At 63.1% G+C, this 56,401-nt stretch carries 55 protein-coding genes (1 of these 55 cut by a window edge); 24 read left to right on the top strand and 31 right to left on the bottom strand.

What is annotated here, in order from left to right:
* Window positions 1-392: 392 nt before the first annotated feature.
* Genes E2A64_RS09710 through E2A64_RS09690 form a run of 5 tightly spaced genes read right to left on the bottom strand, consistent with a single transcriptional unit; the run spans window position 393 to window position 5,419 of the window.
* Window positions 393-1,451: a DUF2218 domain-containing protein gene (locus E2A64_RS09710; protein WP_133284144.1), complete on the bottom strand. Its 1,059-nt coding sequence runs from the start codon at window positions 1,449-1,451 to the stop codon at window positions 393-395.
* Complete coding sequence (locus E2A64_RS09705; protein WP_133284143.1) at window positions 1,448-2,308, bottom strand: ABC transporter ATP-binding protein; 861 nt, start codon at window positions 2,306-2,308, stop codon at window positions 1,448-1,450. Before E2A64_RS09705 ends, E2A64_RS09710 begins: the two co-directional genes overlap by 4 nt.
* Window positions 2,305-3,354: a FecCD family ABC transporter permease gene (locus E2A64_RS09700; protein ID WP_133284142.1), complete on the bottom strand. Its 1,050-nt coding sequence runs from the start codon at window positions 3,352-3,354 to the stop codon at window positions 2,305-2,307. Before E2A64_RS09700 ends, E2A64_RS09705 begins: the two co-directional genes overlap by 4 nt.
* A complete protein-coding gene (locus tag E2A64_RS09695; RefSeq protein WP_133284141.1) occupies window positions 3,354-4,397 on the bottom strand; it encodes a FecCD family ABC transporter permease in 1,044 nt (347 codons plus the stop codon). The genes E2A64_RS09700 and E2A64_RS09695 overlap by 1 nt, the downstream gene beginning before the upstream one ends.
* Window positions 4,394-5,419 (bottom strand): iron-siderophore ABC transporter substrate-binding protein, encoded by a 1,026-nt coding sequence (locus E2A64_RS09690; protein ID WP_133284140.1) that lies wholly within the window; start codon window positions 5,417-5,419, stop codon window positions 4,394-4,396. The genes E2A64_RS09695 and E2A64_RS09690 overlap by 4 nt, the downstream gene beginning before the upstream one ends.
* Window positions 5,420-5,889: 470 nt before the next feature.
* Here E2A64_RS09690 and E2A64_RS09685 point away from each other — a divergent pair, with 470 nt between their 5' ends.
* A complete protein-coding gene (locus E2A64_RS09685) occupies window positions 5,890-7,896 on the top strand; it encodes a TonB-dependent siderophore receptor (protein ID WP_133284346.1) in 2,007 nt (668 codons plus the stop codon).
* Between the two features lie 51 nt (window positions 7,897-7,947).
* Here the strand turns inward: E2A64_RS09685 and E2A64_RS09680 are convergent, their stop codons facing one another.
* The 3 genes from E2A64_RS09680 to E2A64_RS09670 form a co-directional block, all read right to left on the bottom strand.
* Window positions 7,948-8,844 (bottom strand): helix-turn-helix domain-containing protein, encoded by an 897-nt coding sequence (locus tag E2A64_RS09680; RefSeq protein WP_133284139.1) that lies wholly within the window; start codon window positions 8,842-8,844, stop codon window positions 7,948-7,950.
* 317 nt (window positions 8,845-9,161) lie between these two features.
* A complete protein-coding gene (locus E2A64_RS09675) occupies window positions 9,162-9,956 on the bottom strand; it encodes a creatininase family protein (RefSeq protein ID WP_133284138.1) in 795 nt (264 codons plus the stop codon).
* Between the two features lie 37 nt (window positions 9,957-9,993).
* Window positions 9,994-10,386: a RidA family protein gene (locus tag E2A64_RS09670; protein WP_133284345.1), complete on the bottom strand. Its 393-nt coding sequence runs from the start codon at window positions 10,384-10,386 to the stop codon at window positions 9,994-9,996.
* Window positions 10,387-10,664: 278 nt separating this feature from the next.
* Here E2A64_RS09670 and E2A64_RS09665 point away from each other — a divergent pair, with 278 nt between their 5' ends.
* The 7 genes from E2A64_RS09665 to E2A64_RS09635 are packed head-to-tail and all read left to right on the top strand — an operon-like array spanning window position 10,665 to window position 17,262.
* Window positions 10,665-11,666: an ABC transporter substrate-binding protein gene (locus E2A64_RS09665; protein WP_133284137.1), complete on the top strand. Its 1,002-nt coding sequence runs from the start codon at window positions 10,665-10,667 to the stop codon at window positions 11,664-11,666.
* A gap of 59 nt (window positions 11,667-11,725) precedes the next feature.
* The gene (locus E2A64_RS09660) at window positions 11,726-12,511 is read left to right on the top strand and encodes an ABC transporter ATP-binding protein (protein ID WP_133284136.1); all 786 of its coding nucleotides are present in this window, start codon (window positions 11,726-11,728) and stop codon (window positions 12,509-12,511) included.
* A 40-nt stretch (window positions 12,512-12,551) separates the two neighbouring features.
* On the top strand, window positions 12,552-13,373 hold the full coding sequence (locus tag E2A64_RS09655) for an ABC transporter permease (RefSeq protein WP_133284344.1): 822 nt from the start codon (window positions 12,552-12,554) through the stop codon (window positions 13,371-13,373).
* Window positions 13,374-14,687 (top strand): cytosine deaminase, encoded by a 1,314-nt coding sequence (locus E2A64_RS09650; RefSeq protein WP_133284135.1) that lies wholly within the window; start codon window positions 13,374-13,376, stop codon window positions 14,685-14,687.
* 3 nt (window positions 14,688-14,690) lie between these two features.
* Window positions 14,691-16,091, top strand: a complete 1,401-nt coding sequence (locus E2A64_RS09645) for an FAD-binding oxidoreductase (protein WP_133284134.1) — start codon at window positions 14,691-14,693, stop codon at window positions 16,089-16,091.
* A 2-nt stretch (window positions 16,092-16,093) separates the two neighbouring features.
* Window positions 16,094-16,675, top strand: coding sequence for an NAD(P)H-dependent oxidoreductase (locus tag E2A64_RS09640; RefSeq protein ID WP_133284133.1), 582 nt, complete (start codon window positions 16,094-16,096; stop codon window positions 16,673-16,675).
* On the top strand, window positions 16,675-17,262 hold the full coding sequence (locus E2A64_RS09635; protein WP_133284132.1) for an NAD(P)H-dependent oxidoreductase: 588 nt from the start codon (window positions 16,675-16,677) through the stop codon (window positions 17,260-17,262). Before E2A64_RS09640 ends, E2A64_RS09635 begins: the two co-directional genes overlap by 1 nt.
* 3 nt (window positions 17,263-17,265) lie before the next feature.
* Here E2A64_RS09635 and E2A64_RS09630 read toward each other — a convergent pair whose 3' ends face one another.
* From E2A64_RS09630 to E2A64_RS09610, 5 genes are all read right to left on the bottom strand, one after another.
* Window positions 17,266-18,120 (bottom strand): MBL fold metallo-hydrolase, encoded by an 855-nt coding sequence (locus tag E2A64_RS09630; protein ID WP_133284131.1) that lies wholly within the window; start codon window positions 18,118-18,120, stop codon window positions 17,266-17,268.
* Window positions 18,121-18,133: 13 nt separating this feature from the next.
* Complete coding sequence (gene mmsB, locus E2A64_RS09625) at window positions 18,134-19,009, bottom strand: 3-hydroxyisobutyrate dehydrogenase (RefSeq protein ID WP_206662437.1); 876 nt, start codon at window positions 19,007-19,009, stop codon at window positions 18,134-18,136.
* 23 nt (window positions 19,010-19,032) lie between these two features.
* A complete protein-coding gene (locus E2A64_RS09620; protein ID WP_133284129.1) occupies window positions 19,033-20,076 on the bottom strand; it encodes an enoyl-CoA hydratase/isomerase family protein in 1,044 nt (347 codons plus the stop codon).
* On the bottom strand, window positions 20,073-21,221 hold the full coding sequence (locus E2A64_RS09615) for an acyl-CoA dehydrogenase family protein (protein WP_133284128.1): 1,149 nt from the start codon (window positions 21,219-21,221) through the stop codon (window positions 20,073-20,075). Before E2A64_RS09615 ends, E2A64_RS09620 begins: the two co-directional genes overlap by 4 nt.
* A gap of 80 nt (window positions 21,222-21,301) precedes the next feature.
* A complete protein-coding gene (locus E2A64_RS09610) occupies window positions 21,302-22,801 on the bottom strand; it encodes a CoA-acylating methylmalonate-semialdehyde dehydrogenase (protein WP_133284127.1) in 1,500 nt (499 codons plus the stop codon).
* A 263-nt stretch (window positions 22,802-23,064) separates the two neighbouring features.
* Here E2A64_RS09610 and E2A64_RS09605 point away from each other — a divergent pair, with 263 nt between their 5' ends.
* Genes E2A64_RS09605 through E2A64_RS09590 form a run of 4 tightly spaced genes read left to right on the top strand, consistent with a single transcriptional unit; the run spans window position 23,065 to window position 25,381 of the window.
* Window positions 23,065-23,619 (top strand): biotin transporter BioY, encoded by a 555-nt coding sequence (locus E2A64_RS09605; RefSeq protein ID WP_133284126.1) that lies wholly within the window; start codon window positions 23,065-23,067, stop codon window positions 23,617-23,619.
* A 19-nt stretch (window positions 23,620-23,638) separates the two neighbouring features.
* Window positions 23,639-24,304, top strand: coding sequence for an energy-coupling factor ABC transporter ATP-binding protein (locus E2A64_RS09600; protein WP_133284125.1), 666 nt, complete (start codon window positions 23,639-23,641; stop codon window positions 24,302-24,304).
* Complete coding sequence (locus tag E2A64_RS09595) at window positions 24,301-24,894, top strand: energy-coupling factor transporter transmembrane component T family protein (RefSeq protein ID WP_133284124.1); 594 nt, start codon at window positions 24,301-24,303, stop codon at window positions 24,892-24,894. The genes E2A64_RS09600 and E2A64_RS09595 overlap by 4 nt, the downstream gene beginning before the upstream one ends.
* Before the next feature lie 52 nt (window positions 24,895-24,946).
* Complete coding sequence (locus E2A64_RS09590) at window positions 24,947-25,381, top strand: DUF4864 domain-containing protein (RefSeq protein WP_133284123.1); 435 nt, start codon at window positions 24,947-24,949, stop codon at window positions 25,379-25,381.
* A gap of 4 nt (window positions 25,382-25,385) precedes the next feature.
* On the opposite strand, the gene tgt is transcribed toward E2A64_RS09590, so the two are convergent.
* The 5 genes from tgt to coaD form a co-directional block, all read right to left on the bottom strand.
* Entirely contained in the window at window positions 25,386-26,519 is a 1,134-nt protein-coding gene (gene tgt, locus E2A64_RS09585) for a tRNA guanosine(34) transglycosylase Tgt (RefSeq protein WP_133284122.1), read from the bottom strand.
* Window positions 26,519-27,592: a tRNA preQ1(34) S-adenosylmethionine ribosyltransferase-isomerase QueA gene (gene queA / locus E2A64_RS09580; RefSeq protein WP_133284121.1), complete on the bottom strand. Its 1,074-nt coding sequence runs from the start codon at window positions 27,590-27,592 to the stop codon at window positions 26,519-26,521. Before queA ends, tgt begins: the two co-directional genes overlap by 1 nt.
* A gap of 73 nt (window positions 27,593-27,665) precedes the next feature.
* Window positions 27,666-28,175, bottom strand: coding sequence for a peptidylprolyl isomerase (locus E2A64_RS09575; protein ID WP_133284120.1), 510 nt, complete (start codon window positions 28,173-28,175; stop codon window positions 27,666-27,668).
* Between the two features lie 29 nt (window positions 28,176-28,204).
* Complete coding sequence (locus E2A64_RS09570; protein ID WP_244598202.1) at window positions 28,205-28,765, bottom strand: peptidylprolyl isomerase; 561 nt, start codon at window positions 28,763-28,765, stop codon at window positions 28,205-28,207.
* A gap of 120 nt (window positions 28,766-28,885) precedes the next feature.
* Window positions 28,886-29,377 (bottom strand): pantetheine-phosphate adenylyltransferase, encoded by a 492-nt coding sequence (coaD, locus tag E2A64_RS09565; protein ID WP_133284118.1) that lies wholly within the window; start codon window positions 29,375-29,377, stop codon window positions 28,886-28,888.
* Window positions 29,378-29,529: 152 nt separating this feature from the next.
* Between coaD and E2A64_RS18110 the strand changes: the two genes are divergently transcribed.
* On the top strand, window positions 29,530-29,661 hold the full coding sequence (locus E2A64_RS18110) for a hypothetical protein (protein ID WP_280177531.1): 132 nt from the start codon (window positions 29,530-29,532) through the stop codon (window positions 29,659-29,661).
* A gap of 37 nt (window positions 29,662-29,698) precedes the next feature.
* On the opposite strand, the gene gyrA is transcribed toward E2A64_RS18110, so the two are convergent.
* Window positions 29,699-32,527, bottom strand: a complete 2,829-nt coding sequence (gyrA, locus tag E2A64_RS09560) for a DNA gyrase subunit A (protein ID WP_133284117.1) — start codon at window positions 32,525-32,527, stop codon at window positions 29,699-29,701.
* A 176-nt stretch (window positions 32,528-32,703) separates the two neighbouring features.
* On the opposite strand from gyrA, the gene E2A64_RS09555 reads away from it, so the two are divergent.
* Window positions 32,704-33,330, top strand: coding sequence for a MarC family protein (locus tag E2A64_RS09555; protein ID WP_133284116.1), 627 nt, complete (start codon window positions 32,704-32,706; stop codon window positions 33,328-33,330).
* Window positions 33,331-33,334: 4 nt separating this feature from the next.
* Here E2A64_RS09555 and E2A64_RS09550 read toward each other — a convergent pair whose 3' ends face one another.
* The 5 genes from E2A64_RS09550 to E2A64_RS09530 form a co-directional block, all read right to left on the bottom strand.
* Window positions 33,335-33,757, bottom strand: a complete 423-nt coding sequence (locus tag E2A64_RS09550; protein ID WP_133284115.1) for a VOC family protein — start codon at window positions 33,755-33,757, stop codon at window positions 33,335-33,337.
* The gene (locus E2A64_RS09545) at window positions 33,757-34,077 is read right to left on the bottom strand and encodes a hypothetical protein (RefSeq protein WP_244598201.1); all 321 of its coding nucleotides are present in this window, start codon (window positions 34,075-34,077) and stop codon (window positions 33,757-33,759) included. The genes E2A64_RS09550 and E2A64_RS09545 overlap by 1 nt, the downstream gene beginning before the upstream one ends.
* 37 nt (window positions 34,078-34,114) lie before the next feature.
* The gene (locus E2A64_RS09540; protein ID WP_133284114.1) at window positions 34,115-34,651 is read right to left on the bottom strand and encodes a single-stranded DNA-binding protein; all 537 of its coding nucleotides are present in this window, start codon (window positions 34,649-34,651) and stop codon (window positions 34,115-34,117) included.
* A gap of 214 nt (window positions 34,652-34,865) precedes the next feature.
* Window positions 34,866-35,702, bottom strand: a complete 837-nt coding sequence (locus E2A64_RS09535; protein ID WP_158285726.1) for a DUF1206 domain-containing protein — start codon at window positions 35,700-35,702, stop codon at window positions 34,866-34,868.
* Complete coding sequence (locus tag E2A64_RS09530) at window positions 35,699-36,433, bottom strand: phosphatase PAP2 family protein (RefSeq protein WP_158285725.1); 735 nt, start codon at window positions 36,431-36,433, stop codon at window positions 35,699-35,701. Before E2A64_RS09530 ends, E2A64_RS09535 begins: the two co-directional genes overlap by 4 nt.
* Before the next feature lie 275 nt (window positions 36,434-36,708).
* On the opposite strand from E2A64_RS09530, the gene uvrA reads away from it, so the two are divergent.
* The 3 genes from uvrA to E2A64_RS09515 are packed head-to-tail and all read left to right on the top strand — an operon-like array spanning window position 36,709 to window position 41,121.
* The gene (gene uvrA / locus E2A64_RS09525) at window positions 36,709-39,633 is read left to right on the top strand and encodes an excinuclease ABC subunit UvrA (protein WP_133284111.1); all 2,925 of its coding nucleotides are present in this window, start codon (window positions 36,709-36,711) and stop codon (window positions 39,631-39,633) included.
* 47 nt (window positions 39,634-39,680) lie between these two features.
* Window positions 39,681-40,313, top strand: a complete 633-nt coding sequence (locus E2A64_RS09520; RefSeq protein WP_133284110.1) for a glutathione S-transferase family protein — start codon at window positions 39,681-39,683, stop codon at window positions 40,311-40,313.
* Between the two features lies 1 nt (window position 40,314).
* Window positions 40,315-41,121 (top strand): DUF72 domain-containing protein, encoded by an 807-nt coding sequence (locus E2A64_RS09515; protein ID WP_133284109.1) that lies wholly within the window; start codon window positions 40,315-40,317, stop codon window positions 41,119-41,121.
* Between the two features lie 13 nt (window positions 41,122-41,134).
* Here E2A64_RS09515 and E2A64_RS09510 read toward each other — a convergent pair whose 3' ends face one another.
* Window positions 41,135-42,385, bottom strand: a complete 1,251-nt coding sequence (locus E2A64_RS09510) for an MFS transporter (RefSeq protein WP_133284108.1) — start codon at window positions 42,383-42,385, stop codon at window positions 41,135-41,137.
* A gap of 152 nt (window positions 42,386-42,537) precedes the next feature.
* Between E2A64_RS09510 and E2A64_RS09505 the strand changes: the two genes are divergently transcribed.
* Complete coding sequence (locus E2A64_RS09505) at window positions 42,538-43,377, top strand: AraC family transcriptional regulator (protein ID WP_428977458.1); 840 nt, start codon at window positions 42,538-42,540, stop codon at window positions 43,375-43,377.
* A gap of 6 nt (window positions 43,378-43,383) precedes the next feature.
* Here E2A64_RS09505 and E2A64_RS09500 read toward each other — a convergent pair whose 3' ends face one another.
* Window positions 43,384-44,829, bottom strand: a complete 1,446-nt coding sequence (locus tag E2A64_RS09500; RefSeq protein ID WP_133284107.1) for an NAD(P)H-hydrate dehydratase — start codon at window positions 44,827-44,829, stop codon at window positions 43,384-43,386.
* Between the two features lie 379 nt (window positions 44,830-45,208).
* Between E2A64_RS09500 and E2A64_RS09495 the strand changes: the two genes are divergently transcribed.
* Together E2A64_RS09495 and glnA are read left to right on the top strand one after the other, a co-directional pair.
* A complete protein-coding gene (locus E2A64_RS09495; protein ID WP_133284106.1) occupies window positions 45,209-45,547 on the top strand; it encodes a P-II family nitrogen regulator in 339 nt (112 codons plus the stop codon).
* 77 nt (window positions 45,548-45,624) lie between these two features.
* A complete protein-coding gene (glnA, locus tag E2A64_RS09490) occupies window positions 45,625-47,034 on the top strand; it encodes a type I glutamate--ammonia ligase (RefSeq protein WP_133284105.1) in 1,410 nt (469 codons plus the stop codon).
* A gap of 50 nt (window positions 47,035-47,084) precedes the next feature.
* On the opposite strand, the gene E2A64_RS09485 is transcribed toward glnA, so the two are convergent.
* Window positions 47,085-47,753, bottom strand: a complete 669-nt coding sequence (locus tag E2A64_RS09485; protein WP_133284104.1) for a TetR/AcrR family transcriptional regulator — start codon at window positions 47,751-47,753, stop codon at window positions 47,085-47,087.
* A gap of 74 nt (window positions 47,754-47,827) precedes the next feature.
* On the opposite strand from E2A64_RS09485, the gene E2A64_RS09480 reads away from it, so the two are divergent.
* The 4 genes from E2A64_RS09480 (at window position 47,828) to E2A64_RS09465 (ending at window position 51,843) form a co-directional block, all read left to right on the top strand.
* Window positions 47,828-49,147, top strand: a complete 1,320-nt coding sequence (locus E2A64_RS09480) for a flavin-containing monooxygenase (protein WP_206662425.1) — start codon at window positions 47,828-47,830, stop codon at window positions 49,145-49,147.
* An 86-nt stretch (window positions 49,148-49,233) separates the two neighbouring features.
* Window positions 49,234-50,136: a bile acid:sodium symporter family protein gene (locus E2A64_RS09475; protein ID WP_133284103.1), complete on the top strand. Its 903-nt coding sequence runs from the start codon at window positions 49,234-49,236 to the stop codon at window positions 50,134-50,136.
* On the top strand, window positions 50,133-51,065 hold the full coding sequence (locus E2A64_RS09470; RefSeq protein ID WP_133284102.1) for an SDR family oxidoreductase: 933 nt from the start codon (window positions 50,133-50,135) through the stop codon (window positions 51,063-51,065). Before E2A64_RS09475 ends, E2A64_RS09470 begins: the two co-directional genes overlap by 4 nt.
* A gap of 1 nt (window position 51,066) precedes the next feature.
* Complete coding sequence (locus E2A64_RS09465; RefSeq protein ID WP_133284101.1) at window positions 51,067-51,843, top strand: SDR family NAD(P)-dependent oxidoreductase; 777 nt, start codon at window positions 51,067-51,069, stop codon at window positions 51,841-51,843.
* 3 nt (window positions 51,844-51,846) lie between these two features.
* On the opposite strand, the gene E2A64_RS09460 is transcribed toward E2A64_RS09465, so the two are convergent.
* From E2A64_RS09460 to E2A64_RS09445, 4 genes are all read right to left on the bottom strand, one after another.
* A complete protein-coding gene (locus E2A64_RS09460; RefSeq protein ID WP_133284100.1) occupies window positions 51,847-53,760 on the bottom strand; it encodes a potassium transporter Kup in 1,914 nt (637 codons plus the stop codon).
* A gap of 104 nt (window positions 53,761-53,864) precedes the next feature.
* Window positions 53,865-55,280: an aspartate aminotransferase family protein gene (locus E2A64_RS09455; RefSeq protein ID WP_244598239.1), complete on the bottom strand. Its 1,416-nt coding sequence runs from the start codon at window positions 55,278-55,280 to the stop codon at window positions 53,865-53,867.
* 80 nt (window positions 55,281-55,360) lie between these two features.
* Complete coding sequence (locus E2A64_RS09450) at window positions 55,361-56,374, bottom strand: NAD-dependent epimerase/dehydratase family protein (RefSeq protein WP_133284098.1); 1,014 nt, start codon at window positions 56,372-56,374, stop codon at window positions 55,361-55,363.
* On the bottom strand, window positions 56,371-56,401 hold the final stretch of the coding sequence (locus tag E2A64_RS09445) for a DMT family transporter (RefSeq protein ID WP_133284097.1). It continues 416 nt past the right edge of the window; 31 of the gene's 447 nt are visible here — the last part of the coding sequence; the start codon falls outside the window, past its right edge; its stop codon occupies window positions 56,371-56,373. Before E2A64_RS09445 ends, E2A64_RS09450 begins: the two co-directional genes overlap by 4 nt.

Here is a 56,401-nt window from a genome sequence, read left to right as displayed (position 1 = left end):
TCTCACAAGGCAGGAAAACTGTTTGACCAAGGAGCTTGCTCTATGATTTTTCAAATTCGACCACGTAAAGCACTCAAGCTCAAACTCTAATTTTATATTGTCTAATTTATATATCCGAAAGAAGGCTTCTATTGCTCCGTATGCGGGATCGCGTTCCAGTTAATTATTGCCAAGGACGCCATCAACACACATGAAACCGTCGCGATCACCCACACTTCTGCACACATTATGATTTTTGCACAGTATTTCTTCATTTTATCAATTATTTAATTATCGGCTACTCAAACTGTTAATCAGTAGGTCCAGGGTTCGAACCCCTGCGCGCTCACCACCCTTCCGGTCATTTCAATCCGTCATGGCTCGAACCGCCGGGATCCGCGGCGTCGAGCCGCTCACTGCCTTTCCCAGTAATAGGCCACATACATCCGCTTGCGGTCATGGCCGCGGCTTTTGAGGTGCTTGCGGATCACGCGGACGTCGTCCTTTTCGCAGGCGACCCAGACGAACGTGTCGTCCGGAGCGGCGTCGATGGCCTGGAGTGCCGCGCGCAAGAGGGTGTCGGGCTTCTCTTGCGGATATGTCGCGCGATGCAGCCAGCGCACGCCGAGCGTTGCGCCGCCGGGAAGCGGCTGTTCCTCGGCTGCATCCTCCACCTCGATGATGGCTTCGACGCGGGTATCGGCAGGCGCTTCGGCGACAATGCGGGCGATGGCTGGCAGCGCGGTCTCGTCGCCGACGAGGAGCACGGACGCAGCCTGCGGGATCCCTCCGGCCCCCGGCCCCATCAGACCGACGAGATCACCGGGACCGGCGTCCCGGGCGAAATCGGCACCCGGCGTGGCGACACCGTGTCCGGCGTGCTGGAAGACGTCGATGTCGAACTCGTTGCGCACCGCATCGACGCTGCGGATGGTATAGGCGCGCACCAGAAGTTCGTCTTCTCCTTCCGGCCAGGCGATGCGACCATCCTCGCGAAGCCCCGGCCAGACCGGCTCACGGCCCTTGGGCGGCACGAGGAGGCGAACGTGGATATCGCCGCCGACAAGGGGCGTGACGTCGCCACAGGCAAAGGTGAGGCGCAGCATGCGCGGAGTGACCTGCCGCCGCGCAACCACCCGAGCCTGATGGAAACCGGCCAGCGCGCCCGGCCGCGGGGCCGCCGACCAGCTGAGTTCAAGCGGTTCGGCGCCGGCGAAATAGAAGAGATGTTCGGCAAGCATGGTGCGCATCAGTTCCAGCGCGTCGCCGGAGGTTCCGTCGAGCGCGATCGTCAGCCGGCCGGTTTCGGCGCGTATGTCGGCGCCACCCGCCTCGCTCTCCAGATGGACCAGCGCGCCGTGGCGACGGACCTCCGCATGTTCGGCGAAATGCTCCTCTATGACATCGAGCATGCGCGCGGCGTCCGGCGTGACCGCCGTGCCCGACAGGCTGTGGGGTCCGGCGATGGTCATGGCTGCTCCCGGGGCAAGGTTTCATCGGCAAGGGCGAGGCGTGGTTCCGCACCGGCATCCCGCTGCGCATGGTGGCGGCCGAGCGGCAACATCATCGGCCGCCCGGAGGTCGGATCGGTCAGGACGCGGCAGTCGAGGCCGAAGACCTGCCGGACGCCCTCCTCCGTCAGCACGATTTCGGGTGCTCCAACGGACCGGATATGGCCGCCCGCCATGGCGACGAGGCAATCCGCATAACGGGCGGCAAGGTTGAGATCATGCAGCACCATGACGATGGTCGTGCCACGGCTGCGGTTGAGATCGGTCAGCAGATCGAGAACCTCGACCTGATGGCTGATGTCGAGAAAGGTGATCGGCTCGTCGAGCAGCAGCACGTCGGTCTTCTGGGCGAGCGCCATGGCGATCCAGACCCGCTGACGCTGGCCGCCCGACAACTCGTCGACCGCCCGTTCGGCGAGTTCCGCCGTACCGGTCGCATCGAGCGCATCGGCCACGGCACGCTCGTCGGTCCCCGTCCAGCGCGAGAACAGACCCTGATGCGGATGACGACCCCGGCTGACGAGATCGGCCACCGTGATGCCTTCGGGCGCCACCGGCGATTGCGGCAGCAAGCCCAGCGTCCGCGCAAGCTCGCGCGAAGGCAGGTGATGGATCGACCGGCCATCGAGCAGCACCCGCCCCCGCCGGGCCGGCAACAAGCGCGATAGCGTGCGCAAAAGCGTGGACTTGCCGCAGGCATTGGCACCGACGATGGCGGTGATCCGGCCGGAGGGAAAGGCAATATCCAGATGGTCGAAGACACTCCGCTCGCCATAGCCGGCGCCGAGATCTTCCGCTCGCAGTTCATGACCGCTCATGACATGGCTCCACCGCGATTGGCGCGGATGATCAGGTAGATGAGATAAGGTGCGCCGAGCGCTCCGGTGACGACGCCGACCGGATAACGGGCCGGAAGCAGGAACTGGCCGACATAGTCGCCCAGAAGAACCAGCACCGCACCGGTCAGCGCGGCGGGCAGAAGGATCGAACCGCTGATGCCCGGAATGCGCGCGGCGATGGGGCCTGCCAGAAAGGCGACGAAGGCTATCGGGCCGGTGACGGCGGTGGCGATGGAAATAACCGCGACGGCAGCGACGACGAGGAGCGCCCTTTCACGGGCCACGCGGACGCCGAGCGCGGCGGCCATGTCGTCGCCGAGCCGCATCGCCTCGAGATTGCCTGCGCGCGACAATAGAATGCCGCCGAAGAGGACGAGACCCAAGAGAAGCGGAATCGCCTGGTCGAGACTTGCGCCGTTGACGCTGCCGGTGAGCCAGCGCATCGCCTCCTGCAGCGTCCAGGCCGGCGCGCGCGCAAGGATGTAGGCGATGAGGCTTTCGAGCATGGCGGAGACGCCGATACCGACGAGGATGAGCCTGGTGCCCGAAACGCCGTTGCGGAAGGACAGCCCGTAGACGAGGAGCGCGATCGCCAGTCCGGAGATCACGGCGAAGACGGAGACGAGCGGACCGTCGAGCGACAGGACGACGATGGCGAAGACCGCTGCCGCACTGGCGCCCGAACTGATGCCGATGATGTCGGGGCTGGCAAGCGGATTGCGCAGCATGACCTGGAAGGCAGATCCGGCAATGCCGAAGCTCAGTCCGGCAAGGATGGAGAGAACCGCGCGCGGCAGCCTCAGATCGCCGACCGTGAAGGACGCGCCCGGCACGTCATGTCCCAGGAGCACATGGACGACGTCCAGCGGTGGCGTGAACGACTGTCCGAGCATCAGCGACAGGGCAAGGAGAGCCGCGACGGCGAGCAGGAGGGCAGCGACGACCGCTTGCCGCCTGCGGATACGGGTTGCGCGATGTCCTGCGATGATTTGACTGGTGGCGGTCGCCGGCAGGGATCCGTCCATCACAGTTCCCTCACCCGCTGGCGCCGCACGATCCAGATGAAGAAGGGCGCACCGACGAGCGCGGTGACGATGCCGACATCGAGTTCGGACGGTCGGGCTGCGATCCGTCCAACGACATCGCTCGCCAACAGAAGCGAGGCGCCGGCGAGCGCGCTGAACGGCAGCAGCCAGCGATGGTCGACGCCGGCCACCAGCCGGCACAGATGCGGCACGACGAGCCCGACGAATCCGATCGGCCCGCAGACGGCCGTGGTCGCTCCGCACAACAGAACGGCACCGAGAGCGGCTGTGGCCCGGGCCAGCATCACCCTTTCGCCCAGACCGGCAGCCAGTTCGTCGCCGAGCGCCAGGGAGTTGAGCTTCCGCGCCGACAGAAGGCTGAGGGCGAAGCCTGCAAGCAGGAACGGCAGGACATGGCCGATGCGGTCGAAGGTAGCGCCGCCGACGCCGCCTATCTGCCAGGAGCGTATGCCGCCTGCGATGTCGTTGCGCGGCAGGACAATGGCGATGACGAGCGAGGAGAAGGCGACCGAGGTCGCGGCCCCCGACAGCGCGAGCTTGAGCGGGGTAGCCCTGCCGCGTCCGAGTGAGCCGACGGCATAGACGAAGATCGCCGTGACCCCGGCCCCGCAGACGGCAGTCCAGATATAGGCGTGGGAGGACGCCATGCCGAACCAGGCGACGCCGACGACGACGGCAAGCGCGGCGCCCATATTGACGCCGAGAATGCCCGGATCGGCGAGCGGATTGCGCGTGATGCCCTGCATGATCGCCCCGGAAAGACCGAGGGCAGCGCCCGCAAGCGCGGCCAGCACGGTGCGCGGAATGCGGGTCGCCACCGCCGCCTCGCCGATCGTGTCGACACGGCCGCCAAGGGCAGACAAGATTTCGGCAAAGGGAACGGATCGGGTGCCGATCGCCAGGGACAGGAGCATAAGGACGCCCGCAAGCGCGACCAGCGACGAGAGCCAGAGCGCGCGGCCACGATTGCTCCGCCCCTGCCGCGGGAGCGGCACATTTGACGACGGTGCAGAGACGTTCATTCGGATTGTCCGTTCGACCGTCCGGCGTCCTTTCCGGCCGCCCCGGCGAGTTCGGCCACATAGTCCCCGAGCACCCAGGAAATCGACAGCGGCGTGGGATTGGCTGCGGTGCCGAGCGCGTTGTTGCCGAGAAGGACGACCGCATCGTTGCTGACAGCCGGCATGTGCGCGAAAAGCGGATTGGCCTTCATCGCCGCCATCAGTTCGGCGCCGCCGTAGGTTACGAGAATGTCGACATCGTCGAAGGCGTCGATGCGTTCGGCACTCGTCGAACCGGCGAAACGGCCTTCATCCGAGGCTTCCGCGACGCTTTTGGGCACCACCAGACCCAGATCTCCAAAGAACCGGACCCGGGCATCATGGGTGGTGTAGAAATTGACGGTGCTGAGATCCGTGGTGTCGAGATGGGTGACGAACATGGCCGACTTGCCCGCGAGCTGCGGATGCTTCGCCACCTCGGCAGCGATTTCCCCCTCGATCCGGGCGATCAGCGCCTCGCCCTCGGCCGCCATTCCCATTCCGACGCTGTCCAGCCGGATCGTGGCGCGCCAGTCGGTCGACCAGGGGGCTTCTGGAAAGGCGACGACGGGAGCGATCCGGCTGAGCGTCTCGTAGTCGGAGCGGCTGAGCCCCGAATAGGCCGCCAGGATCACGTCCGGCCGCGTGGCGGCGACCGCTTCGAAATCGATGCCGTCACCCTCGTCGAAGAGCACGGGGGTCGCACCCCCCAGTTCGTCGAGCCTCTCCCTGTTCCACGGCAGGATGCCGTCACCGTCGTCATCGCCGAAATTGGCGCGCGCCATGCCGACGGGTACCACGCCGAGGGCCAGCGGCACTTCGTGATTGGCCCAGGCTACGGTTGCGACGCGCTCGGGCTTCGAATTGATCGTGGTGGTCCCGAAAGCATGGGTGATCGTCAGCGGATAGGCGTCCATTCCCTCCGCTTGCGCTCCGCGCGAGGCGGACAGAGCGAGAAGAAGACCGGTCAACACCGGAGCGAGGAAGCGGGACAAGCGCGGCATCGCGAATACTCAACGTTCAGATTAAAGTTGACCGTCACTCTCAGGTTTCGGAAAAGAGGTCAAGCCTAGGACGACCAGGGCTCGGCGCTTGCGCGTAAGTTACCGGGGAATCGTACAAAACCGGAGAAAACGACAATACCAGACTATTTTACTCAAGTTAAAAGCCGCAACCGAGGATCGGGCGTCGCCGCCTGCCGCCCTTCGAACCGCATGCAGCGACGACGGGCAGGCGCGCATGGCTGTCCGCCCTCGCTTGAAAGTCAGCGGCACGCCGGCGCCTCCCGCCGGTTCGGGGTTGCCACAACATCGGGGTATCGGGTTTGAGCAGGAACAATACGTCGTACGGGGAAAGTCGGCGCAAGTCGCATCTCGCGCATCACAACTTCATTCTGACCGGGTGTACGGCTCTCGGGTTGGTCATCGCCGCGCCGGCACTCGCGCAGCAGGCATCGGGTACGGGCGAAACCACCATGCTCGACACCATCGCTGTCGAAGGCGCCGGCCTTACGGGCGATTCCCGGACCATCGTGGCGACGGAATCGACCGGCGCAGGCAAGATGCCCGCCGAAATCCTCGAGACGCCGGCGTCGGTCTCCGTGGTGACCTCGCGGGAAATCGCCGAACGCGGCGCCGACACGATCGAGAAAGTCGTCCAGTACACGGCAGGCGTGGTGACGGATTACTACGGTTCCGACGACCGTTTCGACTATTTCAAGATCCGCGGCTTCAGTCCCTTCACCTATCGCGACGGTCTCGTGCTCGGTCGCAGCTGGGGCGGTGTGCTGGAAGAACCCTATGCCTTCGAACGGGTGGAAGTGCTCAAGGGCGCCAGTTCCACCGGTTTCGGCGTGTCAGATCCGGGCGGAGCGGTGAACTACGTCACGAAGACGCCGAAGGAGGGTCGCTTCGGCGAAGCCTATGTGACCGGCGGCTCGTTCGACCACAAGGAAGTGGGGTTCGATTTCGGCGACGATCTCATCGAGGATGGCACACTCTCCTACCGGCTCACCGGCAAGCTTCAGCGCTCGGACGCGGAATATGACTATTCCCAGGACGACGAGAACTTCATCATGGGCGGCCTGACATGGCGGCCCACCGACCAGACCTCGGTCTCCATCGTCTTCGACCACCTCGACAAGGACGGAACGCCGAGCGGCGGCGGCCATCCGCTGGGAACGGATTTCGAACGCGACCGCTTTTTCGGCGAACCCGGCTTCAACTATCTCGACACCGACCGCAACACCTTTACGCTGCTGGTCGACCATGATTTCGAGAACGGTCTGAGCTTCAACTCCACCGCCCGGCACAGCCGCAACAAGGGCGGGTTCGGCTACGCCTATATCTACGACGCCCAGGGCGCCAACGACCCGTCGGACACCGAAGCGGACCGCATCTTCTTCCAGAACGAGGGCACGGACGAACAATTCGTCATCGATGCAAATCTGCTCTACGAAACCCATTTCGATACGGTGGAGAGCCGCACGCTCGTGGGCGTCGAGTACAACAAGATCGACGCCTACGGGGACACGGGCTCCGAGTATCCGGCTGTCTGGGATGGAACGGCGCCGGGGATCGACTGGACAAATCCGGTCCATTCCGGGCCGCTCGGGGCGCTATCGAACCGCACGGTCACCGAGAACGACCAGGAGACCAGGGCGATCTATCTGCAACAGGATCTGACCTTCTTCGACCGGCTGACGGCAACTGTCGGGCTACGCAATGACTGGCTCGACCTGAGCGAGACCGACGTCATCGCGAAGACCACGGAAAGCGGCGACTACAGCGAGTTCACGACACGGTTCGGACTGAGCTACAAGCTCACCGACGAGCTTGCCACCTATGTGAGCTACGCGGAATCCGTGGCGCCTCCGGGAACCGGCACCGAGCCCACGACCGGCACCCAGTACGAGATCGGGGTGAAATATCAGCCCACAGCCTTCCCGGGCCTGATCACCGCCTCCGTCTACGACCTGACGATGGAGAACATCACCACCTATGAAGCCCCGACCTATCTGCCGGCCACTGTCGACAAGATCCGGCATCGCGGCTTCGATGTCGAGGGAAAGGCTGAAGTGACAGCCAATATCGACGTCATCGCGGCGTATTCCTACATCGATTCCAGCATCGAGGAGCCGGGCGGCAGCTATGACGGCAACCGGTTCGCCCAGGTACCCGAACATCTGGCGTCGATCTGGGGAACATACACGTTCGAGGGTGACGGCAAGCGTGGCGACATGACCTTCGGTCTGGGCGCGCGCTATATCGGTTCCTACTATTTCGACAATGCGAATACCCGGAAGTCGGAGGATGCCGTGGTCTTCGATGCCGCCTTCACCTACGCGTTCAGTGAAAACACGTCCTTCCAGGTCAACGCCACCAACCTGTTCGACGAGAAGCACGTCGCCAATAATGACGGCGGCGCGCTCTACTACAATCCGGGACGGGCGATCTACGCGACGCTTCGCCAGAGCTGGTAGAATGCGATGACAGGCCCTGTCCGCCCGCCGGGCGGATGGGGCCGCACAGCTTCACTCCGGACGTCTGGCGCGGCGCCAAGCGGCGGGCGTATTGCCGGAAACCTGACGGAAGGCTTTCGTCAGATGCGCCTGATCGGAGAATCCGAGCTGCGCCGCGATCTCCGCAAGGCTGAGATTGCTGTCATGCAGCAACCGCTGCGCTGCCTCGATCCTGCGGGCGAGTTGCCACTGCAGCGGCGTCTTGCCGGTCGTCTGCCTGAAGACAGTCGTGAACCAGCTTTCCGAAAGGCCGACGATGGAAGCCATTTCCGAGACCGGGAGGCGTTTGTCGGTGACCCCGTCGAAGCGGCAAAAGAGCTTGTTCAGCTGAGCCTGCGTCAGCCGTCCGCCCGGCTTTTGGGTCTCCCGGCATTCGGGGAGATCGAGAAGAGCTGCGGCGATCGCGCCGACGAGGCTTTCAACATAGACGGTATGCCGTCCGCCCTCGGACAGATCGTCGACGACCAGATTGGCCAGCGTTTCGATCGTCCCCAGATCCTCGATTTCCACCGGCCGGCGCAACACCGCCATAGCCGCCGAGCGCCCCAGGGACGGCGTCATGTAGCGCAGCAGGCGGTCGGGATGGATATGGAGATCGAGGTGGGAGAATCGCCGCGCAGCGGTGAACCGGGTCCAGAGCGGCACCCCCGCAGGCACGTATACCGCCCGCGTCATCGGGCGATCCCTGCTGCCGATGGCATCGGGCTCGTTTGCCATGCGGATATATCCCGAAACGCGGTCGAAGAAGATCACGATGCGCGGATCGGGAGACAGATAATACGCGTGAGCGCCGTTCTCGCCCATGGCGTTCCAGAAGACGCCGATACCGCCGTCAAAGGCGCGCCAGCGTGCCGGACCGACGGCGCGGATGCCTTCCATCTCGGTGAACATATTGTGCTGGTAACTCATCGAGATACCTCATCGGAGCCATTTCGGCCGCGACTGTCCGGCGGAGCCCGATATCGGACCGATCGCCGGTTTCGAGAGTTGGCACATTCGCTCTCGGGCCGTCACGCCGCATTATTCATGAGCCTGATACTCATGTTTTATTAGCAATGCAAGTTTGAGGTGCCACGCCTACGGCTCGACGAGCCGCAGCGGGCCGGCGATGATGAGCTCGTCTCCTCACCTCGGCGACAAGATGCCGGTGTAAGGAAGACGGACAAGAGGCTGCGTCCCAAGCCTCGGCCGATTGCTTGCGATGTGGCCGGTGGCTGCGCGCCGGCCTACGCCAGCCACGCATCCAGATCGGCCCGGCGCAGTTCCCTGGCGAGTTCGACAAAGCCCTTTGCCTGGTGCTCTGCGGTCGCCCTGCCCTTCTCCGCCGTCGCCTCGGCCGCCTCGCCAACGGTACCCGATGGATGCAGGTCGTTGGCCATCCAGGCGAAGGCGTGGGTGCCGGTGTGCTTGAGGAGATCGAACTCGCCTTCCGCGCGCTTGACGGCGGAGACGAAATTTTCCGCCCTCGTCATGTCAACCAGTTCGGGGCGGAAATGGCGCATCAGCGATGTTTCGACGTCGCCGCCATGGATACCGTAGCGGCGTTCCTCATCGGAATACATGCCTTCGGGCAGTCCGAAGCGCATCCAGCTCGTCTTGACCGACATCATCCGGGCGCGGACGCGCAGTTCACGCGAGACGATGCCCATGACCTCCTCGTTGCCGCCGTGGGAGGTGATGATGATGATCTTGCGGATGCCTGCGCGGGCGACGGAATGCCCGAGTTCGACCCAGTGGTCGATCAGCGTGGTGGCGGGAATGGACAGCGTGCCCGGCGCGTGGAGGTGCTCGTTGGATTTGCCGACCTGCTGGATCGGCAGGATGCGCAGGTCGAGATCGTCCGGCACGAGCGGAATGACGGTATCGATCATGCCTTCCATGATCGAGCTATCGGTGGAAACCGGCAGATGCGGCCCATGCTGCTCGATCGCCGCGATCGGCAGCACGGCGATGGTCGCATTGGCATCGATGTCGGTGAATTCGGGAGCGGTGAAGTCGCCCCACCAGATCTTTCTCGTCATATGGTCTCTTTCCTTCAAGCGCGCCGGTCACGCGCCCTCATTCCAATGCGGGTGCGGCGGCCAGCACCTCTATTTCCACCTTGAAGGCCTCGTTGGCAAATCCCGAGACGATCATGAGTGTGGAGGCCGGAGGCGGATCGCCGAACAGCCTGTCGCGCACGGCCATATAGGGTTTCAGCCAGGTGCGGTCGGTAACATAGGCATTGATGCGCACGATATGGGAGAAATCCATGCCCGCCGAAGCGAGAATCTCCTTCACGGCGGCAAAGCACAGTTCCGCCTGCGCGCCCGCATCCTCCGGAATATGATCATCCCTGGTAAGCCCCAGCTGACCGGAGCACACCATGAGCCGACATCCCGGCGGCACCTCGACGGCATGGCTGTAGCGCGCGAATGGCGGGCGGATCGTCTCCGGCGTGTGATATTTCATCCAGTCTTCCCCTGCCTCCCGGCGATCGTTGCGGGCGGTCGGCTGCACCGCTTCCGACATCTATTCCAAAGGCCCGGCAAATGGGTCAAGATGCAATGGTCAGAACGGGAGCACTGACCACGAATTAAGCAACACGCAGCAGAAATCGCCACCGTCGTGCGGAACGAAACCCGGAGCCTCCCGGGTGGCACGGCCCCGGCTTCTGGCATGAAGCTTGCTCCGTAGCGGCATGGAGAAGCGGCGCCATGAAGGTCGTCGCGTAAGCCAAGGATGGTGTCATGACAGCTCTTTCTCGCAGCCTTCTTACTGTTCTTCTTCTTTCCGGAACCGCGGGCCAGACACTGGCTCTCGAAAAGGTCTCGTTCGGCACCAACTGGCTGGCGCAACCGGAACATGGCGGCTTCTACCAGTCGGTCGCCGACGGCACCTACGAGGCCTGCGGCCTCGAGGTCACGATCCTGCCCGGCGGCCCGCAGGTCAATAACCGCGCCCTGCTCCTGGCCGGCAAGATCGACTTCAACATGGGCGGCAACATGCTCGAAGCCTTCTCGGCAGCCGCGGAGAACATTCCGGTCAAGGTCGTCGCGGCGTCGTTCCAGAAAGAGCCGCAGGTGTTGATGACCCATCCCGACCAGGGCTTCGAAAGCTGGGAATCGCTCAAGGACGCCGACACCTACATTCTCGGCGACCAGGGTTTCCAAAGCTACTTCCAGTGGATGATCACCGAATTCGGATTCGATGCCTCCAAGCGCGTGCCCTACACCTTCAATCCGGCTCCCTTCATTGCCGACAAGAAGTCCGTGCAACAGGGCTACATCACGTCGGAGCCCTACGCGGTCGAACAGGAAGGCGGCTTTTCGCCCAAACTGTTCCTGATCGCCGATTACGGGTTCGATACCTATTCGACCACCATCGAAGCCATGGCGGCAACGATCGAGGAGAAGCCGGAGGTGGTCAAATGCTTCGTCGAAGGCTCGATCAAGGGTTGGTACAGCTATCTCTATGGCGACAATTCGGCGGCCAATGCGCTGATCCAGAAAGACAATCCCGACATGTCGGATGATCAGATCGCCTTTTCCATCGACAAGATGAAGGAATACGGCATCGTCGATTCCGGCGACACGGAGACCATTGGGATCGGCGCCATGACCGACGCGCGGATGCAGAGCTTTTACGACAAGATGGTGAAAGCCGGCGTCGTCGAGGACGGCCTAGACATCAAGTCCACCTACACGCTCGACTTCGTGAACCAGAAGGTGGGGCTGGATCTGAAGAAATGAGGGACCGATGTCGGCGAGGTCCGGGCTTTGCCGGGCCTCCCGCCGCAAGGCCGCAAGACATGACAGCATCTGCCCTCACCCAGCTCGCCCTGCGCCATATCGGCAAGCGTTTCGCCTCGGGCGTCGCCGCGCTCGACGACGTCAATCTCGCCATATGCCAGGGTGATTTTCTCAGCCTTCTCGGCCCCTCCGGCTGCGGCAAATCGACGGCGCTTCGCATCATCGCCGGGCTGTCTGCACCAACCTCCGGCCAGCTCGACTGGCAGGGTGGCGAAATTCAACGCGGCGATATCGGGTTCGTCTTCCAGGAACCGACACTGCTGCCCTGGGCAAGCGTCCACGACAATGTCTGGATGCCGCTGAGGCTGCGTGGCGTCTCCCGCCAGGAGGCGGCCGGTGAAATTGCCGATGCGCTCGAACGGGTCCATCTGACGGGGTTCGAGAAAGCCGTGCCCCGCGAGCTATCCGGCGGCATGAAGATGCGGGTGTCGATCGCGCGAGCGCTGGTCACACGTCCCAAGATGCTGCTGATGGACGAACCATTCGCGGCGCTTGACGAGATCACCCGCTTCCGCCTCAATGCCGACTTGCTCGATCTCTGGCGCGATCGCGGCTTTACCGCGATATTCGTCACCCATTCTGTCTTCGAGAGCGTGTTCCTGTCCAACCGCATCGCGGTGATGGCTGCCCGGCCGGGGCGGATCTTTCGCGAGATGACGGTCGATGCGCCCTATCCGCGCGACGACATGTACCGCACCTCGCCTCACTATGCCGAGATCTGCCGCGAGGTCTCCGCTACGCTCGGCGCGGCGATGGGAGAGGATATGTCCGTTGGCGTCCAATGATCTGGCAGTAGCCGCCGAGAAGCCGGCGGCCGAACGTGGCATGGACGCCGAGGAACAGGCCCGGCTGCGCGCGCGCCAGCGCGAGAGGATCGGCAGGTGGCTGATGCCGCTCCTGATCATGGGCGCGGCATTGATCCTGTGGGATCGCATCTGCGTCTGGAACGAGATCCCGCCCTACATCCTGCCGCGCCCCTGGCTTGTCCTCACCACGCTCTGGGCCGATGCGGCGATCCTTCTGCCCGCCCTTCTCGTCACCCTGAAGATCACCTTTCTCTCGCTTCTTCTGGCGGTGACCGGTGGTGTCGGCCTCGCGGTCCTCTTCGCGCAATCGCGCTGGGTGGAAATGTCGCTTTTTCCATTCGCGATCATTCTGCAGGTCACGCCGATCGTTGCTATCTTCCCGCTGATCAACATCTATGTCGACAACCAGACGGCCAAGCTGCTGCTCTGCGCCTGGATCGTCGCCTTCTTCCCGATCCTGTCCAATACGACGCTGGGCCTGAATTCGGTGGATCGAAACCTGCTCGACTATTTCAAGCTCAACGGCGCAAGCCGCTGGCAGACGCTGTGGCATTTGCGGCTTCCGGCTTCCATGCCCTATTTCCTCGGCGGACTGAAAATCGCCGGCGGGCTGGCGCTGATCGGCGCGGTCGTTGCCGAATTCGTGGCCGGCGCGGCGGGTCAGGAGTCGGGTCTCGCCTCGCGAATCATCGAGGCCGGATACAGGCTCAAGATCCCGCGGCTCTTTGCGGCACTCCTGCTCATATCGCTGACGGGCATCCTGATCTTCATCACCCTGTCCGCAATCAGCCACCTGATCCTCAGGCGCTGGCACGAAAGCGCCATCGAGCGGGAACGATAAATGCACAAGCCTGTGACGCTGCCGGATACCGGCCATTTCATCCTCGACAATATCCGCGTCCATGGCAGCACCACTTCGGTGGCCGGACTGTCCTTCGACGAGGACGGACTGGCGCAAGCCAGGCTGACGGTCGACGACGGCCGGTTCACCAGGATCGAGCCGGGCGGCGGACCGCCGGTGCCGGACACGATCAACGGCAATGGCGGCATCGTGCTGCCGACTTTCGTCGATTGCCACACCCATCTCGACAAGGGCCACATCTGGCCGCGCAAGCCCAATCCGGACGGCACGTTCGCCGGCGCGCTGGGCTCGGTCGGCGAGGACCGGATCGCGCGCTGGTCGGCGGAGGACGTCGCACGCCGGATGGAGTTCGGCATCCGCTGCGCCTATGCCCACGGCACATCCTCGATCCGGACCCATCTCGATTCGATCGCACCGCAGGAGAGCATCTCCTGGCCGGTCTTTTCCGAGATGCGCGCCAGGTGGAAGGGCAAGGTCAACCTGCAGGCGGCATCGCTCGTCGGCATCGACGCGGTGCGCGACGCGGACGCCTTCGCCTCGCTCGCCAGGACGGTGGCCAGCCATGGCGGCGTTCTCGGCGCCGTCACCTACATGGTGCCCGATCTCGACGAACTCCTCGACCGGGTGTTCGAGACGGCGATGAAGCTCAACCTCGAGCTCGATTTCCATGCCGACGAGACCGACGACGTGGCTGCCGTGTCGCTCGAGCGGATCGCGCGGGCTGCTCTGCGCCACGGTTTCGCGAACCGCATTCTCGTCGGCCATTGCTGTTCGCTGGCGAGGCAGCCGGATACGGAGGTTCTCGAAACGCTCGATCTGGTCGCTCGGGCCGGGCTTTCCATCGTTTCCCTGCCCATGTGCAACATGTACCTGCAGGACCGGCGTACCAACCAGACGACGCCGCGCTGGCGGGGCGTGACGCTGCTTCATGAAATGGCCGCGCGCGGCATCAATGTCGCTGTCGCCTCGGACAATACCCGCGATCCGTTCTTCGCCTATGGCGATCTCGACATGCTGGAAGTGTATCGCGAGGCAACGCGCATTCTCCATTTCGATCATCCGGTCGGCGACTGGCCTGCCACCGTGGGGCGCAACGCAGCCCGCGCGATGGGGCTGACCGAGCGCGGTCTCCTCAAGAATCGCGGTTCGGCCGACTTCATCCTCTTCGAGGGCCGCCGCTTCACCGAGCTTCTCTCCCGCCCGGAAACCAACCGCATCGTGATCCGGAACGGAAAACCGATCTCCGCCAAGCCGCCGCATTACAGCGAACTCGATGACCTGATGGAAGGATGAGCAATGAGTATTGAAGCCCTGCGCGCGGACCTCGGCGACATCCGGATCGAGGACAACGAAAAGATCGTCCAGCAGAAGAGCCGGGATTTCTACTGGTACTCTCCTGTCCTGAAGGAGCAGCTGTCCGAGGTTACGGGCGACCTTGTCGTCTCGCCGAAAACCGAAGGCGAACTGATCGCCGTGCTCAAGGCCTGTTATCGGCATGACATCCCGGTCACCCCGCGTGGCACGGGCACAGGCAATTACGGACAGGCGATGCCGCTGTCGGGCGGAGTGGTGCTCTCGCTTGCGGAGATGAACGACATTCGCGAGATCGCTCCGGGCCGGATCGTCTGCGGCCCCGGTGTGATCTGCGCGGATATCGACAAGGCCGCGCGCGACCATTCCGGCCAGGAGTTGCGGATGCATCCGTCGACGGCCAACACCGCGACGATCGGCGGTTTCATCGCCGGCGGCTCGGGGGGCATCGGGTCCATCAGTTACGGAGGATTGCGGGATTTCGGCAATGTCATCCGGCTGCGCGTCGTGACGATGGAAGCCGAACCCCGGGTGCTCGAATTGACCGGCGAGGATCTTCACAAGGCGATCCACGCCTATGGCACCAACGGCATCATCACCGAAGTCGAGATGCCGCTCGCCCCATCCTATGACTGGATCGACCTGATCATCGGTTTCCCGTCATTTACTGAAGCCGCAGCTTACGCGAATGCCCTGGCGCGCCAGGACGGAATCCTCACAAAGCTGATCTCGGTGGTCGCAGCGCCCTGCCCGTTCGACTATTTCAAGCGCCACCAGAAGTTCCTGCAGGACGGCGAGCATGTGGTGCTCGTCATGGTCGCTCCGCAGTCCCATGATGCGCTCCTTGCCTTCAACCGGCGCAACGGTGGACGCGTTGCCTTCGACGCAGCTTCCGCCAGTGATCGCAAGGGCCTGCCGCCGGTCTTCGAACTTTCCTGGAACCATACCACTCTGCGGGCGATCCGGGTTGATCCGGCATGGACCTATCTCCAGGTCCTCTACCCCTTTCCGAACCAGCTCGAACTCTCCGCCCGGATGGACCGGAGTTTCGGCGACGGTGAGTTGATCTCGCATCTCGAGTTCGTGCGCTTCGACGGCGACATCACCTGCTTCGGGCTTCCGCTCGTTCGCTTCACGACGGCCGAACGGCTGGACGAGATCATGGATTTCCATACCGGCAATGGCTGCCCGATCTTCAATCCGCACCGCTACACGCTGGAGGAAGGCGGGACGAAGCAGACCGACGAGATCCAGCTCGCCTTCAAGCGCGAGGCTGATCCGAAGGGTTTGCTCAATCCCGGAAAGATGATCGCCTGGGATGACCCGGATTACGATTTCAGCACCGGAGGCACCTGGCTTTTCAAGGGCTTGCAGGGAAGCCGCTAGATATGCGCGTGCTGCTTGTCCATGCCCATCCGGTGGAATCGAGTTTCAATGGCAGCCTCTTCCGCATGGCGCGTCGGACGCTTGTCGACGCGGGGCACACGGTGGACTGCCTCGATCTCTATGCCGAGAAATTCGATCCGGTCCTCTCCCATGACGAGCGGCTGGGCTATCACGATACCGGAACCAACCGGAACGCGGTTGCCGACAGTGTGGAGCGCCTGCTGAAGGCCGACGCGCTGGTGCTGGTCTATCCGGTCTGGAATTACGGCTTTCCCGCCATTCTCAAGGGGTGGTTCGACCGGGTGTTCCTGCCTGGCGTATCCTTCCGCATCGATGACGGACAGGTCGCGCCATGCCTGCACAATATCGGCAGGCTGGCGGTGATAACGAGCTATGGCGGAACGCGATTGCGCGCCTTCATTGCCGGCGATCCACCGCGCAAGATCGTCAAACGCATGCTGAGGCTGACGATTCGCCCCCGAGCGCCGGTGCACTATCTGGCGCATTACGACATGAACCGCTCGACCACCGAAACCCGGCATGCCTTCATGTCGAAAGTGCAAAGCGTGCTGGAGAATTTCTGATGCGTATCCTTCTCGTCTATTGCCATCCTGTACCAGAGAGCTTCTGCGCGGCAGTCCGCGAGACGGCGATCCGCGCCCTCAGGATCGGCGGGCACGAGGTCGATCTTCTCGATCTCTACGAGGAAGGCTTCAATCCCGTCATGTCGGCCGAGGAACGGCGCCATTACAACGAGATGACGATGGAGCATCACCCCTTCCCCGACCATGCCCGACGGCTGAAGGCGGCAGACGGCATTCTCTTCATCTATCCGACCTGGTGGTATGGTCTTCCGGCGATGCTCAAGGGCTGGCTCGACCGGGTATGGACGCCCGACATGGCGTTCACGATCCCGACCGATGAGGCGCCGATCCAGCCACTTATGCAGCACATCAAGTTTCTTGGCGTCATCACCACCTGCGGGGCGACGCGGCTCTGGACCAATATCGTCGGCCATCCCGGGCGGCGGACGATCCTGCGCGGCATGCGCGGGCTGTGCGGCAAGCGTTGCAAGACGCTTTATCTTGCCCATTACCGGATGGATGTATCGACGCCCGAAAGCCGGAGCGCCTACCTCTCCAAGGTCGAGCAGAACCTCGCCAGGATCTGAAACTCAGTCGAGCGGAATGACGAGGCCGTCGCTGCCGATGGTCAGTTCACCGGACCATGTCTTGCGCACTTCGCGTGACCAGTCCCGGGCGGTGATCTCCGGATCGTCGGCAGGCACCAGGTGATGGAGCACGAGGTGCGCGGTGTTTGCCTGGCTCGCGATGCGCCCGACATCCTCGGCGAATGTGTGGCTGGCCGTGAGATGCTGGCGCAGGCGTGCGCCATTGCCGGTGCGCGCGACCAGACGTTCCAGCCCTTCGGGATGAAGAGCCTCGTGAACGAGAATGTCCGCCGACCTTGCAAATTCCGCCAGCGGAGGAAAGAAGGCCGTGTCGGCGGAGAAGACCACCGACTTTCCGTCCGCCTCGAATTTCAGCGCAAAACAGTCGGTGACCGGCGGGTGATCGACGCGCAGCGCCGACACCGTCAGGCCGTCTTCCGCGAGGACCCCGCCCTCTCCATATTCGAGCACGGTGACGAGTTCCCGAATGTCGGGGCGACCCTCGTCATCGATCCTGGTCTCGATGTCATAGGCGAGCGAAGCACAGAAATGCAGCCAGACATCCGCCGTGCCGACCGGACCGTAGACCTTCACGGGCGTGTTCAGACCCGCCGTCCATGCGGTGTGGATCAGTGGCCCCAGTTCGAGCACATGGTCCGAATGAAGATGGGTGATGAAGACGAGGTCGAGTTCGCTCAGCTTCATGCCGGTCTCGACGAGGCCGCGGGCCACGCCCAGCCCGCAATCGACGACGAGCCTGCGGCCGGCCAGGTCGAGCAGGGAAGATGTCGGCGACGGGCCTCCCGGCCTGATGGCGGGGCCGCCCTTGGTCCCGAGTAGCGTCAGTCGTGCGGTCATCGGCATTTGCGTTTCAGTTCGTCCTGCCCTTGCCTTGAAACCATGGCAGCATGGCCGAGAAGTCCCGGCCCCGCCCGCCGTTTTCGACGAACTCGCCATAGAGTTCGGCGGCGCGCCGGCCCATGGGGGTCGGGGCATCGACGGCATCGGCGGCCTGTTGCGACAGGGTCAGGTCCTTGAGCATGAGTTCGGATGCGAATCCGGGCTTGTAGTCGTTGTCCGACGGGCTTTTAGGCCCAACCCCGGGCGCCGGGCAATAGGTATTGACCGACCAGCACGCCCCCGACGAGGTGGACACCACATCGTACATCTTCTGACGGTCGAGCCCCAGCTTGTCGGCGAGCGAGAAGGCCTCGCAGACACCGATCATGGAGATGCCGAGGATCATGTTGTTGCAGATCTTCGCCGCCTGTCCTGCACCGGCTTGGCCGCAATGAACGGTCTTCTGCCCCATGATGTCGAACAGCGGCGCGGCCTTCTCAAAAGCCTCTTTCGAACCGCCCGCCATGAATGTGAGCGTGCCGGCTGCCGCCCCGCCGATGCCGCCGGAAACGGGAGCATCGACGGACAAAAGCCCGGCAGCGTCCGCCATATCGTGGGCAAGTCGCGCGCTCTCGACGTCCACGGTGGAGCAGTCGATGAACACTGCGCCCTTCTCCCCGGCGGAGACGATCTCCCCGTAGACCGAGCGCAGGATGCCGCCATTCGGCAGCATGGTGATCACGGCTTCCATGCCCCTGACGGCATCAGGCGCAGAAGCTGTCATCTTGACGCCCTCCACGGTCACGCCCGCCACGTCGAAGCCGACGACCTCGTGGCCGGCCTTGACGAGATTGGCCGCCATCGGCGCGCCCATGTTTCCGAGCCCGATAAATCCGATTCTCATGATTGCTCCTCCCGTGTGCGGTCCGTTCAGACCGGTATTTCGATATCGCCTCCCGGCGGCGGCGCGAGCATCTGCGCCACCCTTTCGGCGGGCATTTCCTTGCGCGCACCGGCGAAAGCCGGATTGCGGTCCTTGTCGATGATGGCTGCCCTGACACCCTCGATAAAGTCGCCATCTTCCATGCAGCGCGAGACGAAACGGTATTCTCGCTTCAGCGATTCCGCCACCGAGGCATCTTCGCGGGCGGCGCGAACCATTTCGAGCGTGCAGGCGAGCGAAATCGGAGAACCCCGGTCGATGGCCTTCACGGCCTTGCCCGCCCATTCAGCATCCATCTTGCCGAGGGCGCCTGCGATATCGGGAACGGACGGGGAGGAAAATGCCGCCCCGATACCGTTTTCGATGAGCGCCAGCTCCCCTTCCGGAGGCTCGGCGGCAAACGCTGCGATGGAAGACGCATCGGCGGTCGTAACCAGCCTGGCTTTCAGGGCTTCGAGCCTGTCCGACGGCACGAAAGTATCGGCAAAACCGGCATGGATGGCATCCGCGGCACCGATGCGCGTTCCCGTCAGACCGAGATATTCGCCGATCCGGCTGGGAGCCCGTGCAAGCAGCCAGGTGCCCCCCACATCGGGGATCAGCCCGATGCCGCACTCGGGCATGGCGAGCATGGTCCTCTCGGTGACGATCCTGTGCGAGCCGTGGGCCGAGACGCCGACACCGCCGCCCATGACGATACCGTCCATCAGCGCGACATATGGCTTTGGAAAAGCCGCGATCTTGGCGTTGAGACGGTACTCGTCGGCCCAGAAGGTTCTGGCATAGTCCAGATTGCCGGTCTTGCCGGTCGAATAGAGCGCGTTGATATCGCCGCCCGCGCAGAAGGCCTTGTCGCCTTCGGCATCGATCAGCACCATGTCGACGGCGGGGTCATCGCGCCAGTCGTCGAGCGCCTTCTCGAGCGCCATCGCCATGTCATAGGAGAGCGCGTTGAGCGCCCTGGGGCGATTGAGCGTGGCGTGACCCACACGGCCTTCCACGCGCAGGAGAATGTCGTCGCCGGCGCTCATGCGTCTCGCTCCTTCAGGAGCGCTCGCGAAACGATCAGCCGCATGATCTCGTTGGTCCCCTCGAGGATCTGGTGCACACGCAGATCACGAACGATCTTCTCCACCCCGTAGTCGGCGAGATAGCCGTAGCCGCCGTGGAGCTGCAGCGACTGGTTGGCGACGTCGAACGCGGTATCCGTCACGAACCGCTTGGCCATGGCGCAGAACTTGGTTGCGTCCGGAGCCCTGGTGTCGAGTTTCCATGCGGCCTGCCGCAGGAACGTGCGCGCCGCCTGGAGTTCGATTTCCATGTCGGCCAGCCGGAACTGCAATGCCTGGAAACTGTCGATGGTCTTACCGAAGGCCTGCCGTTCGCCCATATAGGCGAGTGCCTTGTCGAGCGCGGTCTGGGCCCCGCCGAGTGCGCAGGCCGAAATATTGAGCCGTCCGCCATCGAGCCCGCCCATGGCATATTTGAAACCCGCGCCCTCCTCGCCCAGCAGGTTGCCTGCAGGCACGCGGCAATCGTCGAACTGGACGACGGATGTCGGCTGCGCGCGCCAGCCCATCTTGTCTTCCTTCGCACCGAACGAAAGTCCGTCAGTGCCATCGGGAACAAGCACAGCGGAAATGCCGCCTGCCCCCTCGTCGCCGGTCCGGCTCATGACGACATAGAGATCGGAATAGCCGCCGCCCGATATGAAGGCCTTCGAACCGTTGAGGACGAAATCGTCTCCGTCGCGGACGGCCTTGGTCTTGAGAGCCGCGGCATCGGAGCCCGAGCCCGGTTCGGTGAGGCAGTAGGAGGCAATCGTCTCCATGGAGACGAGCTTGTCGAGCCACTCGGCCTTGACCGCGTCCGATCCCCATTTGGCGACCATCCAGGTGCACATGTTGTGGATCGAGAGAAACGCCGCCACCGATGGACACGCCATGGACAGGGCTTCGAAGATCAACGTGGCGTCGAGCCGGGTCAGCCCCGTTCCGCCGTCTTCCTCGGGCACATAGATCGCGCCGAACCCCAGAGCCGCGAGTTCGGTGAATATCCCGCGGGGCATGGTGCCCTCCTTCTCCCACTGATGGGCGAAGGGCGCGATCTTCTCTGCACCGAAGTCGCGGGCCATATCGAATATGGCGGCCTGTTCCTCGGTCATGGCGAAATCCATGAAATTCCTCCTCTTGTCGTCGGCTGCGACCGGCGCGAACACCTCCCCGCGCCGGATGAGCTATCTGGTCGCAGGGATGCCTACCGCATCGTCGGGATGACGAATTCGGCACCGTCCTTGATACCCGAGGGCCAGCGTGAGGTCACGGTCTTGGTGCGGGTATAGAAGCGGAATGCGTCCGGACCGTGCTGGTTCAGGTCGCCGAAACCGGATTTCTTCCAGCCGCCGAAGGTGTGGTAGGCGAGCGGCACCGGGATCGGTACGTTGACGCCGACCATGCCGATATTGATGCGGCTGACGAAATCGCGGGCCGCATCGCCGTCGCGGGTGAAGATTGCGGTACCGTTGCCGTATTCGTGCTCCATCGGCAAACGCAGTGCGTCTTCATAGTCATCGGCGCGGACGACCGAGAGAACCGGACCGAAGATTTCCTGCTTGTAGATATCCATGTCGCGGGTGACGCGGTCGAAGAGGCATCCGCCGATGAAATATCCGTTCTCGTAGCCCTGCATGGAGAACTGGCGTCCATCGACCACGAGGTCCGCGCCCTGCTCCACCCCGGAATTGACGAGACCGAGCACGCGCTCGCGCGCCTGTGCCGTGACGAGCGGGCCGAAATCGACATCGTCGCCGGCGGTATACGGACCGATCTTGAGAGCCTCGACGCGGGGCGCCAGCTTTTCGACCAGACGGTCGGCGGTTTCCTCGCCGACGGGAACCGCAACCGAGATCGCCATGCAGCGCTCGCCGGCAGCACCGTAGCCGGCGCCGATCAGCGCATCGACGGCCTGGTCCATGTCGGCATCGGGCATGATGATCATGTGGTTCTTGGCGCCGCCGAAGCACTGCACGCGCTTGCCGTTGGCGCAGCCGCGCGAATAGATGTACTCCGCAATCGGCGTCGAACCGACGAAGCCGACGGCCATGATTTCGGGATGATCCAGGATCGCATCCACCGATTCCTTGTCGCCGTTGACGACGTTGAGGATGCCGTCCGGCAAGCCGGCTTCGCTCATCAGCTCGGCAAGCATCAGCGGCACGGACGGATCGCGTTCCGAGGGCTTGAGGATGAAGGCGTTGCCGGCCGCAATCGCCGGGCAGAACTTCCACATCGGGATCATGGCGGGGAAGTTGAAGGGCGTGATGCCCGCGACCACGCCGAGCGGCTGGCGCAGCGAATACATGTCGATGCCCGGCCCCGCCCCTTCGGTGAATTCGCCCTTCAGGAGATGCGGCGCGCCAAAGCAGAACTCGGCGACCTCGAGACCACGGATCACGTCGCCCTTGGCATCCGGGATGGTCTTGCCGTGCTCGCGCGACAGCGCTTCGGCCAGCTTGTCCATGTCGCGGTGAAGCAGATCGACGAACTTCATCAGGACGCGGGCGCGCTTCTGCGGGTTCAATGCCGCCCATGCGGGCTGCGCGGCAGCGGCGTTGGCGACGGCTGCGTCGAGCTCGGCCTTGCTGGCGAGCGGGGTCCGGGCCTGTACTTCGCCGGTGGCCGGATTGTACACATCGGCAAAGCGCCCCGATGTGCCGTTGACGTGCTTGCCGCCGATGTAATGGGTGAGTTCGGACATGGCTGTACCTCGCTTGTGTTTGGCTTTCCTCAGCTTGCGATCATTCCAAACGCAATTCAATGCACGCAGCACGACAACCGTTGTGCGGAGTTTATAGTTCGACATCGTATTGCCGTGCATTTCCCGTGCTGAAAACCCGAAGCGTCCCATGCGGAAAACTGCGCACTATCAAAGCGACGCCGCATCATATAACCATCCGTCCGGACCGCGGGGCCGAGGCGCCGCCGGACCCGATCGACCTCGATTTCTGGAGAGCACCCGCCATGGAAACCCGTGACATCGTCTACATCGCCCTTTTTGCAGCCATAGTGGCCGCCCTGGCGCTGTTTCCGCCGATCTGGCTGCCGGTGATCGGCGTGCCGATCACGGCGCAATCGATGGGCGCGATGCTGGCGGGCGGCGTGCTCGGCGCGAAGCGGGGCAGCCTTGCCCTTGCGCTTTTCGTGCTTCTCGTGGCTCTCGGCCTGCCGCTTCTCTCCGGCGGACGCGGCGGCTTCGGCGTGTTTTTCGGCCCGACCGCCGGCTACATCGTCGGCTGGATCGTCGCGGCCTTCGTCATCGGCTACCTGACCGAGCGGTTCTGGAACCGCCTCAACATCTTCACCGCAGCCGCGATCTGCATCTTCGGCGGCGTGGTCGTCCTCTATGCCATCGGGGTTCCCTGGAGCGCCGCCGTTGCCAAGGTCTCCGTCACGCAGGCGCTGACCGGATCGGCCCCGTTCATTCCCGGCGACATTCTCAAGGCCATCATCGCTTCGCTGGTCATCGTTACCGTCAAGCGCTCCTACCCGCTGTTGGGCAACCGCTCGGCCGCCTGAGTTGAGCCTGCAGCGCCCCATGATCACGCTCACTTCCGTTTTCGTCGACAAGGCCGGCCGGCACATTCTGAAAGACGTGTCGGTCGAACTCGACAACCGGCGGATCGGCGTCATCGGGCGCAACGGCTCGGGCAAGAGCACATTTGCCAGACTGCTGAACGGCCTGGAGAAACCGACCGCAGGCACTGTTCGGTTCGCCGGTTCGGATGACACCAGAGACCTGCGCCGCAATGTCGGCTTCGTCTTCCAGAACCCTGACAACCAGATCGTCTATCCGATCGTCTCCGAAGATCTCGAATTCGGCCTCAAGAACCTCAAACTGCCGAAGGCCGAGCGGCAGACGCGAATTGCGGACGCGCTCGAACGGTTTGGCATTGCCGCTCTCGCAGAGCGGTTCACGCACGAACTTTCGGGCGGCGAAAAGCAGCTGGTCGCCCTTGCCGGCGTTCTGGTGATGCGCCCGAAGCTGATCGTCTTCGACGAGCCGACCACGCTTCTCGACATGTGGAATGCCCGGACGGTGAAGGCTGCCATCGACGCGCTGGACCAACATGTCGTCCTCGTCACGCACGACCTCGAACTTCTTGCCGATTTCGACAGGGTGATCCTGATCGAAGGCGGTCGCATCGCCGCCGACGGCGAGCCGGCCAGCGTGATTGCCCGCTACCGCGAGACCGCGGAATGATCACCGATCTCTATGTGCGGGGCGCGACCATCGTTCACCGGGCGCATCCCGGCCTGAAGATCCTCCTGCTTTTCGCGATCTCGACGCTTGTCTTCATCGTCGACACGTGGCCGGTGCTGGCGCTCGCGACCGTCTTGGTCGCCGGCGGCTACCTGCTCGCGGGTCTGAAGCCGGCCCATGCCTGGCGCGCGCTCAAGCCCGTGCTGGCAATCTTCGCGATCCTGCTTATTGCCCAGCTCTACCTCGCCGATATCCGGCTGGCCTCATACGTGGTCCTGCGGTTTGCGGTTCTGATCCTCGCGGCCACCCTGCTGACGCTGACGACGAAGGTCAGCGAACTCGTCGACGGTCTGATGGCGGGGCTTTCCCGTGCGCCGGGCTGGGTTCCGCGGGAAAAGATCGCGCTGGCGATCGCCATGACCATACGGTTCATCCCCAGGATCCGGGCCCAGTTCCACGACGTTCGCGACGCGCAACGCGCGCGCGGGCTCGATCGCAGTATCGTGGCGCTGCTGGTGCCGCTCGTGGTCCGGACACTCAAGGATGCCGACGACATCGCGCGTGCCATCGAGGCGCGCTCGGTCGACTGAAACTTTCCTTTCTCGCGGAACGTCCTATTCTTGAGCCGAGGAGGACGAAACGATGCCGCGACTTCCCGAACTGCGGAGGCTCGCCTTGAGCATTCTGCTGATTGCACCGCTTCATGCGGCCCCTGCCCGTGCGCAGGAACCGGTGGAAATGTCGCAGACGGTCATCGAGAGCCAGATAAAATCGTTCCTCCGCGGCGATATCGAAGGGGCCTATGCCCTCGCGGCGCCGTCCATCAGGCAGATATTTCCGACCGTCGAGAAGTTCGGGGCGATGGTGCGAAGCGGCTACGGGCCGGTCTACCGGCCCGGCAATTATGCCTTCGGCAGATCCCGCGAAACGGCAGGCGGCGGGGTGATCCAGGAAGTTCTGATCGCTGGCCCCGACGGCCAGGATTATACCGCGATCTACGACATGGAGCGGCAGCCGGACGGCACCATGAAGATCCGCGGCGTCTCGCTGATCAGACAGGCCTTGCCGCAGACGTGACCGCTCACACGGGCGCGATGTCGCCCTTCTCCCAGCCGGCCTGCGTCTCGGCGCAGAAATCAGCATAGTTTCCGGCTTCGATCGCGCCACGGACGCCTGCCATGAGATCCTGATAATAGGCCAGGTTCACCCAGGTCAGCAGCATCATGCCCAAGATCTCGTTCGAGCGGACGAGATGATGCAGATAGGCGCGCGAATAGTCGCGAGCGGCCGGGCAATTGCTGTCAGGATCGAGCGGTCGCGGATCATCCGCATGGCGCGCATTCTTCAGGTTGATCTTTCCGAAGCGGGTGAAGGCAAGGCCGTGACGGCCTGCGCGCGTGGGCATCACACAATCGAACATGTCGATGCCGCGCGCGACGGATTTAAGGATATCGTCCGGGGTGCCGACACCCATCAGATAGCGCGGCTTGTTGTCCGGCAGAAGCGGACAGGTGACCTCGAGCATGTCGAGCATGACTTCCTGCGGCTCACCGACGGCGAGCCCGCCGACGGCGTACCCCTTGAGGTCGAGATCGACGAGCGCTCTGGCCGAACGTTCGCGCAGGGCCGGACTGTCGCCGCCCTGCACGATGCCGAACATCGCCTTGCCGGGTTGGTCGCCGAAGGCCGTCTTGCAGCGATCCGCCCAGCGAACAGACATCTCCATGGCGCGTTCGATTTCCTCGGCAGAAGCAGGCAGGCGGACGCATTCATCGAGCTGCATCTGGATATCGGAATCCAGAAGCCCCTGGATCTCGATCGAGCGCTCCGGGCTCATGTCGTATTTGCGGCCGTCGATGTGGGACTGAAAGGTTACGCCCTGTTCCGTGACCTTGCGCAGGCCGGCGAGCGACATGACCTGGAAACCGCCTGAATCGGTCAGGATCGGCCGTTCCCATCGGGCGAAGCTGTGCAGTCCGCCGAGCTTGGCGACACGCTCGGCTCCCGGACGCAGCATCAGGTGATAGGTATTGCCGAGAATGATGTCCGCGCCGAGATCCCGCACCTGTTCCATATACATGGCCTTGACGGTGCCGCCGGTGCCGACCGGCATGAAGGCCGGCGTCCGGATCTCGCCACGCGGCATCGAGACGGTGCCTCGACGTGCCGCACCATCGGTCGCCGTGACCTTGAAGCCGAATTCGCTCGCGCTCATCAGGGCGCCCTCTCTAGCAAGCTTGAATCGCCGTATGAATAGAAACGGTAATTGTTTTCAATGGCGTGCGCATAGGCCGCCTTCATCGTTTCAGAGCCGGAGAAGGCCGAAACCAGCATGAAGAGCGTCGAACGCGGCAGATGGAAATTCGTCATCAGCAGGTCGACTGCCCGGAAAGCATAGCCGGGCGTGATGAAGATGTCGGTCGCGCCCGACCACGGATGGATGACGCCGTCTTCGGACGCTGCACTCTCGAGCAGGCGCAGCGACGTCGTGCCGACCGACACGATCCGGCCGCCCCTTGCGCGAACCTCGTTCAACGCCCGGGCCACCTCTTCGGAGACATGACCGATTTCCGAATGCATGCGGTGATCGTCGGTATCGTCGGCCTTGACCGGCAGGAAAGTGCCTGCGCCCACGTGAAGCGTGACGAAATGGCGGGAAATGCCGCGCGCGTCGAGCGCGGCGAACAGCTCCGGGGTGAAATGAAGGCCCGCCGTGGGTGCGGCAACGGCGCCCTCCTCGCGCGCGTAGATCGTCTGGTAATCGGCGCGGTCGCGCTCGTCTTCCGGGCGCTTCGATGCGATATAGGGCGGCAGCGGAATATGACCGGCCGTCATGATCGCCTGATCGAGCGCCGGACCGGACAGATCGAAGCGCAGTTCGAACTCGCCGCCGTCGCCGCGCGGTCCCGCGGTCGCCAGAAGGCTGCCCAGGTCGCAGGCCGGATTGTCCTCCCCGAAAGACAGGCGGTCGCCCTCGCTGACACGCTTGGCGGGGCGGACGAAGGCGAGCCAGGTGTCGGGTCCGGCGCGCATGTGCAGCGTTGCGGAGATCCGCGAGCGGTTCTCGCCACGGATCCGCCAGCCCTCGAGCTGGGCGGGTATGACGCGCGTATCATTGAACACGAGCGCGTCTCCGGGCCTTAGCAACGACGGCAGATCACGGACGACAAGATCGCCGAGTGTGCCGTCGGGCTTGACCGAAAGCAGCCTGGCGCTGTCGCGCGGGTTCGCGGGACGAAGCGCAATATTGTCCTCAGGGAGATCGAAATCGAAGAGATCGACACGCACGGTCTTGTTCCCGAAAATAAAGACGCGGCGGTCCGGTGTCCCGCCGCCGCGTCCAGTGTCTCAATGAGGCCGATCAGGCGTCGGCGGCGACCTTCAGCGAAACGATCTTGTCGGGATCGGTCACCGGCTCGCCACGCTTGATCTGGTCGATGTTTTCCATGCCTTCGACGACCTGTCCCCAGACCGTGTACTGACGGTTGAGGAAGCCGGCATCCTCGAAGCAGATGAAGAACTGCGAGTTGGCCGAGTTCGGGTTCTGGGCACGGGCCATCGAGCAGACGCCGCGGGCATGGTTCATGTTGGAGAACTCGGCCTTCAGGTCGGGCTTGTCCGAGCCACCCATGCCGGCGCGGCGCGGATCGAAGGACGAACCACCGGACTTGCCGAACTTCACGTCACCCGTCTGAGCCATGAAGCCGTCGATCACGCGGTGGAAGACGACGCCGTCATAGGCGCCTTCGCGCGCGAGTTCCTTGATGCGGCCCACATGGCCGGGAGCCAGATCGGGGAACATCTCGATAACCACATTGCCTTTCGTGGTTTCCATGAGAAGCGTGTTTTCGGGATCCTTGATTTCGGCCATTGGGCTCTCCTGTTTGCCGGAAGCGGGTATCAGCCGCCCACGGTTACCTTGATCATGCGGTCGGGGTTCTCGACCACTCCATTGGCGGCCTGATCACCGCGCTTGATCTTGTCGACATTTTCCATGCCGGAGACGACATGTCCAACGACCGTATACTGGCCGTTGAGGAACGAGCCCTCGTCGAACATGATGAAAAACTGCGAATTGGCGGAATCCGGGCTCTGCGCGCGGGCCATGCCGACGGTGCCGCGTTCGAAGGGCTGATCGGTGAACTCGGCCTTCAGATCGGGCTCGGACGACCCGCCTGTACCGGCGCGGCCGGCCTCGAACCCGTCTTCCATGTCGCCAAATTCGACATCGCCGGTCTGCGCCATGAAGCCTTCGATCACACGATGGAAAGCAACATTGTCATACTCGCCGGCCTGGGCGAGCGCCTTGATGCGGGCTGCGTGTTCGGGGGCCTTGTCGTTCAGCTCGATGACGACGGGGCCGTCCTTGAGCTCGATCGTGATACGGTCCGCGGCGGATGCGAGGCTGGTCGCAAAGACACCTGCGGCGAGAACCGCGGAAGCGGCGAAATGCTTGAACACGTGAGATAACTCCCTTTCGACGCCGGAGACCGGCGATTGCGTTTGGCACATGGGACGGCGGATGGCAATGGCAACGCCCTCAGGCGCATGACCAGTGCGGATGACGCGCGGGATCTGTCCCTATTCGCGCCCTGCCCTTATTGCCGCGTCGACCGGTTTCGGCACGAACGGGCTCACATCGCCTCCCATGCCGGCGATTTGCCTGACAAGCGTGGCGGTGATGTGGCGGTTGGATGCACGCGCGGGCAGGAAGACGGTCTGCAGATCCGGCGCCATTTCGGCGTTCATGCCGGCAATCTGCATCTCGTAATCGAAATCGGTGCCGTCACGCAGGCCGCGCAGGATCACGGAGGCGCCGGCCTTTCGCGCCGCGGTGACCGTAAGCTCGGAGAAGGTTTCCACGGTCACGTCATCGACGCGGCCGGGAAGCACTTCGGCGAGCGAGGCAAAGATCAGCCTTTCGCGCTCCTCGGCTGAAAACATCGGCTTCTTGGTCGCCGAAACGCCGACCCCGATCACCACCTTGTCACAGAGGTTCAGCCCCTGAACCAGAACGTCGAGATGTCCATTGGTCATGGGGTCGAAAGATCCCGCCAGATAGCCTGTACGCATGTGTACTCCCTTTGGCTCGTATGTGTGGCATGGCGACAGGCCTCTATCAAGCACGGTCACACGGAAGAATAGCGGGGCAGCCCGTTCAGAATTCGTTCAGGCTCGCAAGCACATACTTCTCGCATAGTTCAAACGAAAACGAGGCAACTGCCATGTTTGAAGCCTTTACCGTCGTCACCGTTCTTTTCGTCGCACTCTTCGGCGGGCTTACTCTTGCCGCCATCCGCAACAGCGAAGCCGAAAACCGCCAGACCGTTCGCGTCACGGAAAAAGCCCGACGCTAGCGCCGGGCTTTCTGATTTCACTGGCATGATTACCAGTCTATTCCTCGCCGTTTTCCTCCGGCGACTGATCCGGGGTTTCGCCCGCTTCCGCAGTCTGCGCCGTTCCGGCTGACGCTTCACCGTCCACCACCAGCTCGTCACCATCCTCGGCTGCGGCTTCCTCCTCCGGCTCGCGGATGCGGTCGACGGAGACCACACGCTCATCCTTGGCCGTATTGAAGATCGTCACACCCTTGGTGGCGCGGCTTGCCATGCGGATCTGGCCGACGGGGGTGCGGATCACCTGACCGCCGTTCGAGACCATCATGATCTGGTCGCCGTGATCCACCGGGAAACAGGCGATCAGCGGACCGATTTCCGCGGTCTTCGAGGTATCGGTGGCACGGATGCCCTTGCCACCGCGACCCGAGATGCGGAAGTCGTAGCTCGAGGACCGCTTGCCATAGCCCTTCTCGGAGACCGTGAGGATGAACTCCTCGCGCTCCTTGAGCTCTTCATAACGCTCGTTGGGCAGTTCGCCTTCCGCGGCCTCTTCGCCCACAAGCGCCACATCCTCGACGTCCTCGCCGGTCACCGCACGCCGCTCGGCGGTCGAGCGGCGGAGATAGGCTGCACGCTCCCACGCCTCGGCATCGACATGATGAACGATGGTCATCGAGATGAGGGAATCGTCCTGACCGAGCGAAATGCCGCGGACGCCGACCGAGTTACGGCCCGCGAACACGCGGACGTCACCCACCGAGAAGCGGATGCACTGGCCGAGTGCCGTCGTCAGCAGAACGTCATGCGCGTCGCTGCAGGTCTCGACGTTGAGGATCGAGTCCGCTTCGTCGAGCTTCATCGCGATCTTGCCGTTGCGGTTGACCTGGACGAAGTCGGACAGCTTGTTGCGGCGGACGGTGCCACGGGTGGTGGCGAACATCACGTCGAGATCTGCCCAGCTGTCCTCATCCTCGGGCAACGGCATGATCGAGGTGATGCGCTCACCCTGCTCCAGCGGCAGCATGTTGATGAGCGCCTTGCCGCGCGATTGCGGCGTACCGATCGGCAGGCGCCAGACCTTCTCCTTGTAGACAATGCCCCGGGAGGAGAAGAACAGGACAGGCGTATGGGTATTGGCGACGAACAACCGGGTGACGAAATCCTCGTCCCGTGTCGCCATGCCGGAGCGGCCCTTGCCGCCACGACGCTGCGCCCGGTAGGTGGCGAGCGGCACGCGCTTGATGTAGCCGGCGTGGCTGACGGTCACGACCATGTCCTCGCGGGCGATCAGGTCCTCGTCGTCCATGTCCGGACCACCTTCGGTGAGCTCGGTGCGACGGGGCACGCCGAACTCGTCGCGGACCGCAATGAGCTCATCCTTGATGATCTGCTGGACGCGAATGCGCGAACCGAGGATATCGAGATAGTCCTTGATCTCCTCGCCGATCTGGTTGAGCTCGTCGCCGATCTCGTCACGACCGAGAGCTGTCAGGCGCGACAGACGCAGTTCGAGAATGGCGCGGGCCTGCTCCTCGGAGAGATTGTACGTGCCGTCGTCGTTGATCCGGTGGCGCGGATCGTCGATGAGCTGGATCAGCGGCTCGACGTCGCGCGCGGGCCAGCGGCGGGTCATCAACTGCTCGCGCGCCGTCTGCGGATCGGGCGCGTGACGGATCAGGTGAATGACCTCGTCGATATTGGCGACGGCAATCGCCAGGCCGACCAAGACGTGGGCGCGCTCGCGCGCCTTGCGCAGCAGGTATTTCGTGCGCCGGGTCACCACTTCCTCGCGGAAGCTGATGAATGCCTTGAGCACGTCCATCAGGTTCATCAGCTCCGGCTTGCCGCCGTTGAGCGCCACCATGTTGACCCCGAACGAGGTCTGCAGCGGCGTGTAGCGGTAAAGCTGGTTGATGATGACGTCGGCGACGGCGTCGCGCTTGAGTTCGATGACGACCCGGTAGCCCTGGCGGTCGGATTCGTCGCGCAGGTCGGAAATGCCCTCGATGCGCTTGTCGCGCACCAGTTCGGCCATCTTCTCGATCATCGCCGACTTGTTCACCTGATAGGGAACCTCGGTGATGATGATCGCCTCGCGGTCGCCGCGCATCGGTTCGACGTGAACCTTGCCGCGGATGACAACCGAGCCACGGCCCGTCTCGAAGGCGGAGCGGATGCCGGCGCGACCGAGAATGATGCCGCCCGTCGGGAAATCCGGCCCCGGAATGATCTGCATGAGTTCGAGCAGATCGATCGACGGATTGTCCATGATCGCCATGGTGGCGTCGCAGACTTCGACGAGGTTGTGGGTCGGGATATTGGTCGCCATGCCGACGGCGATGCCGCCGCCGCCGTTGACGAGCATGTTCGGGAAGCGCGCCGGTAGCACCTTCGGCTCGGAGCCCGAATTGTCGTAGGTCTCCTGGAAATCGACGGTATCCTTGTCGATGTCCTCGAGCATTTCGTGGGCGAGCTTGGTCAGGCGCGCCTCGGTGTAACGCATCGCAGCCGGCGGATCGCCGTCGATGGAGCCGAAATTGCCCTGTCCGTCGATGAGCATGGAGCCCATCGACCAATGCTGGGCCATGCGGACCATCGCATCGTAGATCGACTGGTCGCCGTGCGGGTGGTACTTACCCATCACGTCGGAGACCGGCCGCGCCGATTTCACATATTTGCGGTTCCAGTGATAGCCGCTCTCGTGGGACGCATAGAGAATACGGCGGTGGACAGGCTTGAGGCCGTCACGCACGTCAGGCAGCGCACGCGACACGATCACGCTCATGGCGTAATCGAGATAGGAGCGCTGCATTTCCTCAATGATCGAGACCGGTTCGATACCCGGTGTCGGTGGCTTGGCGCCACCATTCGTCTGGTCGGTCAAGTCAGGTCACATTCCATTTCAGAATCACTGGCAACTGTATAGCGGAAACGCCGGGCTACCGCCAATTTCCGGCGGTTTTCGTTGCTTCTTTTCCAAGGTTTTCCCAACCGAGGGTTTCCCTTTCACGGATCGTCGCCTAGGGATAGGTCAAACCAGCCATTCGGGATCCCGCACGCATGACCTTCGACAGCCTCGTCAGCGCCTTCGTCACCATCATCGTGATGTATGATCCGCCGGGTCTGGCGGCCATCTTTCTCGGGCTGACGGCGGGCATGACCCGCAGCGAGCGCATCCAGGCCGCGCTGCGCGGCGTGATCCTTGCGACCGGCATCCTCGTCGTCTTCGCATTGACCGGCTCGGCGATCCTCCAGGCGCTCGGCATTTCGCTCGAAGCCTTCCGTATCGCCGGCGGCATCCTTCTGTTCGTCATCGCCTTCGAGATGATCTTCGAGAAACGGCACGAACGCCATGAGAAGAGCGCGGAACGGGCCGTGACGCAGGACCACATAGCAAACGTGTCGGTTTTTCCGCTCGCCATTCCGCTGATCGCGGGCCCAGGAGCGATTTCGGCAGTCATCCTGCTCGCGGGTACGTTCTCGGCGCCGGTCGAGCGCCTGGGGCTGATCGGCGTGCTTCTCGTCGCCGCGGCGGTGCTGGTTCTCACCCTGATGATCGCCGACCGTGTGGACAAGTGGCTTGGCACCACCGGCCGGGCCATCCTCACCCGCCTGCTGGGCGTGTTGCTCGCAGCGCTGTCAGTGCAGTTCGTGGTGGACGGGCTGAAGCAATACTTCTTCGCCTGAGCCGTCAGCCGCCGACGGCGAGCGGATGGCCGGCGGCGAACTGGACCAGATCCCACAAATTCCCGTAGAGGTCGCGGAAGTCGGCGACGGTTCCGTAGTCCATCACCTTCGGCTCGCGGACGAATTCGACCCCGCGCGCCAGGTAGAGCGCGTGATCGCGCTCGAAGTCGTCGGTCGCCAGGAACATGAAGACGCGACCGCCCGCCTGGTTGCCGATGAAGGCTTCCTGTTCGGGCTTCGATGCGCGGGCGAGAACGATGCACGTGCCTTCGCCCGCCCGCTGCGGACGGACGACGACCCAGCGCTTGTCCTGTTCAGGCTGATAGGTGTCTTCCAGAAGCGCGAAGCCGAGCGTGTCGCAATAAAAGGCGATCGCCTCGTCATAGTCTCGGACGACCAGGGCGATGTTGGAAATCCGCTGCGCCATCAGCGCCGGGTCCTCAGGATCCGCTGCCAGATCGTGCCGCCGGCATAGTAGGTGCCGATCCAGAAATAGGCTGCGATCAAGCCGAAGCACAGGAAGGCGGGAATGCCTTCCAGCTTGAAGCCACCCTCGTTGATGCCGCCAGTCAGCGCGGCAAGCAGGAAGCCGAAGCCGAAGAAGGTCGTGAAAAAATCCATCACATGCGCGAGCATGATGCGCCATTGCGGAATGCCGCGCACGGGAGGATTGGGCTCGGAGGTTCCGACGGGCTGGACGGCGGGACCGGCTCCGCTTGCCTTGTCATCCTTTTCAGGCTGGCTCACAGAGTGCCCTCCCCGCAATCATCCTTTAACCTCGACCTCAGAACGGAATGTCGTCGTCGAGATCGCGCGAGAAACCGCCGCCGCCGGAGGGCTGGCCGCCACCGCTCGAGCCGCCGCGATCGTCGTAGCCGCCACGGTCATCGTAACCGCCGCCGCCACCACCCATGCCGCCGCCGCCGCCGCCCATGCCGCCACGCGAACCGCCGCCACCTTCGCCTTCGCCGCGGCCATCGAGCATGGTCAGCGTCGAGTTGAATCCCTGCAGCACGATTTCCGTGGAATACTTGTCCTGGCCGTTCTGGTCCTGCCATTTGCGGGTCTGGAGCTGGCCTTCGATATAGACCTTGGAGCCCTTGCGCAGATAGTTTTCGGCGACCTTGCAGAGACCTTCCGAGAAGATCACCACGCGGTGCCATTCGGTCTTCTCGCGACGCTCGCCGCTGTTGCGGTCGCGCCAGCTTTCCGAGGTGGCTACCGAGAGGTTCGCGATGGGCCGGCCGTCCTGCGTGCGGCGGATTTCCGGATCCGCGCCGAGATTTCCGACCAGAATGACCTTGTTGACGCTGCCTGCCATGACGTGAACTCCAGATATACGTGTGTGGCGGAGAGTGCGCCCTCCGCTGATTTTGCGCCAGCATAGACGAGCGGGGCTGCAATGGCTCCCCGCATGACGACAATCCACAAGCGAATTGCAGCTCTGCCGGCACCGGCGATGTTCTATAAATGTTCCATAAACGCGATGATTGCAAGCCGCCGTTCAGGCAAGCCTGCAAATCATCAAGGAGGGCTCAGATGCCTTCCTCTACGTCCACCTTGCGCCAAACGGCCTCGCAGAAGGAGTAAAGCGCGAAAAGGCCGATGCCGATCGCCATGCCCCCCAGAAGCGCATCGCCCATCGGCAGTTCCTGGATGAACTTGAGGGCATCCTTCATGCCGGGCGTCGAACCACCCTCTTCCCCCGCAGTCAGGCCACGGTAGAACAGAAGGAAGGCAAGAATGAAGAAGACGGTGCCCCGGGCGCAGAGACCGACGACCGAGATCGGCGAAATGAATTTCATCTTGTCTTCGGAGGCCGCGAAATGGTCCCTGAATTTTCCGGTGAGCGCCTTGTACCAGTGGGCGATCCCGACGCAGACGAAGACGACCGACAGACCGGTCGCCACCCATTGGGAGCCGACGAACCCCGCGACCGTCTGCGCGAAACCGCCCCCTCCCGAGCCACTGTCGCTGCTTCCCGTGACGATGCCGAGCTGTGTCGCGGCAAAGATGGCAAGGGCGGTGTAGGTGAGCGCGCTGACGAGAAGACCGCCGCGAATGGCGAGCCCCTTGGCGTCGGTGCCGTGGCGATCGGCGTCGCCGACGGCCTGGATGAGACGCCAGACGACATAGCCGACGAGACCGACGATCATGGCAGCGATCAGGATGGCGCCGGCGGGCTGCGACATCAGTTTTTCGAGAGCGCCCTTCGACCCCTGCGCCTCGCCCGAACCGATTGCCGCCAGAAGGGCAAAAAGGCCGATGATGAGATAGACGACGCCCCGGGAGGCGTAACCGGCGCGCGCCAGCCAGACGAGTTGATCGGACGACATGTCAAGGGCCTTGCTGCCCGCGCTCGATAAGCTCATTGACCTTCTCCCAGTTCCTGTTTGCGGTGTGTTGACCGCGCAATGCGGTTTGCCGTGAGCCAGCAGATGCCGGCCCATGCGCCTCCGAACAGCCAGCCCGCCAGGACATCGCTGGGCCAGTGAACGCCGAGATAGACCCTGGAGATGCCGATCAGCAGCGACAGCGCGACAGCCGACCCGACAAGCACCACCCGCGTTCCCTCGTTTTCCACGAAGCGGACCGCAATCGCCGCCAGCGTCAGCCATGTGAACGCGCTCACCATGGCGTGGCCGCTCGGAAAGCTGGAAGTGAACGTCACGTCGAGATGATCGACGATTTCCGGTCTCGACCGATTGAAGAGGAGTTTGGCGACCGTCGAAACGGCGCTTCCCGTCACCACGGAGGCGAGCAGAAAGAGAACGGCCGCGCGCTTGCGAAAGGTGAGCAACGTCAGCGAGGCCAGAAAGACAACGGTTGAGAGAATGGTATAGCCGCCAAGGGCGGTGAACTCCGCGGCCGCCTCGCGGAACCAATCGGGTCCGAAAGGCGGGCCGTCCGGTCCGCCGGGGCGGAATTCGAGCAAGAGATGGCGATCGATATCGTCGCCCTTGCCGAGCGTGACGAGAACAGCCAGGACGCCGAAGCCGAAAAGGCAGAGAACCGTAAGGAGCGCGACGCGCTTTTCCGCGGCGCTCATCTCCGACCATTTCGATTTCGAAGCGAGGCCGGTGCCCGCGATGCTCTCCGACATGTCTGTTCTGCTGCTCCCGCCCGCTGACGATTGAAACAAGGGTCGATTGCGTAACATCCGGCGCACGGTTTCGTTCCCGCATGGTCGAGACTGTCGCGAGATGTTCGCTTGTTCTTTATATGTTCTCACTACTGAACTATGCTGACAAAAACGAATCGCGGGCGTGATATGACCTCCATGCCTCGACATCGGCACAAAACATCTTATCTATGATGCTGCCTTCTGCGGCATCTTCCGACATATCCATTGCAAGACTAATGCCTGCGAGCGACTTCATGAGCGATCTCAAGACCATATCCATCCGCGGCGCCCGCGAGCACAATCTCAAAAATGTCGATCTGGACCTGCCCCGCGACAAGCTGATCGTGATGACCGGCCTGTCGGGCTCGGGCAAATCCTCGCTCGCCTTCGATACGATCTATGCGGAAGGCCAGCGCCGTTATGTCGAAAGTCTGTCGGCCTATGCCCGGCAGTTCCTGGAAATGATGCAGAAGCCGGATGTCGACCAGATCGACGGCCTGTCGCCGGCCATCTCCATCGAGCAGAAGACGACGAGCAAGAATCCGCGCTCGACCGTCGGCACGGTCACCGAGATCTACGATTACATGCGCCTCTTGTTTGCACGCGTGGGCGTTCCCTATTCTCCCGCGACCGGGCTGCCTATCGAGAGCCAGACGGTCAGCCAGATGGTGGACCGCGTACTCGCCTTCGAGGAAGGCAGCCGTCTCTATATCCTGGCGCCGATGGTTCGCGGCCGGAAGGGCGAGTATCGCAAGGAACTCGCCGAACTGATGAAAAAGGGCTTCCAGCGGGTGAAGGTCGACGGCGAATTCTACGAGATCGCCGACGTGCCCGCGCTCGACAAGAAGTTCAAGCACGACATCGACGTGGTCGTCGACCGTGTCGTCGTGCGCGAGGACATGGCCGCGCGCCTGGCCGACAGTCTGGAAACCTGCCTGACGCTCGCCGAGGGTCTTGCGATTGCGGAATTCGCCGACAAGCCGCTGCCGGAAGCCGAGACGGCTGCGGGCGGGGCGGCCAACAAGTCGCTCAACGAAACCCATGAGCGCGTGCTTTTCTCGGAAAAATTCGCCTGCCCGGTGTCCGGCTTCACGATCCCGGAAATCGAGCCGCGGCTTTTCTCGTTCAACAATCCCCATGGCGCCTGCCCGACCTGCGACGGTCTCGGCAGCCAGCAGAAGATCGACGAAGCGCTGGTGATCCCCGACCAGAACGCCGTGGTACGCAGCGGCGCGGTGGCGCCCTGGTCGCGCTCGTCCTCTCCTTACTACACCCAGACGCTGGAAGCGCTCGGCAGCCATTTCGGCTTCAAGCTCGGCGACAAGTGGTCCGAACTGCCCGAGACCGCGCAGAAAGCCATCCTGTACGGAACGAAAGAGAAGATCGAGTTCCGCTATGACGACGGGTTGCGCTCCTACAAGACGGCAAAGACATTCGAGGGTGTGATCCCCAATCTCGAGCGCCGCTGGAAGGAAACCGACAGCGCCTGGGCGCGCGAGGAAATCGAGCGCTACATGTCCGCCGCCCCCTGCCCGGCATGCAACGGCTATCGCCTCAAGCCCGAGGCTCTGGCCGTCAAGATCAACGGACTGCACATCGGTGAAGTGACCCAGATGTCGATCCGCAAGGCCGGCGACTGGTACGAGGCCCTGCCCGAGACGCTGAACGAGAAGCAGAACAACATCGCCGTCCGCATTCTCAAGGAGATCCGCGAAAGGCTGCGTTTCCTCAACGATGTCGGCCTCGACTATCTGACGCTCAGCCGCAATTCCGGCACTCTGTCGGGCGGCGAGAGCCAGCGCATCCGTCTGGCCTCGCAGATCGGCTCGGGCCTGACCGGCGTGCTCTACGTTCTCGACGAGCCGTCGATCGGCCTGCACCAGCGCGACAATGCCCGGCTTCTCGATACGCTCAAGCATCTGCGCGACATCGGCAATACGGTGATCGTGGTCGAGCATGACGAGGACGCGATCCTGACCGCCGACTATGTGGTCGATATCGGCCCCGCCGCTGGCGTCCATGGCGGCCAGGTGATTGCCGAGGGCAAGCCCAACGAGATCATGGCGAATCCGAACTCGATCACCGGCCGCTATCTCTCCGGCGATCTCGAGGTCGCCGTGCCCGCCGAAAGGCGCAAGCCGAAGAAGAAGCGCGAACTGAAGGTGATCGGCGCGCGCGGCAACAATCTCAAGAACGTCACGGCGTCGATCCCGCTCGGCGTCTTTACCGCGGTGACCGGCGTGTCCGGCGGCGGCAAGTCGACCTTCTTGATCGAGACGCTCTACAAGTCCGCAGCCCGGCGCATCATGGGGTCGCGCGACCATCCGGCCGAGCACGACCGGATCGACGGTTTCGAGCATATCGACAAGGTGATCGACATCGACCAGTCGCCGATCGGGCGCACCCCGCGCTCGAACCCGGCGACCTATACCGGTGCCTTCACCCCGATCCGTGACTGGTTCGCCGGCCTGCCGGAGGCGAAGGCGCGCGGTTACCAGCCGGGCCGTTTCTCCTTCAACGTCAAGGGCGGCCGCTGCGAGGCCTGCCAGGGCGACGGCGTCATCAAGATCGAGATGCACTTCCTGCCCGACGTCTACGTCACCTGCGACGTCTGCCACGGCAAGCGCTACAACCGCGAAACGCTCGACGTCACCTTCAAGGGCAAGTCGATTGCCGATGTGCTCGACATGACGGTGGAGGAAGGTGTCGAGTTCTTCTCCGCCGTGCCGTCCGTGCGCGACAAGCTGATCGCGCTGCAGGGCGTGGGGCTCGGCTACATCAAGGTGGGCCAGCAGGCCACGACACTTTCGGGCGGTGAGGCGCAGCGCGTGAAACTCGCCAAGGAACTGTCGAAACGTTCGACCGGGCGCACGCTCTACATCCTCGACGAGCCGACCACCGGGCTGCACTTCCACGATGTCGCCAAGCTTCTCGAAGTGCTGCATGAGCTGGTGGAACAGGGCAATTCGGTTGTCGTCATCGAGCACAATCTCGAAGTCATCAAGACCGCCGACTGGGTGATCGATCTCGGCCCCGAAGGCGGCGACGGCGGCGGCGAGATCGTCGCCGAAGGCACGCCGGAGGATGTCGTGAAGGTCGAGCGCTCTTACACAGGCCAGTTCCTCAAGGAACTCCTGGAGCGGCGGCCGGGCGGAAAACGGGTGGAAGCGGCGGAGTAGACGTCGAATATGGCTCCGACGAAACCAGGGATGGCAAGGACTTACCCATGATCCTGATCGGGCAATTCGATTCGCCCTTCTGCCGTCGCGTCGGCATCGCGCTCAAACTGTATGACGTCGCATTCGAGCACCGGCCGTGGTCCACTTTCGGCGATGCCGACAAGTTGAGTGCCTTCAATCCGCTGTTGCGGGTTCCGACGCTGGTGCTCGACGACGGCACCGTCCTCGTCGAAAGCCAGGGCATTCTCGCCCATCTCGACGAGACGGCTGCGTGCGGCACATCGCTGATGCCGGCTTCGACCGCCGACCGGATGGCGCTCAGGCGCGTCACCGGCCTTGCCAGCGGCATTTCGGACAAGGCGGTGGCGCTGTTTTACGAACAGGTGCTGCACGACACTCCGTCGCAGCTCTTCATGGATCGCTGCCGAAGCCAGATATCGGGCGCACTCGCCGCACTCGAAGCCGAAGGGTCCGCGCTCAAGTCGGACTACTGGTTCGAGGACCGGATCACCCATGCCGACATCGCCCTGGGCACGACCATCGAGCATCTGTCGGCCTGCCACCCGGCACTGTTCGACGCCGGGGCCTATCCGACGCTGCACCGTCAGGCCGAAAGGCTGAGCGCCTTGCCCGTCTTCCAGGACATCTATCAGCCTTTCATCCCCCCGACCAAGGAGTAGCATCGTGAGCCAAGGCACAATCCGCACCGGCATCGGCGGCTGGACCTTCGAGCCGTGGGAGAACGGTCAGTTCTATCCGGAAAAACTCGCCAAGAAGCGGCAGCTCGAATATGCGAGCCGCCAGCTCACCGCGATCGAGGTCAACGGCACCTATTACGGCAGCCAGAAGCCGGCGACATTCGCCAAATGGCGCGAGGAAACGCCCGACGGTTTCGTCTTCTCGCTCAAGGCCAGCCGCTACTGCACCAATCGCAAGGTGCTGGCCGAAGGCGGGCCGTCGATCGAGAAATTCCTGACGCAGGGCATCGCCGAGCTCGGCGACCGGCTGGGGCCGATCCTGTGGCAGTTCATGGCGACAAAGAAATTCGAGCCCGAGGATTTCGAGGGATTTCTCAACCTGCTTCCGAAGGAGCAGGACGGCCTGCCGCTCAAGCACGTGGTCGAACCGCGTCACGACAGTTTCTGCACGCCGGAATTCGTCGAACTGATTGCCAAATACAATGTCGCGGCCGTGGTCGCCGATCACGCGGAATATCCGATGTTCGCCGACGTGACCTCGGACTTCGTCTATGCCCGGCTCCAGCAAGGCACCGACGATACGCCGACCTGTTATCCGACGAACGACATCGACGCCTGGGCGAAGCGGTTCGGGACCTATGCGGAGGGCGGCGTGCCTGATGATCTGCCGCCGATCGCCGAGGCCCGAAAGGTCGAGAAGAAGCCCCGCGACGTCTTCGCCTTCTTCATCACCGGCGGCAAGGTCAACGCGCCCGAAGGCGCGAAGACATTGCAGAAAAAGGTCGGCTGAACAGGCTGCGTTCTTACCGTCTGGGGGCGAGCCGCGGGAGAAACACCGTCAGCAGCCCGAGAAACGGCAGGAAGGAGCAGAGCCAGTAGACATATTCGATGCCGCGGGCATCGGCGATCTCGCCCAGCACCGCCGCCCCGATGCCGCCCAGACCGAAGGCGAAGCCGAAGAAGATGCCGGCGACCAGCCCGACGCGACCGGGCACCATCTCCTGCGCGAAGACGACGATTGCCGGAAAGGCCGAGGCAAGGACGAAGCCGATGATCGTGGTCAGCACGATCGTCCATTCGAAATTGGCATAGGGCAGCATCAGCGAGAACGGCAGGATGCCGAGGATCGAGACCCAGATGACGGTGCGCGTGCCGATGCGGTCACCGATCGGGCCGCCCGCGAAGGTGCCGGCGGCAGCGGCGCCCAGGAACACGAAGAGCAGTATCTGCGCCTGCTGCACGTCGATGCCGAAGCGCGCGATCGTGTAGAAGGTGTAATAGCTGGTGAACGCCGCCATGTAGACGTGCTTGGAGAAGACGAGCATGGCGAGCACGCCGAGCGTGAAGATAACACGCCGGCGGCTGTGGACCAGCGCCGTCGACGGCGCGGGACGACCGGCGGCGGCGCGACGATAGTTCCCGTACCAGCGGCTGACCCAGGTCAGGATCGCAATCCCCATCAAGGCGGCGATGCAGAACCAGGCGACGCTCGTCTGCCCACCCGGAATGACGATGAAGGCCGCGAGCAGCGGTCCGCCTGCGGTGCCGAAATTGCCGCCGAGCTGAAATACCGATTGCGCCGTGCCGTGGCGTCCGCCCGAGGCCAGTCGCGCGATGCGGGAGGATTCGGGATGGAAGACCGCCGAGCCGATGCCCACCATGCCGGCGGCGAACAGAAGCAATCCGTAATGGCCGGAAAAGGCCAGAAGCAGAAGTCCGAGAAAGGTGAAGGACATGCCGACAGGCAGCGAATAGCCGAGCGGTCGCTTGTCGGTATAGGCGCCGATCAGCGGCTGGAGCAGCGAGGCCGTGACCTGGAAGGTGAAGGTCAGGAGTCCGATCTGTGCAAAGCTCAGCGCGAAATTCTCCTTCAGCATCGGGTAGATCGCCGAAATCATCGACTGCATCGTGTCGTTGAGAAAATGACACAGGCTGAGCGCCGTGACGATGCTGAAGGCGGCAGGCGCCGCATAGCTGCCGGCGGCGGGCGTGGATGCTTCCGAAACGGTTGAGGCGGTCGAGGATGCCGCGGCATCCTCCGTAACGACGGACATGAATTCGCTTCCTGACGATTGCCGGACTGATGATCGGCGGGCTGATGGTCGACGAGAGCATCCCGCTCCCTTGTTCTGCATGTGTTATCACCGGTTGCGACCGACCTGCTTTCGTGTTTTGGTCGATTTATTACTCATTTGGGCCAAATTCGATGTCGAGCAGCACTCCATTTCCGTTCCGGAGGCGTCAGGGCGACGAGAACCTCGTCGCGCTGTCGGCGGAAACGATGGATGCCGTGGAAACCTCGGAAGCGCCGGTTGTCGCCGCCGGGCACATCTATGCGGATGGAGACCGGGTCGCCGAGCACAGCCACGGCCGCGCGCAACTCCTGTGCGTATTCGGCGGCGCGGTAACGGTCAGCACGCGGGAAGGCAGCTGGATGGTGCCGCCCGACCATGCGCTCTGGATCCCGGCCTTCATGCCACACGGCACCGACATGATCGGAGACGTCAGGATGAGCTCGGCCTATGTGCGGCCGGAAGCCGTCAGCGGCCTGCCCGCCCGCCTCGTGGTCACCGGGCTCACATCCCTGATGCGCAGCCTCATCGCCGAGGCGGTTCTTCTCTCGGGCGAAGACCCCGGCCCGCGCGCCAGGCATATCTTCGGCGCGCTTCTGCATGAAATCCCGCATCTGCCTGAACGGCCGCTCGGCCTTCCGTTTCCGACACACGGCAGGCTTGCCGCGCTTTGCCGGGATTTCGTCTCAGACCCTTCCGCGCATACGGATATTGACGACTGGGCTGCGGCCGCCGGAATGAGCCGCCGCACCTTCACCAGGGCATTTCGTCAGGAGACAGGGCTGAGCCTGTCGACATGGCGCCAGCAGGCCTGTCTGCTCGCCGCCTTGCCGCGCCTCGGCGCCGGGGAAGCGGTCACCACCGTGGCTCTCGATCTGGGTTACGACAGCGTGCCGGCCTTCACGCACATGTTCCGCCGCATGCTCGGCCAGCCGCCAAGATCCTATTTCCGCGGTCAGCAGGCGGTCGCGTGACCGTCTTCAGATCGCCGCGATGAGATCCTCGGCCGTCATGTGGTCCGGCGCGCGACGGGCGGCTTCCGCGTGGAGCGCGACGGCGGCACAGGCGGCCTCGAACGGCGGCCTGCCATTGGCCAGAGATGCGCCGACAATACCTGCGAGAACGTCACCCGAGCCGGCGGTCGCCAGTTTCGACGGCGCATCGCAATTGATCGCCGCGCGACCGTCCGGCGCCGCGATCACCGTATCCGCCCCCTTGTAGACGACGATGGCGTTGACGCGCGAAGCCGCACGGCGCGCCCGGTCGATCTTCGACAGAGCGTCATCATCTAGCAGATCGGGGAAAAGACGGCGGAACTCGCCCTCATGAGGCGTCAGCACCTTGGGGGCGTCGAATGAAGACAGGTCGGCGATCGTATCGGCGAAGGCCGTCAGACCGTCGGCATCGAGCACCAGCGCCCTGCCCGCCTCGAGAACGATCCGGGCGTAGTCCTTCACGAGTTCATTGTGTCCGAAACCGGGACCGAGCACGAAAGCCGCCAGACGATCGTCCTTCAGCCAGTCCGACAGCGCATCCGCGTCACCCACCGAACGCTGCATGACGGCAGTGAGATGCGCAGACTGCGCCATGACGGCGCCGGGTGGCGACGCGACGGTCACCAGCCCCGCACCGGCCCTCAATCCCGCCTGCGCCGACATGCGCGACGCGCCGGACGAAATCAGGGGGCCGGAAAAGACGACGAGGTGCCCGCGGGCATATTTGTGGCTCGATGCGTCGATGGCAGGGCTGGTGGTCCCGTAGACCGAAGGATCGTTGAGAACGACCGGATCGTCGTTCGCAAGGAGGCGGGAGGGTATTCCGATATCGACGACTTCCAGCTCGCCGCAGAGATCACGCCCCGGTAGCAGGACGTGGCCTGTCTTCAGCGCCGCGAAGGTGACTGTCCGGTCCGCACGGAAGCACGGTCCTGTCGGCCGGCCCGAATAGCCGGACAGGCCCGAAGGCAGGTCGACGGCAAGCACCGGTGTCCCGGCGTTTGCGGCCCGCTCGATCAGTTTCGCGATTTCGTCCGGGACCGCCCGGTCGAGGCCCGCGCCGAACAGGGCATCAATGATCAGGTCGCCCGCCTCCGGTCGATAATCCGCGAGCGCGGCGATCACGCCCGGAAAGCTTTCGAACGCCCAGGCGGCATCCGTACCCTCCCGGGGCTTCATTCCGAAGCGCTCGACCGGGACGCCCGCTCTGGCCAGATGGCGGGCGATGACATGACCATCTCCACCATTATTGCCGGGACCGCACAGAATGATGGCGCGTTTCAGACCCGGCCAGTGCTCGAGCGCGCTTGCAGCCACGGCCGCTCCGGCGCGCTCCATCAGGCCCGGACCGCTGAGGCTGCCATCGATTGCTGCGCGGTCTACCGCACCCATTGCGGCGGGGGTAAACAGCCGGGTGTTCTCAATTGCCATTGCGATGGCGTGCCATGCAGCCCATCATGCGTCAAGCGGAGAAAGAGGCGGCGGCAACAGGCGAATTCGTCGCCGATATCGCATATTTTATGTGCATTTAGAGGAATATCTGGGCATAAAGGGTACGCAATAAGAACTGATACCGATGCACAGCGCCGATTCGTTCGACATCCTGCTCGCGTCAGGTTCACAGACTGGGTGCCGCGGGCCATTCAAAACCTTCGTCGCACCACTGGGATTTGACGGGTTGGAGGTTTCCACGTCGGGCGGGCGCCGGAAAGACCGGTGAACTGGCATGGCTTGTGCTTATCGTTCAACGTCGGGCGGATGTGCGGCGGTATCTGTTCGCGACTGCAATTAGCGGAGGCTAGGCCAACAAATGAAAAAAATCGAAGCGATCATCAAGCCCTTCAAGCTCGATGAAGTGAAGGAAGCTCTCCAGGAAGTGGGGCTTCAGGGCATCACGGTCACCGAAGCCAAGGGTTTCGGCCGGCAGAAGGGCCACACGGAGCTCTACCGGGGCGCCGAATATGTGGTCGACTTCCTGCCGAAGGTGAAAGTCGAAGTCGTGCTGGCCGACGAATCCGTCGAGACGGCGATCGAAGCCATCCGCAACGCCGCACAGACCGGCCGGATCGGTGACGGCAAGATTTTTGTGTCGAGCATCGAAGAAGCAATCCGCATTCGGACTGGCGAAACCGGCGACGAGGCCATATGAAGGCCTAGTCCTTCTTTCGGACAGCGCGGCCGGTATCGCCCAGAAGCCGCGAACTAATTCTTTCAGGGAGCCCAGTTATGTCGACTGCCAACGAAATCTTGAAAAATATCAAGGACAACGACGTCAAGTTCGTTGACCTTCGCTTCACCGACCCGAAGGGCAAGCTGCAGCACGTCACCATGGATGTGTCCGCAGTCGATGAGGACATGTTCGCCGACGGCGTCATGTTCGACGGCTCCTCGATCCAGGGCTGGAAGGCCATCAACGAGTCCGACATGGTGCTCATGCCCGATACGGCGACGGCGCACATGGACCCGTTCTTCGCACAGTCGACAATGGTGCTGATCTGCGACGTGCTCGACCCGGTCTCGGGCGAAGCCTATAACCGCGATCCGCGCACGACCGCCAAGAAGGCGGAAGCCTATCTGCAGGCGGCCGGTGTCGGCGACACCGCCTATTTCGGCCCTGAGCCGGAATTCTTCGTCTTCGACGACGTCAAGTACAAGGCTGATCCGTACAATACCGGCTTCAAGCTCGATTCGACCGAGCTGCCGTCGAACGACGACGCCGACTACGAGACCGGCAACCTCGGCCACCGTCCGCGCGTCAAGGGCGGCTATTTCCCGGTTCCTCCGGTCGATAGCTGCCAGGACATGCGCTCCGAGATGCTCACGGTACTGGCCGAAATGGGCCTGACCGTCGAAAAGCACCACCACGAAGTCGCCTCGTCGCAGCACGAGCTCTGCATGGTCTTCGACACCCTGACCCGTCAGGCCGACAAGACCCAGATCTACAAGTACGGCGTCCACCAGGTGGCCAATGCCTATGGCAAGACCGCGACATTCATGCCGAAGCCGATCTTCGGCGACAACGGCTCGGGCATGCACGTGCACCAGTCGATCTGGAAGGGCGGCAAGCCGACCTTCGCGGGTGACGAATATGCCGGCCTGTCGGAAAACTGCCTGTTCTACATCGGCGGCATCATCAAGCACGCCAAGGCAATCAACGCCTTCACCAACCCGTCGACGAACTCCTACAAGCGTCTGGTGCCGGGCTACGAAGCCCCGGTCCTGCTCGCCTATTCGGCGCGCAACCGTTCGGCGTCCTGCCGCATTCCGTTCGGCTCCTCGCCGAAGGCCAAGCGCGTGGAAGTCCGCTTCCCGGACCCGACCGCCAACCCGTATCTGGCTTTCGCGGCCATGCTGATGGCCGGCCTCGACGGCATCAAGAACAAGATCCATCCGGGCAAGGCCATGGACAAGGATCTCTACGATCTGCCGGCCAAGGAACTCAAGAAGATCCCGACCGTCTGCGGTTCGCTGCGTGAAGCGCTGGAAAGCCTCGACAAGGATCGCAAGTTCCTGACCGCCGGCGGTGTGTTCGACGACGACCAGATCGATGCCTTCATCGAACTGAAGATGGCCGAAGTGATGCGTTTCGAAATGACGCCGCACCCGGTCGAGTTCGACATGTACTATTCGGCCTGATTTCGGGTCGATTTCGGAACAAGGAAACCCCGGCCTCGTGCCGGGGTTTTTCATTTCGCGATTGCCGCTGAAATGCCGGCCGCACAGAAGGTCACCAGATCTTCAAGCCCGCCCCTGGCGCCTTCCGGCGTTTCGCTCCCGGACAATTCTCCCACTCGCCAGCGCGAGGTGAGAAGCGCCAGCATCGCCGCGACGGAATAGACAAAGCCGGTGGCGATCTTTTCGCGCGATGCATCCGGATAAAGCGCGGCAATCTCGTCGATGAAGATGGTCGCAGTCGCATCGAAATGGCGCGAAGAAATCGCACGCCAGCGCGGATCGGCGGACACATGGGCAATGAGACGCGCATAGGCGAGCCATTGCGGGCCGCCGCTCTCGGCGCGCTCGACATAAGGACCGACGAAACAGCGCAGAAGCGCCGCCAGATCCGTCTGCCCCCGAGCCCTGCATGCATCGAGCGCGGCCAGACGCAGCGCAGAAAGTTCGTCGGCACGCCGGGCAACGACCTGACGGAAGAGTTCTTCCTTGCCCTCCCCGTGATGATGAACCAGCCCGGCCTGCGTTTGAGCGACCGCGGCGATATCGCGGATCGAGGCTCCGTCGAAGCCGCGCTCGGCAAACAGCAGTTCAGCCGCGTCGAGTATGCGCGCCCGTGTCTCCAGCGAGCGCCTGGACGGCGCGCGCTGCCGCATCTTTTCTTGGCTCGTTGCCGATTTCATGTCTGCCATCTTGCATATTTTGGACGATCGTTCAATTTAAAGGCGTGAAGCAAGCTCTTCGAGGAGGAGGATCTATGCCGCACGGGATGGATACACGGCAGAAATTCGCACTGATCGGCGCCGGGCCGATGGGCCTGGCCGCGGCGAAGACGCTGGCGGAGCAAGGCGTCGACCATGACGGTTTCGAACTCGGCGACGATGTGGGTGGATTGTGGAACATCGATAATCCGAGATCGACGATGTACGAATCCGCACACCTGATCTCGTCGAAGTCGATGACGGAATTCACCGACTATCCGATGCGCGAGGATGTGGCGGAGTATCCGTCCCATCGCGAGATGAAGGCCTATTTCCAGGATTTTGCCGATCATTACGGTCTCTATGAGCGCTACAAATTCGGGGCGGAGGTCACGAGGCTGGAACCCCTCGGCGGCAACGGCGACGGCTGGCGCGTCGCCTGGAAGGATGCCGGGGGCGAGCACGAAGCGATATATGCCGGCGTCATGATCGCGAATGGCACGCTGTCCGAACCGAACCTGCCGCACTTTCCCGGTGCATTCGGCGGCGAACTGATACACTCCTCGCAATACCGCAGCGCCAGCCAGTTCGACGGCAAGCGCGTGCTGATCGTCGGGGCCGGCAATTCCGGCTGCGATATCGCGGTCGATGCGATCCATCATGGCGTCAGTTGTGATCTCTCCATGCGGCGCGGCTATTATTTCGTGCCGAAATACATATTCGGCAAACCCGCCGACACGCTCGGCGGCAGTATCAAGCTGCCGATGTGGCTCAAGCGCAAGATCGACGGCATGGTTCTGAAATGGTTTGTCGGCGATCCGGCGAAATACGGTTTTCCGAAGCCGGATTACGCGCTTTACGAAAGCCACCCGGTGGTCAATTCGCTGGTCTTGTTCCACGCCGGCCATGGCGACCTGAAGGTCCGTACCGACATTGCCAACATGGACGGCAACACTGTCCATTTCACCGACGGAACGAGTAGCGAATTTGACATGATCGTCGCCGCCACCGGCTACAGGCTGCATTATCCATTCATCGACAGGCAGTGGCTCAACTGGCAAGGCGACGCCCCTCACCTCTACCTCAATGCCATGCATCCCGAACGCGACGACATTTTCGTCCTCGGCATGGTGGAGGCGAGCGGGCTGGGCTGGCAGGGCCGGCATGAGCAGGCCGAGATGGTGGCGCGCTATGTCGCGGGTCTGCGCAACGGCAACGCGGCCGCGCGAAAACTCAAGGCCGAGAAAGCCGGCGACTTCGAGCGGGCCACCGGCGGCATGAATTATCTCAAGATTGCGCGCATGGCCTATTACGTCGACAAGGCGACATACCGGAACGCGGTGACCGGCTGGATCCGGAAGCTAACAAGCGCCTGAGAAAGTCGTAGGGCATGTAAAGCATTCCCTGATAAGAAACGGAAAAGAGCCGGATACAACCGGCGAGACGATGGGAGAGCAATTCCGTGGAAAGCATAGACGACGTCGTTCTGAATTTCAGTCCAGCTTCGCTGCAGATCCTCAACGCGGTGCTGGCGATCGTCATGTTTTCCATCGCCATCGACCTCACGCCGGACGATTTCAGGAGATTGCTCAAGGCGCCGAAGTCGCTGCTCGTCGGGCTCTTCTCGCAATTCATCATATTGCCCGTCATCACTTTCATCATGCTTCTGATCACCGCGCCCAGCCCGTCGATCGCGCTCGGGCTGATCGTGGTGGCGGCATGCCCCGGCGGGAACATCTCGAACTTCATCACCCACCGGGCGGGCGGCAACGCGGCGCTGTCGGTTTCCATGACCGCCATTGCGACCGTCGGCGCGATCGTGCTGACGCCGGCGAATATCGCGCTCTGGGGCAACCTCTACGCGCCGACCCGTGAAATCCTGCGCGCCACGCACATAGACCCGTTGCAGGTGGCCGTCACCGTCGGCCTCATGCTGGTTCTGCCGCTCATTCTCGGCATCACGCTCAACGTGCTGCGCCCGGATATCACCGCGAAGATCAACCGCCCCCTGCAATGGCTCTCGATGGCGATCTTCACCTTGTTCATCGTGCTCGCGCTGTCAGCAAACTGGGGTTTCTTCCTGCAATTCATCGGCGCGGTCTTCACGCTCGTCTTCATCCACAACGCCCTGGCGCTTCTGAGCGGCTACATGACGGCCACGGTCTTCCGCCTGTCACCCTTCGACCGGCGCGCCGTGACCATCGAGACCGGCATCCAGAATTCGGGGCTCGGCCTTGTCCTGATCTTTGCGTTCTTCCAGGGCCTCGGCGGCATGGCCGTTGTGGCGGCCGCCTGGGGCATCTGGCACGCGATATCGGGCATTGCCCTCGCCTCGCTCATGAGCCGGACGGAAGCCGCGAGATGAGCCGCATCCTGATCACAGGTGCGGCCGGGATGGTTGCCACAGCGCTCCTTGAAGAACTTCAGGGGCACGAGGTGATCGCGACCGACAAGTCACGCCCGAAACACCTGCCTGACAACGCGTCCTTCGAGACGATGGACGTCCGGGAATCCGATCCCGCCGAGGTCATCGCCCGCACCAGGCCCGATGTGATCGTGCACCTCGCCTCCGTCGTGAACCCGCCCAGGGGAACGGGCCGGGGTTTCGCCTACGATGTGGACGTCACCGGCACACGCAATGTCATTGACGCCGCACTCGCGGCCAATGTCCGGCGGCTGGTGGTGACGTCCTCGGGAGCGGCCTATGGCTATCACGCCGACAACGCCGTGCCGCTCACGGAGAGCGATCCGATCCGTGGAAACCACGAATTTCCCTATGCCCATCACAAGCGGCTGGTCGAGGAGATGCTGGCAAAGACCCGGAGCGATCACCCGGAATTGGAACAGGTCGTCCTCAGGGTCGGAACGGTGCTCGGCGAAGGCACCGACAACCAGATAACCGCACTGTTCCGAAAGCCGAAGCTTCTCGCACTGAAGGGCAGCGAGAGCCCCTTCGTCTTCATCTGGACCCGCGATCTGGCGCGCATTCTCAAACGCGCCGCGACAGACGGTCCGCCCGGGATTTACAATGTTGCGGGTGACGGCGCCCTCGGCATGGACGATCTCTCCGGAATATTGGGAAAGCCGGTGACGCGCCTGCCTGTCTGGCTGGTGAAAGCCGCCCTCGCCGTGGCCAAACCGCTTGGCCTGAGCCGCTACGGACCCGAGCAGGTGCGGTTTCTGCAGTACCGCCCGGTACTAGCCAATGATGCGCTGAAGACCGAGTTCGGCTACGTGCCGGAAAAGACCAGCGCCGAGACGTTCGAGCTCTGGCGCAAATGGGCGGGACTCTGAGATGAAGGACAGGACGAAAACGGCAGTGATCTCCGGTGGCGCGGGCGGCCTCGGCCAGGCCCTGGCCCGCGCTCTCCAGGAACGCAACTGGATGACGATTCTCATCGACCGCGATACCGGCAGGCTGCCGACCACGGCATGCCAGTGGCCGGTTACCTGCGACCTCACCGACCCCGATGCCCGCCGGACCGCTTTTGCCAAGATCCTCAAGACCTATCCGGAGATCGATCTCGTCATCTACAATGCCGGTATCACCCAGATTTGCGCTTTCGAGGGTTCGGACGAGGCCTCGCACCGCAAGGTATTCGAAATCAACTATTTCGCCGCCGTGGAGATGGCGCGTGCCTTTCTCAAATCCGTTCGCACCGCACGCGGCACCCACCTCGCCATTTCATCGGTCGCGGGCTTTTCCCCGCTCTACCACCGCACGGCCTATGCGGGTTCCAAGCATGCGGTTGAAGGCTTTTTCAAATCTCTGCGGTCGGAGGAAAAGGGCTATGGGGTCAAGACCCTGATCGCAGCACCGTCTTTCGTCGCCACCAATATCGGCAATGATCAACGCCAGGCCGACGGAATCGCGCGTCCGGGCTCGGCCGGTGACGGGATCGACTACATGACGCCCGACGATGCGGCCGCGGTCATCCTGAAGGGCTACGACAAGGCCTGTCCGATGATTCCGGTGGGCCGTATCGCCAAATTCGCCTGGTGGATCAATCGTCTCTCGCCCCGGCTTTTCCAGCGGCTGATGGAGCGCAACATGCGCGGCAAGGCCCCGTGAGCCTCAGATGACGACCTGGGCCCCGATCTCGACCACGCGTCCCGTGGGCAACCGGAAATAGGTCGAGGCGTCCGACGCATTGCGCGACAGGGCGAGGAACAGATGGTCTTGCCAGAGCGGCATCCCCGCCTCCTTCGACGGCACCAGCGACCGCCGCGAAAGGAAGAAGGACGTCGTCATCAGTTCGAACTTGATCCCCTTCTTGCGGGCGATCACGAGTGCGGCCGGCAGGTTCGGATCCTCCATGAAGCCGTAATTGATCGTCAGCCGGGCAAAATGCTCGTTGATCTCCTCATAGTCGATCTTCTCGTCATCGGGCACGCGCGGCTGCGGACGCGTGGCGACCGTCAGAAGCACGTTTCTACGATGCAGAACCCTGTAGTGTTTCAAGCTGTGCATGAGCGCCGTCGGCGCGGTCTCGGTGTCCGCGGTCAGGAACACCGCCGTTCCGTCGACGAAATCGGGCGGCTTCGAACCGAGCTGCCTGATCAGCTCGTCGAGTTTGGTCTCGGAGGCGCGGCTCAATTGGAACAGAAGCCTGCTGCCGCGGCGCCAGGTCCAGATGATCAGCAGAAGGATCGAGGCGATGGTGACCGACACCCAGCCGCCTTCGAAGAATTTGAGCGCGTTGGCACCGAGGAACATGAAATCGATGAGGAAGGCCGGCGTGGCGACAGCGAGCGCCACCGGCAAGCTCCAGTGCCATTTGCCGCGCATGACGATGAACAGGAGCAGCGTCGTCACCATCATTTCTCCGGTCACCGAGATGCCGTAGGCCGAGGCCATATGCTCGGAGGAACCGAACCCCACGACGAGCAGAAGAACACATGCGAGCAGCATCCAGTTGACCTGCGGGATGTAGATCTGTCCGGTCTGGGTGGCGGAGGTATGCACGATATTCATGCGCGGCAGCATGTGGAGCTGGATCGCCTGACGGGTGAGCGAGAAGGCGCCCGAAATCACCGCCTGGCTGGCGATGACGGTCGCAATGGTCGCGAGAATGACGAGGGGAATGTGGCCCCAGTCCGGCGCCATCTGGAAAAAGGGCTGGTCGACAGGGGCTGAAGAGGCAAGCAGATAGGCCCCCTGCCCGAAATAGTTCAGCAACAGGCACGGCAGCACCAGCCCGAACCATGCGAGCAGGATCGGCTTGCGACCGAAATGGCCGAGGTCGACATAGAGGGCTTCGGCGCCGGTGACCGCCAGAAAGGCGGCGCCGATGACGACGGCTGCCACTTCGACATTGGCATGGACGAAACGGACCGCCTCGAAGGGATTGAGCGCCCTGAAGACGGTCGGGTCGTCGGCGATGTGAACGGCCCCCATCGCGCCGAGGACCAGAAACCACACGAGCGTGACCGGTCCGAAGATGCGGGACACGCCGCCGGTTCCGAATCTCTGGGCCACGAACAGGCCGACGAGGATGCCGATGGCGATCGGCACCGTGAAGTGGCTGATCGAGGGCGCAGCGATCTGCAGCCCCTCGACAGCGGACGTCACGGAAATGGCCGGAGTGATGACGGCGTCGCCGAAGAACAGCGAAGCACCCAGCATGCCGAGAAACAGCACCTTGCCCGGATGGTTCTTCGCTGCCTGTTTGGCGATGGTCATGATGGCGAGCGTACCGCCCTCGCCCTCATTGTCGGCCCGCAACACGAAGATCGCATATTTGACGGCGACCACGAGGATGAGCGCCCAGAACACGATCGACAACGCCCCGATGACCTGGCTGTCGTCCGGAGCGGCGTCACCGGCGGCGGCTCGTACCGCTTCGCGAAGCGCGTAGAGCGGACTGGTACCGATATCACCGTAGACGACGCCGAGAGCCCCGAGGGCAAGCGCCCCGCTTCCGGCCTGTGCTGCATGACTTTTCTTGGGGGGTACGGGATCGTCGATCTTGCTGTCGATGGATGACATCAGCGCTTTCCGGCTGTGGAGAACTCCATGCCGGAAACGCTAGCGCGGCGCGACGGGTTCCGTAAACCCTCCGCGCCGCGCGATTTTGTTGCCTCTGTCCGGCGTCAGGCCTTCTGCTTGCCCTTGACCTGGGTCGCGATGAAGTCGCGCACGATACGGGCGACACCGCGGGCAAGAACCGCGTCCAGCGCATCCACGAACTCGTCGACATGCTTGCGCTCGCAGATGAGCGGCGGCTCGAGCCGGATGACGTTGCGGTTATATTCGGTGAAGGCCACCAGGACGTTGTGATCGCGCAGCAGTTCGGCGCCCACGAACCCCGAAAGCGAGCCCTTCAGCTTGTCGTCGAGCATAGCCACCATGGGGCGCAGCAGGGCGGGAAGCGTCTGCGAGAAATCCTGGAATTCGAGACCTATCATCAGTCCCTGCCCGCGCACGTCCTTGACGATCTGCGGATAACGGGACTTCAAGTGGTCAAGTCTCTCGAGCAGATAGTCGCCGACGGCGGCCGCATTGCAGATCAGGTTCTCGTCATACATGATGTTGAGACCCTCGATCGCCGTCACGCACGCCTCGCCTATGCCGCCGAAGGTGGCCTGGGCATGGATCATGGCGGACTTGGGCGTGCCATAGGCCTTCATGTAGATTTCGCGACGGGCGATCATGGCGGCCATGGCCGTCTTGCCGCCGCCGAGCGACTTGGCGAGCGCGGTCACGTCGGGCACGACGCCCGCATGCTGGAAGGCGTAGAAGCGGCCGGAGCGACCCATGCCGCACTGAACCTCGTCAGCCACCCAGAGAACACCATGCTTGTCGCACAGGGCACGCAGATCCTGCCAGAATCCCGGGGGTGCCTGAACGATACCGCCGCCGCCCTGAATGGTTTCGAGAACGATCACGCCGATCTGCGGATCGGCCTCGAAGGCGTTCCGGATCGCCTCGATATCGCCGAAGGGAACCTTGACCCCGTTGTCGGTGAGGCGAAACTCGCCGCGGTAAAGCGGTGAATCCGTGATCGAGAGTACGCCCTTGGTCTTTCCGTGGAACGAGTTCTCGGCATAGACGACCTTCGGACGCGACGGACCGGCCGCCCGTTCGGCAACCTTGAGTGCGGCTTCCATGGCTTCCGAACCGGAAGACCCCAGAAACACCATGTCGAGGTCGCCGGGGGAGATCTCGGCCAGGTTCTTCGCAAGCGCCGCCGCATACTGGCTCATGAAGGCGATGGCGATCTCGTGACGGTCCTCGTCCTGGAATTTCTTGCGCGCCTCGATGATGCGCGGATGGTTATGACCAAAAGCGAGCGAACCGAAGCCACCGAAGAAATCGAGGATCTTCCGGCCGTTCTGGTCGGTATAATACATCCCCGACGCGCTCTCGATCTTCACCTTGTCGAAGCCGAGAAGCTTCATGAAGTGGAGCTGTCCCGGATTGATGTGATCGCGGAACAGGTCGGTCATCTTGGCCACGCTCATCGCCTTGGCGTCATCGACGCTCAGAAGCGTGGGACGGCCAGGCATGCCCTCGTCGGCAAGCGATGGGGCGTCGGTCTTCCTGCGTACTGGTGTATCGAGCATGGCTTGTCCTGTCTCCCTCGAGTTCATTCGGCCGGAGCGACGTTGGCGTCGCCTGGCACCGGGGCACCGGCCTTCTTGGCGCGATACTCGTCATAGGCGGCAATCAGCATGTCCTCGTCGCGATATTGCGGCACCCAGCCGAGTTGGCGCGCTCCCTTGCCGACATCGAGCACGCAGTTCTCGTCGGCGATCAGGTACTGCTCGGGATCCATGATCGGCATGTTCATGTAGTCGAGCAGATCCAGCGTGCGCTTGACTGCCCAGGCCGGCGTCGGCAGCAGGATCGAACGGGAACCGGCATGCTTGACGAGATCGCCGAGAAGCTTGCGCACGGGGGGAGGATTGATCGAGCCGAGATTGTAGGCCTCGTTGGGCACGCCCGCCTTCCAGGCCAGATAGGCCGCTTCGGCGCAATCGAAGACCGAGATGAACTGATAGGGGTTCCTGCCCGAGCCGATCATCGGAACAGGCAAATTGGCGTCGATCAGCTTGAAGAGCTTCTCGAGAATGCCGAGGCGTCCCGGGCCGATGATGAGGCGCGGCCGGAACAGCGAGATCGACATGCCGCGCTCACGCCATTCGGCGGCGAGATGTTCGGTGTCGAGCTTGGACTGGCCGTATTCCCCGAGGGGCGCGACAGGATGGTCTTCCGTCATCGGGAAGGTCAGCGTGTGGCCGTAGATCATGTCGGTGGTGAAGTGTACGAGCTTTCTGGCGCCCGCCTTGTCCATCGCCTCGATGATGTTCTTGGTACCGTCATAGTTGACCGGATAGAAGAACTCGTGGCGCTTGGCGCGGATCTGGAGCGGCGAAAGCATCTTGGCCGACAGGTTGTAGACCATGTCTTCGGGTTCGATCGGGATAGCGCGCACCGCATCGCGGCTTGTCACGTCGCAGGCGATCTTGGTTGCACCCGAATAGAACGACCGATTGTCGAACACGATGTCCGCGACGATCACTTCCTCGCCATCGGCGAGCAGTTTCTGGGCCAAGTGGCGGCCGACAAAGCCGTCGCCGCCGAAAATGATGTGTTTCATCGCGAAATCTCACTCGTGACTGGGGTA

It is taken from the genome of Pseudohoeflea suaedae (assembly GCF_004354915.1).
Lineage (GTDB): Bacteria > Pseudomonadota > Alphaproteobacteria > Rhizobiales > Rhizobiaceae > Pseudohoeflea > Pseudohoeflea suaedae.
This window is presented reverse-complemented; position numbering and strand designations above follow the sequence as displayed.

Coding starts and splice junctions, on each gene's coding strand:
- E2A64_RS09710 (WP_133284144.1), bottom strand. CDS start 1,451: ATGACCATCGCCGGACCCCACAGCCTGTCGGGCACGGCGGTCACGCCG.
- E2A64_RS09705 (WP_133284143.1), bottom strand. CDS start 2,308: ATGAGCGGTCATGAACTGCGAGCGGAAGATCTCGGCGCCGGCTATGGC.
- E2A64_RS09700 (WP_133284142.1), bottom strand. CDS start 3,354: ATGGACGGATCCCTGCCGGCGACCGCCACCAGTCAAATCATCGCAGGA.
- E2A64_RS09695 (WP_133284141.1), bottom strand. CDS start 4,397: ATGAACGTCTCTGCACCGTCGTCAAATGTGCCGCTCCCGCGGCAGGGG.
- E2A64_RS09690 (WP_133284140.1), bottom strand. CDS start 5,419: ATGCCGCGCTTGTCCCGCTTCCTCGCTCCGGTGTTGACCGGTCTTCTT.
- E2A64_RS09685 (WP_133284346.1), top strand. CDS start 5,890: ATGCTCGACACCATCGCTGTCGAAGGCGCCGGCCTTACGGGCGATTCC.
- E2A64_RS09680 (WP_133284139.1), bottom strand. CDS start 8,844: ATGAGTTACCAGCACAATATGTTCACCGAGATGGAAGGCATCCGCGCC.
- E2A64_RS09675 (WP_133284138.1), bottom strand. CDS start 9,956: ATGACGAGAAAGATCTGGTGGGGCGACTTCACCGCTCCCGAATTCACC.
- E2A64_RS09670 (WP_133284345.1), bottom strand. CDS start 10,386: ATGAAATATCACACGCCGGAGACGATCCGCCCGCCATTCGCGCGCTAC.
- E2A64_RS09665 (WP_133284137.1), top strand. CDS start 10,665: ATGACAGCTCTTTCTCGCAGCCTTCTTACTGTTCTTCTTCTTTCCGGA.
- E2A64_RS09660 (WP_133284136.1), top strand. CDS start 11,726: ATGACAGCATCTGCCCTCACCCAGCTCGCCCTGCGCCATATCGGCAAG.
- E2A64_RS09655 (WP_133284344.1), top strand. CDS start 12,552: ATGGACGCCGAGGAACAGGCCCGGCTGCGCGCGCGCCAGCGCGAGAGG.
- E2A64_RS09650 (WP_133284135.1), top strand. CDS start 13,374: ATGCACAAGCCTGTGACGCTGCCGGATACCGGCCATTTCATCCTCGAC.
- E2A64_RS09645 (WP_133284134.1), top strand. CDS start 14,691: ATGAGTATTGAAGCCCTGCGCGCGGACCTCGGCGACATCCGGATCGAG.
- E2A64_RS09640 (WP_133284133.1), top strand. CDS start 16,094: ATGCGCGTGCTGCTTGTCCATGCCCATCCGGTGGAATCGAGTTTCAAT.
- E2A64_RS09635 (WP_133284132.1), top strand. CDS start 16,675: ATGCGTATCCTTCTCGTCTATTGCCATCCTGTACCAGAGAGCTTCTGC.
- E2A64_RS09630 (WP_133284131.1), bottom strand. CDS start 18,120: ATGACCGCACGACTGACGCTACTCGGGACCAAGGGCGGCCCCGCCATC.
- E2A64_RS09620 (WP_133284129.1), bottom strand. CDS start 20,076: ATGAGCGCCGGCGACGACATTCTCCTGCGCGTGGAAGGCCGTGTGGGT.
- E2A64_RS09615 (WP_133284128.1), bottom strand. CDS start 21,221: ATGGATTTCGCCATGACCGAGGAACAGGCCGCCATATTCGATATGGCC.
- E2A64_RS09610 (WP_133284127.1), bottom strand. CDS start 22,801: ATGTCCGAACTCACCCATTACATCGGCGGCAAGCACGTCAACGGCACA.
- E2A64_RS09605 (WP_133284126.1), top strand. CDS start 23,065: ATGGAAACCCGTGACATCGTCTACATCGCCCTTTTTGCAGCCATAGTG.
- E2A64_RS09600 (WP_133284125.1), top strand. CDS start 23,639: ATGATCACGCTCACTTCCGTTTTCGTCGACAAGGCCGGCCGGCACATT.
- E2A64_RS09595 (WP_133284124.1), top strand. CDS start 24,301: ATGATCACCGATCTCTATGTGCGGGGCGCGACCATCGTTCACCGGGCG.
- E2A64_RS09590 (WP_133284123.1), top strand. CDS start 24,947: ATGCCGCGACTTCCCGAACTGCGGAGGCTCGCCTTGAGCATTCTGCTG.
- tgt (WP_133284122.1), bottom strand. CDS start 26,519: ATGAGCGCGAGCGAATTCGGCTTCAAGGTCACGGCGACCGATGGTGCG.
- E2A64_RS09575 (WP_133284120.1), bottom strand. CDS start 28,175: ATGGCCGAAATCAAGGATCCCGAAAACACGCTTCTCATGGAAACCACG.
- coaD (WP_133284118.1), bottom strand. CDS start 29,377: ATGCGTACAGGCTATCTGGCGGGATCTTTCGACCCCATGACCAATGGA.
- E2A64_RS18110 (WP_280177531.1), top strand. CDS start 29,530: ATGTTTGAAGCCTTTACCGTCGTCACCGTTCTTTTCGTCGCACTCTTC.
- E2A64_RS09555 (WP_133284116.1), top strand. CDS start 32,704: ATGACCTTCGACAGCCTCGTCAGCGCCTTCGTCACCATCATCGTGATG.
- E2A64_RS09550 (WP_133284115.1), bottom strand. CDS start 33,757: ATGGCGCAGCGGATTTCCAACATCGCCCTGGTCGTCCGAGACTATGAC.
- E2A64_RS09540 (WP_133284114.1), bottom strand. CDS start 34,651: ATGGCAGGCAGCGTCAACAAGGTCATTCTGGTCGGAAATCTCGGCGCG.
- E2A64_RS09535 (WP_158285726.1), bottom strand. CDS start 35,702: ATGAGCTTATCGAGCGCGGGCAGCAAGGCCCTTGACATGTCGTCCGAT.
- E2A64_RS09530 (WP_158285725.1), bottom strand. CDS start 36,433: ATGTCGGAGAGCATCGCGGGCACCGGCCTCGCTTCGAAATCGAAATGG.
- uvrA (WP_133284111.1), top strand. CDS start 36,709: ATGAGCGATCTCAAGACCATATCCATCCGCGGCGCCCGCGAGCACAAT.
- E2A64_RS09520 (WP_133284110.1), top strand. CDS start 39,681: ATGATCCTGATCGGGCAATTCGATTCGCCCTTCTGCCGTCGCGTCGGC.
- E2A64_RS09510 (WP_133284108.1), bottom strand. CDS start 42,385: ATGTCCGTCGTTACGGAGGATGCCGCGGCATCCTCGACCGCCTCAACC.
- E2A64_RS09505 (WP_428977458.1), top strand. CDS start 42,538: ATGTCGAGCAGCACTCCATTTCCGTTCCGGAGGCGTCAGGGCGACGAG.
- E2A64_RS09500 (WP_133284107.1), bottom strand. CDS start 44,829: ATGGCAATTGAGAACACCCGGCTGTTTACCCCCGCCGCAATGGGTGCG.
- E2A64_RS09495 (WP_133284106.1), top strand. CDS start 45,209: ATGAAAAAAATCGAAGCGATCATCAAGCCCTTCAAGCTCGATGAAGTG.
- glnA (WP_133284105.1), top strand. CDS start 45,625: ATGTCGACTGCCAACGAAATCTTGAAAAATATCAAGGACAACGACGTC.
- E2A64_RS09485 (WP_133284104.1), bottom strand. CDS start 47,753: ATGAAATCGGCAACGAGCCAAGAAAAGATGCGGCAGCGCGCGCCGTCC.
- E2A64_RS09480 (WP_206662425.1), top strand. CDS start 47,828: ATGCCGCACGGGATGGATACACGGCAGAAATTCGCACTGATCGGCGCC.
- E2A64_RS09470 (WP_133284102.1), top strand. CDS start 50,133: ATGAGCCGCATCCTGATCACAGGTGCGGCCGGGATGGTTGCCACAGCG.
- E2A64_RS09465 (WP_133284101.1), top strand. CDS start 51,067: ATGAAGGACAGGACGAAAACGGCAGTGATCTCCGGTGGCGCGGGCGGC.
- E2A64_RS09460 (WP_133284100.1), bottom strand. CDS start 53,760: ATGTCATCCATCGACAGCAAGATCGACGATCCCGTACCCCCCAAGAAA.
- E2A64_RS09455 (WP_244598239.1), bottom strand. CDS start 55,280: ATGCCTGGCCGTCCCACGCTTCTGAGCGTCGATGACGCCAAGGCGATG.
- E2A64_RS09450 (WP_133284098.1), bottom strand. CDS start 56,374: ATGAAACACATCATTTTCGGCGGCGACGGCTTTGTCGGCCGCCACTTG.